General features: G+C 67.9%; 58 protein-coding genes and 4 tRNA genes (1 of these 62 running past the window's edge). 25 read left to right on the forward strand and 37 right to left on the reverse strand.

The window, feature by feature from the left end; translation table 11 throughout:
* Positions 1-263, reverse strand: partial view of an aminotransferase class III-fold pyridoxal phosphate-dependent enzyme gene (locus IEY88_RS34275; protein WP_189159056.1) — the start only. Its footprint begins 712 nt before the window's first position; 263 of the gene's 975 nt are visible here — the first part of the coding sequence; it begins with the start codon at positions 261-263; its stop codon lies off the left edge, out of view.
* Between the two features lie 127 nt (positions 264-390).
* Here IEY88_RS34275 and IEY88_RS34280 point away from each other — a divergent pair, with 127 nt between their 5' ends.
* Both IEY88_RS34280 and IEY88_RS34285 read left to right on the forward strand, forming a co-directional pair.
* A complete protein-coding gene (locus IEY88_RS34280) occupies positions 391-1458 on the forward strand; it encodes an LOG family protein (RefSeq protein WP_189159057.1) in 1068 nt (355 codons plus the stop codon).
* A 98-nt stretch (positions 1459-1556) separates the two neighbouring features.
* Positions 1557-1763, forward strand: a complete 207-nt coding sequence (locus IEY88_RS34285) for a WD40 repeat domain-containing protein (RefSeq protein WP_189159058.1) — start codon at positions 1557-1559, stop codon at positions 1761-1763.
* Here the strand turns inward: IEY88_RS34285 and IEY88_RS34290 are convergent.
* Positions 1752-2300, reverse strand: a complete 549-nt coding sequence (locus IEY88_RS34290; protein ID WP_189159059.1) for a YbaK/EbsC family protein — start codon at positions 2298-2300, stop codon at positions 1752-1754. The two genes, IEY88_RS34285 and IEY88_RS34290, sit on opposite strands and share 12 nt — an antisense overlap.
* Before the next feature lie 204 nt (positions 2301-2504).
* Here IEY88_RS34290 and IEY88_RS34295 point away from each other — a divergent pair, with 204 nt between their 5' ends.
* Positions 2505-3260 (forward strand): MerR family transcriptional regulator, encoded by a 756-nt coding sequence (locus tag IEY88_RS34295; RefSeq protein ID WP_189159060.1) that lies wholly within the window; start codon positions 2505-2507, stop codon positions 3258-3260.
* Between the two features lie 31 nt (positions 3261-3291).
* On the opposite strand, the gene IEY88_RS34300 is transcribed toward IEY88_RS34295, so the two are convergent.
* From IEY88_RS34300 to IEY88_RS34320, 5 genes are all read right to left on the reverse strand, one after another.
* Positions 3292-3840, reverse strand: coding sequence for a type 1 glutamine amidotransferase domain-containing protein (locus tag IEY88_RS34300; protein WP_189159061.1), 549 nt, complete (start codon positions 3838-3840; stop codon positions 3292-3294).
* Between the two features lie 9 nt (positions 3841-3849).
* Entirely contained in the window at positions 3850-4506 is a 657-nt protein-coding gene (locus IEY88_RS34305; RefSeq protein ID WP_189159140.1) for an alpha/beta fold hydrolase, read from the reverse strand.
* Positions 4503-4796: a DUF2516 family protein gene (locus IEY88_RS34310; RefSeq protein ID WP_189159141.1), complete on the reverse strand. Its 294-nt coding sequence runs from the start codon at positions 4794-4796 to the stop codon at positions 4503-4505. Before IEY88_RS34310 ends, IEY88_RS34305 begins: the two co-directional genes overlap by 4 nt.
* 103 nt (positions 4797-4899) lie before the next feature.
* Complete coding sequence (locus tag IEY88_RS34315) at positions 4900-5571, reverse strand: RelA/SpoT AH/RIS domain-containing protein (protein WP_229694037.1); 672 nt, start codon at positions 5569-5571, stop codon at positions 4900-4902.
* A 5-nt stretch (positions 5572-5576) separates the two neighbouring features.
* Positions 5577-5954 (reverse strand): helix-turn-helix domain-containing protein, encoded by a 378-nt coding sequence (locus tag IEY88_RS34320; protein WP_189159062.1) that lies wholly within the window; start codon positions 5952-5954, stop codon positions 5577-5579.
* 117 nt (positions 5955-6071) lie between these two features.
* Between IEY88_RS34320 and IEY88_RS34325 the strand changes: the two genes are divergently transcribed.
* Complete coding sequence (locus tag IEY88_RS34325; RefSeq protein ID WP_189159063.1) at positions 6072-7139, forward strand: methyltransferase domain-containing protein; 1068 nt, start codon at positions 6072-6074, stop codon at positions 7137-7139.
* Positions 7140-7211: 72 nt separating this feature from the next.
* Positions 7212-9230, forward strand: a complete 2019-nt coding sequence (locus IEY88_RS34330) for an NACHT domain-containing protein (RefSeq protein ID WP_229694038.1) — start codon at positions 7212-7214, stop codon at positions 9228-9230.
* Here the strand turns inward: IEY88_RS34330 and IEY88_RS34335 are convergent.
* From IEY88_RS34335 to IEY88_RS34345, 3 genes are read right to left on the reverse strand one after another with little or no spacing between them, the layout of a single operon-like run.
* Complete coding sequence (locus IEY88_RS34335; protein WP_189159065.1) at positions 9166-11400, reverse strand: FtsX-like permease family protein; 2235 nt, start codon at positions 11398-11400, stop codon at positions 9166-9168. The two genes, IEY88_RS34330 and IEY88_RS34335, sit on opposite strands and share 65 nt — an antisense overlap.
* Positions 11397-12071, reverse strand: a complete 675-nt coding sequence (locus IEY88_RS34340; protein ID WP_189159066.1) for an ABC transporter ATP-binding protein — start codon at positions 12069-12071, stop codon at positions 11397-11399. The genes IEY88_RS34335 and IEY88_RS34340 overlap by 4 nt, the downstream gene beginning before the upstream one ends.
* A complete protein-coding gene (locus IEY88_RS34345) occupies positions 12068-12592 on the reverse strand; it encodes a PadR family transcriptional regulator (RefSeq protein ID WP_189159067.1) in 525 nt (174 codons plus the stop codon). Before IEY88_RS34345 ends, IEY88_RS34340 begins: the two co-directional genes overlap by 4 nt.
* An 86-nt stretch (positions 12593-12678) precedes the next feature.
* On the opposite strand from IEY88_RS34345, the gene IEY88_RS34350 reads away from it, so the two are divergent.
* Entirely contained in the window at positions 12679-13164 is a 486-nt protein-coding gene (locus tag IEY88_RS34350; RefSeq protein ID WP_229694039.1) for a CGNR zinc finger domain-containing protein, read from the forward strand.
* On the opposite strand, the gene IEY88_RS34355 is transcribed toward IEY88_RS34350, so the two are convergent.
* Positions 13137-14384: a DUF445 domain-containing protein gene (locus tag IEY88_RS34355; protein ID WP_373294245.1), complete on the reverse strand. Its 1248-nt coding sequence runs from the start codon at positions 14382-14384 to the stop codon at positions 13137-13139. The two genes, IEY88_RS34350 and IEY88_RS34355, sit on opposite strands and share 28 nt — an antisense overlap.
* A gap of 29 nt (positions 14385-14413) precedes the next feature.
* Here IEY88_RS34355 and IEY88_RS34360 point away from each other — a divergent pair, with 29 nt between their 5' ends.
* The 4 genes from IEY88_RS34360 to IEY88_RS34375 all read left to right on the forward strand — a co-directional run bounded on the left by IEY88_RS34360 (position 14414) and on the right by IEY88_RS34375 (position 18548).
* Positions 14414-15577, forward strand: coding sequence for a pyridoxal phosphate-dependent aminotransferase (locus IEY88_RS34360; RefSeq protein ID WP_189159068.1), 1164 nt, complete (start codon positions 14414-14416; stop codon positions 15575-15577).
* A gap of 96 nt (positions 15578-15673) precedes the next feature.
* The gene (locus IEY88_RS34365; RefSeq protein WP_189159069.1) at positions 15674-16204 is read left to right on the forward strand and encodes an RNA polymerase sigma factor; all 531 of its coding nucleotides are present in this window, start codon (positions 15674-15676) and stop codon (positions 16202-16204) included.
* A complete protein-coding gene (locus IEY88_RS34370) occupies positions 16201-16560 on the forward strand; it encodes a hypothetical protein (protein ID WP_189159070.1) in 360 nt (119 codons plus the stop codon). The genes IEY88_RS34365 and IEY88_RS34370 overlap by 4 nt, the downstream gene beginning before the upstream one ends.
* A complete protein-coding gene (locus IEY88_RS34375; RefSeq protein ID WP_189159071.1) occupies positions 16557-18548 on the forward strand; it encodes a CHAT domain-containing protein in 1992 nt (663 codons plus the stop codon). Before IEY88_RS34370 ends, IEY88_RS34375 begins: the two co-directional genes overlap by 4 nt.
* On the opposite strand, the gene IEY88_RS34380 is transcribed toward IEY88_RS34375, so the two are convergent.
* Positions 18518-19204 (reverse strand): S8 family serine peptidase, encoded by a 687-nt coding sequence (locus IEY88_RS34380; RefSeq protein WP_189159072.1) that lies wholly within the window; start codon positions 19202-19204, stop codon positions 18518-18520. The two genes, IEY88_RS34375 and IEY88_RS34380, sit on opposite strands and share 31 nt — an antisense overlap.
* A gap of 406 nt (positions 19205-19610) precedes the next feature.
* On the opposite strand from IEY88_RS34380, the gene IEY88_RS34385 reads away from it, so the two are divergent.
* On the forward strand, positions 19611-20396 hold the full coding sequence (locus tag IEY88_RS34385) for a hypothetical protein (protein WP_189159073.1): 786 nt from the start codon (positions 19611-19613) through the stop codon (positions 20394-20396).
* Positions 20397-20691: 295 nt separating this feature from the next.
* On the opposite strand, the gene yczR is transcribed toward IEY88_RS34385, so the two are convergent.
* On the reverse strand, positions 20692-22107 hold the full coding sequence (yczR, locus tag IEY88_RS34390; RefSeq protein ID WP_229694040.1) for a MocR-like transcription factor YczR: 1416 nt from the start codon (positions 22105-22107) through the stop codon (positions 20692-20694).
* An 82-nt stretch (positions 22108-22189) separates the two neighbouring features.
* Between yczR and yczE the strand changes: the two genes are divergently transcribed.
* Positions 22190-22843, forward strand: a complete 654-nt coding sequence (gene yczE / locus IEY88_RS34395; protein WP_189159075.1) for a membrane protein YczE — start codon at positions 22190-22192, stop codon at positions 22841-22843.
* Here yczE and IEY88_RS34400 read toward each other — a convergent pair.
* Together IEY88_RS34400 and IEY88_RS34405 are read right to left on the reverse strand one after the other, a co-directional pair.
* Entirely contained in the window at positions 22794-23321 is a 528-nt protein-coding gene (locus IEY88_RS34400; protein ID WP_229694041.1) for a Clp protease N-terminal domain-containing protein, read from the reverse strand. The two genes, yczE and IEY88_RS34400, sit on opposite strands and share 50 nt — an antisense overlap.
* Positions 23318-23527 (reverse strand): helix-turn-helix domain-containing protein, encoded by a 210-nt coding sequence (locus tag IEY88_RS34405; RefSeq protein ID WP_030473166.1) that lies wholly within the window; start codon positions 23525-23527, stop codon positions 23318-23320. Before IEY88_RS34405 ends, IEY88_RS34400 begins: the two co-directional genes overlap by 4 nt.
* Before the next feature lie 61 nt (positions 23528-23588).
* On the opposite strand from IEY88_RS34405, the gene IEY88_RS34410 reads away from it, so the two are divergent.
* A complete protein-coding gene (locus IEY88_RS34410; protein WP_189159076.1) occupies positions 23589-24296 on the forward strand; it encodes a hypothetical protein in 708 nt (235 codons plus the stop codon).
* Between the two features lie 47 nt (positions 24297-24343).
* On the opposite strand, the gene IEY88_RS34415 is transcribed toward IEY88_RS34410, so the two are convergent.
* The 5 genes from IEY88_RS34415 to IEY88_RS34435 all read right to left on the reverse strand — a co-directional run bounded on the left by IEY88_RS34415 (position 24344) and on the right by IEY88_RS34435 (position 25894).
* A tRNA-Phe gene (locus tag IEY88_RS34415) sits at positions 24344-24417 on the reverse strand.
* A gap of 31 nt (positions 24418-24448) precedes the next feature.
* Positions 24449-24522: transfer RNA gene (locus IEY88_RS34420), tRNA-Asp, on the reverse strand.
* A 52-nt stretch (positions 24523-24574) separates the two neighbouring features.
* Positions 24575-24647 (reverse strand) — tRNA-Glu (locus IEY88_RS34425).
* A 149-nt stretch (positions 24648-24796) separates the two neighbouring features.
* Entirely contained in the window at positions 24797-25426 is a 630-nt protein-coding gene (locus IEY88_RS34430; protein WP_189159077.1) for a ScbR family autoregulator-binding transcription factor, read from the reverse strand.
* A gap of 222 nt (positions 25427-25648) precedes the next feature.
* Positions 25649-25894: a hypothetical protein gene (locus tag IEY88_RS34435; RefSeq protein WP_189159078.1), complete on the reverse strand. Its 246-nt coding sequence runs from the start codon at positions 25892-25894 to the stop codon at positions 25649-25651.
* Positions 25895-26048: 154 nt separating this feature from the next.
* Here IEY88_RS34435 and IEY88_RS34440 point away from each other — a divergent pair, with 154 nt between their 5' ends.
* The 4 genes from IEY88_RS34440 to IEY88_RS34455 all read left to right on the forward strand — a co-directional run bounded on the left by IEY88_RS34440 (position 26049) and on the right by IEY88_RS34455 (position 29300).
* A complete protein-coding gene (locus tag IEY88_RS34440; RefSeq protein ID WP_189159079.1) occupies positions 26049-26309 on the forward strand; it encodes a hypothetical protein in 261 nt (86 codons plus the stop codon).
* A gap of 55 nt (positions 26310-26364) precedes the next feature.
* Entirely contained in the window at positions 26365-26571 is a 207-nt protein-coding gene (locus tag IEY88_RS34445; RefSeq protein ID WP_030477906.1) for a heavy-metal-associated domain-containing protein, read from the forward strand.
* Positions 26568-28751 (forward strand): heavy metal translocating P-type ATPase, encoded by a 2184-nt coding sequence (locus IEY88_RS34450; protein WP_189159080.1) that lies wholly within the window; start codon positions 26568-26570, stop codon positions 28749-28751. The genes IEY88_RS34445 and IEY88_RS34450 overlap by 4 nt, the downstream gene beginning before the upstream one ends.
* A gap of 243 nt (positions 28752-28994) precedes the next feature.
* A complete protein-coding gene (locus IEY88_RS34455) occupies positions 28995-29300 on the forward strand; it encodes a hypothetical protein (RefSeq protein WP_189159081.1) in 306 nt (101 codons plus the stop codon).
* Between the two features lie 111 nt (positions 29301-29411).
* Here IEY88_RS34455 and IEY88_RS34460 read toward each other — a convergent pair whose 3' ends face one another.
* The gene (locus IEY88_RS34460) at positions 29412-29615 is read right to left on the reverse strand and encodes a cold-shock protein (protein WP_030477903.1); all 204 of its coding nucleotides are present in this window, start codon (positions 29613-29615) and stop codon (positions 29412-29414) included.
* Positions 29616-29973: 358 nt separating this feature from the next.
* On the opposite strand from IEY88_RS34460, the gene IEY88_RS34465 reads away from it, so the two are divergent.
* Positions 29974-31098: a L,D-transpeptidase gene (locus IEY88_RS34465; protein WP_189159082.1), complete on the forward strand. Its 1125-nt coding sequence runs from the start codon at positions 29974-29976 to the stop codon at positions 31096-31098.
* A 157-nt stretch (positions 31099-31255) separates the two neighbouring features.
* Here IEY88_RS34465 and IEY88_RS34470 read toward each other — a convergent pair whose 3' ends face one another.
* The gene (locus IEY88_RS34470) at positions 31256-32071 is read right to left on the reverse strand and encodes a glutamate ABC transporter substrate-binding protein (RefSeq protein WP_189159146.1); all 816 of its coding nucleotides are present in this window, start codon (positions 32069-32071) and stop codon (positions 31256-31258) included.
* A gap of 82 nt (positions 32072-32153) precedes the next feature.
* A complete protein-coding gene (locus IEY88_RS34475) occupies positions 32154-32966 on the reverse strand; it encodes an oxygenase MpaB family protein (protein WP_189159083.1) in 813 nt (270 codons plus the stop codon).
* A gap of 34 nt (positions 32967-33000) precedes the next feature.
* Between IEY88_RS34475 and IEY88_RS34480 the strand changes: the two genes are divergently transcribed.
* Together IEY88_RS34480 and IEY88_RS34485 are read left to right on the forward strand one after the other, a co-directional pair.
* Complete coding sequence (locus IEY88_RS34480; RefSeq protein ID WP_189159084.1) at positions 33001-33411, forward strand: PPOX class F420-dependent oxidoreductase; 411 nt, start codon at positions 33001-33003, stop codon at positions 33409-33411.
* Between the two features lie 80 nt (positions 33412-33491).
* Entirely contained in the window at positions 33492-34001 is a 510-nt protein-coding gene (locus IEY88_RS34485; protein ID WP_189159085.1) for a hypothetical protein, read from the forward strand.
* Here IEY88_RS34485 and IEY88_RS34490 read toward each other — a convergent pair.
* From IEY88_RS34490 to IEY88_RS34500, 3 genes are read right to left on the reverse strand one after another with little or no spacing between them, the layout of a single operon-like run.
* The gene (locus IEY88_RS34490; RefSeq protein WP_189159086.1) at positions 33998-38431 is read right to left on the reverse strand and encodes a DNA repair ATPase; all 4434 of its coding nucleotides are present in this window, start codon (positions 38429-38431) and stop codon (positions 33998-34000) included. The genes IEY88_RS34485 and IEY88_RS34490 overlap by 4 nt on opposite strands.
* Positions 38428-40362, reverse strand: a complete 1935-nt coding sequence (locus IEY88_RS34495) for a flotillin family protein (protein WP_229694042.1) — start codon at positions 40360-40362, stop codon at positions 38428-38430. The genes IEY88_RS34490 and IEY88_RS34495 overlap by 4 nt, the downstream gene beginning before the upstream one ends.
* 2 nt (positions 40363-40364) lie before the next feature.
* Complete coding sequence (locus IEY88_RS34500; protein ID WP_229694043.1) at positions 40365-40895, reverse strand: hypothetical protein; 531 nt, start codon at positions 40893-40895, stop codon at positions 40365-40367.
* 89 nt (positions 40896-40984) lie between these two features.
* On the opposite strand from IEY88_RS34500, the gene IEY88_RS34505 reads away from it, so the two are divergent.
* Together IEY88_RS34505 and IEY88_RS34510 are read left to right on the forward strand one after the other, a co-directional pair.
* A complete protein-coding gene (locus IEY88_RS34505; RefSeq protein WP_189159087.1) occupies positions 40985-41782 on the forward strand; it encodes an LLM class F420-dependent oxidoreductase in 798 nt (265 codons plus the stop codon).
* A gap of 11 nt (positions 41783-41793) precedes the next feature.
* Positions 41794-42702: a CobW family GTP-binding protein gene (locus IEY88_RS34510; RefSeq protein ID WP_189159088.1), complete on the forward strand. Its 909-nt coding sequence runs from the start codon at positions 41794-41796 to the stop codon at positions 42700-42702.
* 5 nt (positions 42703-42707) lie between these two features.
* Here IEY88_RS34510 and IEY88_RS34515 read toward each other — a convergent pair whose 3' ends face one another.
* Both IEY88_RS34515 and IEY88_RS34520 read right to left on the reverse strand, forming a co-directional pair.
* Positions 42708-43730, reverse strand: a complete 1023-nt coding sequence (locus IEY88_RS34515; protein WP_189159089.1) for a serine hydrolase domain-containing protein — start codon at positions 43728-43730, stop codon at positions 42708-42710.
* Positions 43727-44845 carry a serine hydrolase domain-containing protein gene (locus IEY88_RS34520; RefSeq protein ID WP_189159090.1) on the reverse strand — a complete coding sequence of 373 codons (1119 nt, stop codon included), beginning with the start codon at positions 44843-44845 and terminating at the stop codon, positions 43727-43729. Before IEY88_RS34520 ends, IEY88_RS34515 begins: the two co-directional genes overlap by 4 nt.
* Before the next feature lie 212 nt (positions 44846-45057).
* Between IEY88_RS34520 and IEY88_RS34525 the strand changes: the two genes are divergently transcribed.
* A tRNA-Lys gene (locus IEY88_RS34525) sits at positions 45058-45133 on the forward strand.
* 74 nt (positions 45134-45207) lie between these two features.
* Here the strand turns inward: IEY88_RS34525 and IEY88_RS34530 are convergent.
* From IEY88_RS34530 to IEY88_RS34565, 8 genes are all read right to left on the reverse strand, one after another.
* Entirely contained in the window at positions 45208-46374 is a 1167-nt protein-coding gene (locus IEY88_RS34530) for a tyrosine-type recombinase/integrase (protein ID WP_308426035.1), read from the reverse strand.
* Positions 46375-46388: 14 nt separating this feature from the next.
* Positions 46389-46583, reverse strand: a complete 195-nt coding sequence (locus IEY88_RS34535) for a helix-turn-helix domain-containing protein (protein ID WP_189159092.1) — start codon at positions 46581-46583, stop codon at positions 46389-46391.
* 17 nt (positions 46584-46600) lie between these two features.
* Positions 46601-48205 (reverse strand): replication initiator, encoded by a 1605-nt coding sequence (locus IEY88_RS34540; RefSeq protein WP_189159093.1) that lies wholly within the window; start codon positions 48203-48205, stop codon positions 46601-46603.
* Positions 48202-49779, reverse strand: coding sequence for an FtsK/SpoIIIE domain-containing protein (locus tag IEY88_RS34545; RefSeq protein WP_308426036.1), 1578 nt, complete (start codon positions 49777-49779; stop codon positions 48202-48204). The genes IEY88_RS34540 and IEY88_RS34545 overlap by 4 nt, the downstream gene beginning before the upstream one ends.
* 324 nt (positions 49780-50103) lie before the next feature.
* On the reverse strand, positions 50104-50355 hold the full coding sequence (locus IEY88_RS34550; protein ID WP_229694044.1) for an AMED_5909 family protein: 252 nt from the start codon (positions 50353-50355) through the stop codon (positions 50104-50106).
* Positions 50342-50602, reverse strand: coding sequence for a hypothetical protein (locus IEY88_RS34555; RefSeq protein ID WP_189159094.1), 261 nt, complete (start codon positions 50600-50602; stop codon positions 50342-50344). The genes IEY88_RS34550 and IEY88_RS34555 overlap by 14 nt, the downstream gene beginning before the upstream one ends.
* Complete coding sequence (locus IEY88_RS34560) at positions 50602-50790, reverse strand: hypothetical protein (protein WP_229694045.1); 189 nt, start codon at positions 50788-50790, stop codon at positions 50602-50604. Before IEY88_RS34560 ends, IEY88_RS34555 begins: the two co-directional genes overlap by 1 nt.
* A 23-nt stretch (positions 50791-50813) precedes the next feature.
* Positions 50814-51197, reverse strand: a complete 384-nt coding sequence (locus IEY88_RS34565; protein ID WP_373294247.1) for a plasmid replication, integration and excision activator — start codon at positions 51195-51197, stop codon at positions 50814-50816.
* 228 nt (positions 51198-51425) lie between these two features.
* Between IEY88_RS34565 and IEY88_RS34570 the strand changes: the two genes are divergently transcribed.
* On the forward strand, positions 51426-52169 hold the full coding sequence (locus IEY88_RS34570) for a DUF5919 domain-containing protein (RefSeq protein ID WP_189159095.1): 744 nt from the start codon (positions 51426-51428) through the stop codon (positions 52167-52169).
* Positions 52170-52180: 11 nt separating this feature from the next.
* Positions 52181-52654, forward strand: coding sequence for an NUDIX hydrolase (locus tag IEY88_RS34575; RefSeq protein ID WP_189159096.1), 474 nt, complete (start codon positions 52181-52183; stop codon positions 52652-52654).
* 591 nt (positions 52655-53245) lie between these two features.
* On the opposite strand, the gene IEY88_RS34580 is transcribed toward IEY88_RS34575, so the two are convergent.
* Complete coding sequence (locus tag IEY88_RS34580; RefSeq protein WP_189159097.1) at positions 53246-55381, reverse strand: hypothetical protein; 2136 nt, start codon at positions 55379-55381, stop codon at positions 53246-53248.
* Positions 55382-55663 lie beyond the last annotated feature (282 nt).

Genomic DNA, 55663 nt, shown 5'->3' on the forward strand with positions numbered 1-55663 from the left:
AGGGCCACGGCGAACTGGGCGGCCTCGGAGGCCGAGGCGAAGGTGTGGATGTGGTCGAGGCCGTTCGGGGTGACCAGGTCGAGCATCAGGCGGTCCAGCAGCGACGGCCTGCGCACCTGGTCGACGACGGCCTGCACGACGGCCGGGTGGGCGTGGCCGAGCAGGGGGACTCCGTACCCACCGCAGTCCAGGTACTCGACGCGGTGGGGATCTACCACTCGTGCGCCTCTGGCAGCGCATCCGGTCAGCAGTTCGGTGGCCATGGCGGGGAACCTTTCCTGGGCAGCGCGGCCCGAGGCCGCTCGTCGGGAGGGCGAGCGGACCTGTGTTCCCACCAACTCATTCGGATTCCGGGCCCCGTCGGTTCGCCCGAGGCATAGGCTTTTTCCCGTGCGGATCGAAATCACCGACCTCGACCAGCTGCGGGCAGCTCCTGACCTGCGCAAAGCCGTCATCATCGGGCTGGACCTCACTCGCGAGGACGTGCGGGTGCCGCTGGACGGCGCGCTGCTGCTCGGCTGCGCCCTCAGCGAGACCATGCAGCGCCGGGCGGAGGCTGCGGGAGCGTTGATCTTCCCGGTCATCCCGGACCTGCCCTACGACGTCTACCGGTCGGCGCTCTACACACCCGCGGAGCTGTTCGCGGGCTTCGACCCGGACGACCCCAAGTCGTACGCCGACACCCCGGACGCGGAGATCTACCGGCACAGCAGGCAGCAGGGCCACCACCCGGACCCGTTGCACGCGCTGACCGAACGCCTGCACGACCACTCGATCACCGAGGCCCTCGACGACGCGCTGACGGGCTCACCGGTCGCGGTCATGGGCGGCCACGCGCTCGCCCGCGGCTCCGACGGCTACCGCAACGCCGTCGCACTCGGTGCCGCGCTGGGCGGCGCGGGCTTCACCGTGCTGACCGGCGGCGGGCCGGGCGCGATGGAGGCCGTCCCGCTGGGCGTGCGGCTCGGCGAGGTGAACGCCGACGTCCTCGGCACCATCGCGCAGGCCCCGTCCTTCGGCCACGACGACGAGTCGATCGGCCGGTGGCTGGCGGCGTTCCCGGAGCTCCCGAGCTTCGAGACCCCGCGCACGATCGGCATCCCGACCTGGTTCTACGGCCACGAGCCGCCCAACCCGGCCTGCGAGCTGCACGCGAAGTACTTCGCGAACTCGGTGCGCGAGGAGGGCCTGCTGACCGTCGCGACCGGCGGCATCGTCTATACGCCAGGCAAGGCGGGCACGGTCCAGGAGGTCTTCCAGGACTTCACGCAGAACTACTACGGCAGCGTCGGCCCGGCCGCGCCCATGATCTTCCTGGGCAAGGCGTTCTGGACGGACGAGATCCCGGCCGCGCCGCTGGTGATGAAACTCGCGGCGGGCCGGGAGGCCGAGCAGTGGATCCTCGTCACCGACGACGTGGACGAGGCGATCGCACTACTGCAGAAGTACCAGTCCTAGCTCACTGGAACTGCCACTCCGTGGTGTAGAACAAGCGCACGCTCGTCACGGGACGAGGCGCCGTCGGAGCGGTAGCCGCCACCAGGGACGGCACCACCGTGGCGGCGGCCGCGAACGACAGCCTGATCACGTTGTGGCGGGTCACCGACGGCGAACAGGTCGCGACGCTCACCGGGCACACCGGCCCGGTCAAGGCCGTGCTGTTCGACGCGGGCGGCGACCTCACGTCGTCCGGCCCCGACCCGCGGGTGATCAGGTGGGACCTCGACCCGGACCAGGTGATCGCCCGGCTGTCAGCGCGCTAGGTCAGGCAGGACCTCGGCCCCGGTGAGCTTCATCAGCACGTCACCGGGGATGAGGATCTTGCTGCCCCGGATGCCGCTGCCCACGATGAGCTCGGGGGCGGCGGCCACCTCGGGCGACACGAGGATCGGCCAGTCCGCGGGCACACCGACGGGCGTGATCCCGCCGTACTCCATGCCGGTCAACGCCACGGCCTCGTCCATCGGCGCGAACGACGCCTTGCGCGCGTCGAGCCGCTTGCGGATGACACCGTTCACGTCCGCACGCATGGTTGCGAGCACCATGCAGGCTGCATAACGGACGACGTCGCCGCGCTTGCCCGCGACGACCACGCAGTTCGCGGAGGCTTCGAGCGGCGAGCCGTAGTGCGCGCAGAACTCGGCGGTGTCCGCCAACGAAGCGTCAATCGGCGCCACGGCGACGCGGTCCGCTCCGTCCAGGTTCTTCAGCGCGGCCGCAACGGATGGGGGCACGAGGTCGAGGCGGGAAAGCACAGGTACGGGTTCGAGAGACCCGGCGATGGTCCACACGGTGTTCATTGTCGCTGCTCCGCAGACTCCGGCGAATTCGCCTGGCAGCTGGTCATCCGGCCACCGCTTCGCCGCGATTGGGCTCCGCCGAATCACGACGAAGGGGCACCCGGACGACCAGCGCGAATTCGCGGACATCCTGCCAAACCCGCGTTTGACCTTTACGTTGCGTCAACCCCTACCTTCGATTCCAGAGCGCGAGGGGAGAACCGAATGGCCTGGTCGATCGCCCAGGTGGCCCGGATGTCGAAGGTGACGTCCAGGACGCTGCGGCACTACGACTCGATCGGGCTGCTGCCGCCGGCCTGGATCGGCGACAACGGTTACCGCTACTACGAGAAGGAACAGGTGCACCGCCTGCAGCAGATCCTGCTGCTGCGCGACCTGGGGCTGGGCCTCGACGTGGTGGCGGAGATGTTGAACGGGACGGACCAGCTCACGGTCCTGCGCGACCACCACCGGTGGCTGCAGGGCGAGCAGCAACGGCTGGACCGGCTCGCCAACACCGTCGCGCGCACCATCCGAGAACTGGAAGGAGGGGACGAAGTGAAGATGGAAGAGCTGTTCGACGGCTTCGACGCGAAGAAGCAGGAGCGGCACGAGGCCGAGCTCGTCGAGCGCTACGGCGAGGGTGCGCGGGAGCACATCGCCGAGAGCCGCAAGAAGATGAAGGGCTGGACGCGGGCCGACGCGGACCAGTTCATGGCCGAGTGGCGGGAGATCGCCGAGGCACTCGGCGCGCTGTTCACGGCGGGTACGGCGATCGACGCTCCGCAGACGCAGGAGCTGGTCGACCGCCACTACCGCTGGATCTGCCTGAGCTGGACGCCCAACCGGGAGTCCTACAAGGGCCTCGGCGACCTCTACGTCGACTCGGACGAGTTCCGGGGCAACTTCGAGGTCGGCGGCGACAACATGGCCGAGTGGCTGCGTGACGCCATGGCGCACTACGCCGAGACGCGCCTTTAAGACGATCACCGGGAGCTGCAGATCCCGGTAATCAGCCCAGGTCGAAGGCCTTCAGGGCCTCCCGGTTGAACGCCGGCAGGTCGTCGGGGTTGCGGGACGTCACGAGCGTCCACCCGTTCATGTCGCACACCCGGACCTCTTCGTCGGCCCAGTCGCCGCCCGCGTTGCGGATGTCGGTCTGCAGGCTCGGGAACGAGGTCAGCATCTTGCCGCGCACCACGTTCGCCTCGACGAGCAGCCACGGTCCGTGGCAGATCGAGGCGATCGGCTTGCCGGCCGCGACCAGGGCGTGCACGAGTTCGACGGCCTCGTCCTCCATGCGCAGGAAGTCGGCGTTGGCGACACCGCCGGGGATGACCGCACCGGCGTAGTCGTCGGCGTTGGCGTCGGCGAACGTCGTGTCGACCGGGAACGCGTCGGCGGGCGTGAGGTGGTTGAAGCCACGCACCTCACCGAGCTTCGGCGCGAGCAGGCGCGGCACTCCGCCGGCCTTCTCGACGTGCGCCCACGGATCCGTGAGCTCGATCTGCTCGATGCCTTCCGACGCGACGAGGAACGCGATCTTCTTCTGTTCAGCCATGCACTTCGGCTACCCGGCGAAGAAGGAGACCAACCGGTGCCGGATCTCGGTGCGGTGGGTGATCATCGGCGCGGCCGAGTCGATCAGCCACAGCTCCCCCTCGGGGAACGCCGCCGCCGTCGCCTTCGCCACGTCCTCGGGGTGCAGCGGGTCGCCGACAGCCCCGATGACCAGCACCGGAGCAGTGACCGAAGCCAGCGAGGACGCATCCGCGACCGCGACCTGGCCGGGCAACTGCGCGGCGGCGGCCTCGAGCCTGGTCAGCGCGGCGCGACGTTCGGCCACGTAGGCGGGCGGGCCCGTGGTCAGGTCCGCGAGCTGCTGCAACGTGAACGGCTGCCGGGGCTGGTCCAGCACCGCGGGCAACAGCAGGGCCACGCGCGCGAAACGATCGGGTTCGACCGACAACAGCCGCACCAGCGCACCGGCGCCGAGCGACACGCCGATGGCGTGGTCAGCGGGAACGGTGCCCAGGTCGGCCGCGATCCGGCCGTAGTCCCAGTAGCCCTCCGGCGCGTCCGGGGCGTCGCCGTGCGACGGCAACGTCACCACGACGCGGGTGCCGGGCAGCCCGGAGGCGGGGATCCTCGCCTCGCCGGGCGTGGCGCCGAGCCCGTGGGCGACCAGGGTCACCGGCGAGCCGGAGCCGTACGGCTGGGTGATCACCAACGCGGGCCGCGCTGGACCTCGATCAGCTTGGGGCGCACGTCCACCATGTAGACGAGCACCGCGATGAGGCCGGCGAGCCAGAAGATCGACCCGACGCCACCAGGGCTGAACAGCAGCAACGCCGCCGTCCCACCACCGGTGATGCCCAGCCAGGCGGGCTTGGTCATGCGCTCGATGGCGGTGTACGCGTCGACGCGCTGGCTCAGCGCGTGGAAGAACGCGAACAGGCCGAAGACGCTGAACCCCAGGTCGGCGAGGAAGTACACGATGCCGTCGAGGTTCGTGATGCTGAAGTCCGGCACGTAGAACACAGGGCCAGCCTACGTGCCGTTACGTGAAGAGGGGAGCGGCCCCGGTCGGGCCACTCCCCTCTCAAGAGACCTCAGCGACTCACTTGGTGGTGTTCGGCGTGGTCTTCTTCACCGCGGTGGTGGTGGGGGTGGCGGTGGTGCGGGTCGTCGTCGCGGGCTTGCGCGGCGCCGTGCGGGCGGCCGTCTTGCGGGCGGTGCTGCGGACCTCGTGCGCGGCCTCACCACCGACCTCGACGATCTCCTCCGCCAGCTTCTCGGCGGCGTCCTCGACCTCGAGGGCGACCTTCTCGCCGACCGAACGGGTGCGGCGGGTCACCTTGCCGAGGACGTCGTCCGCGAGCACCTTGGCGTCGGCGGCGGCGGACCCGGCGCGCTTCTGCGCGGCCTCGACGGCCTGCTCGACCTGCTCCACGGCCTGCTTGACCTGCGGCTGGGCCTTGATCTGCTCCAGCGTCTGCTCGCCCTGGTCGGCGAGGTAGGTGTACAGGTTCACCGCGGAGGCGGTGTAGGCGTCGACCAGCTTCTTGAGCTCGGCCGGCTGCAGCTTCTCGCGCAGGTCCTTGAGCTCGTTCGGGATGTCGACGGCCTGGGTCCGGGCCTCGTCGGCACGGTCCTTGGCCTTGCCGAGGGCCTCGACCACGGCCTTGGCGGCGAGGTCACCGGCACCGAGCGCGGCGAGCAGCGCCTGGCGTGCGGCGTGGGCGCCCTGCTCGGCGGCCTTGCGAACGTCGTCCTGGGTGAGCTTCGGCATGGAGATCAGTCCTCCTTGTCAGTGGCGGTGTTCTCCCGCCGGAAAGATTCGTAGACGTCGAGCAGCACCTGCTTCTGCCGCTCGGTCAGATCGGTCGCGGCGACGATGGCGTCCGCCAACGCACCGCCTTCGCGCTGCTGGAGGATCCCGGCCTCGACGTAGAGCACCTCGGCCGAGATGCGCAGCCCCTTGGCGATCTGTTGAAGGATCTCCGCGCTGGGCTTGCGCAGTCCTCGCTCGATCTGGCTGAGGTATGGGTTGGAGACACCCGCCTGCTTCGCCAACTCCCGCAAGGAGATCTTGGCGGTGTTGCGCTGCTCGCGGATGTACTCACCGATGTTGCGGCCGAGGTCCGCGACTGCTTTGTCGATGGACTTGTCCACTGTTCCCGCTCCCGTTCCTCGTGCCACCGACCACGTTAGCGACGAGTGCTAGCAGTTGCAAGCACCCTGCTAGCAATCGCTGCGTGGTCTCCGCCACAGGGTTACCGTGGGGGTGACATGGACGACGCCGTGGCCTTGCGCGCCGAGCTGGCGGACCACCTGCTCGGCGCTGGCGTGCTGCGCGATTCCCAGTGGCACAAGGCTTTCAGCACCGTCCCGCGGCACGAGTTCCTGCCGCGCTTCTACCGCCAGCTGCACGACGGCGACTGGGAGCGGATCAATGCGAGCGACCCCGGTTGGCTCGAACTGGTCTACGCCGACCGGGTTTGGGTTACCCAGTTCGACGGCGACGACACGGTGACCGGCGGCACACCGACCTGCTCGTCGAGCATGCCCACGATCATGGCGATCATGCTGGAGGCACTGGACGTCCACAACGGACAGACGGTGCTGGAGGTCGGCACCGGTACGGGCTACAACGCGGCTTTGCTGTGCCACGCCGTGGGTGCGGGCAACGTGACGACGATCGACGTGGACCCGAACCTCTCCGAACGAGCACGCGAACGCCTGCACCGCAACGGTTTCCACCCCACCTGCGTGACGGGTGACGGCGCGCTGGGCCACCGGGAGCGCGCACCGTACGACCGCTTGCTGGCCACCTGCTCCGTCGCGACCGTCCCACCCGCCTGGCTGGAGCAGACGAGGCCCGGCGGTCTGGTGGTCACGACGCTGCACCGTCCTATCGGTGCCGGGCTGGTGCGGATCGTGTCCAACGGCGACGGCACCGGCGAAGGCCGCGTACTTCCCGAGGACGGGCGCTTCATGCCGTTGCGCGCGCACGCCCGTCCAGCGGCGGCGAAGGGGACCGGCGAGTTCGACCGTCGCACCACGACTGTCCCGTTCGCGACGGTGCTCGACCCCGCCAGCCCGTTCGAGTTCTTCGCGGGCATCTCGCTGCCGGGCGTCGTCGCCGGGCCCAACTGGTTGGCCCATTCGGACGGGTCCTGGGTGCACCACCGCGGCACGCACGTCCACCAGGGCGGCCCGCGCCGGCTGTGGGACATCGCGGAGGACGCCCTGGTCGCATGGCACGACCTGGGCAAACCCCGCCGCAACCAGTTCGGCGTCACGATCGGGCCCGACGGCCAGCACCTCACCCTGGGGGAGCTGAGCTGGCATCTGTGATCCGCAAACGAACGTCACGACACGGGTCACTGAATCGACCCCGGGCGGATGCGGTGCGTCATGATGCGACGCATGTCGAGATTCCGTCAGCAGGCGTTGCTGACCGGGTGCGTGCTGACCGCGTTGCTCACCGCGGCCGGGCTGTTCGTGACCGACCACGGCATCAACCCGCGCCTGTGGCTGATCGTGCTCGCGGTGGCGTTCCTGGGCTTCCTCGCGCTGCTGGACCCGTGGGTCAGGCGCAGGCACAACGCCGAGCTGAGCACTGACGAGCACCTCGACGCGGCGTGCCGGGCGCTCGCCGTCGGCCTGCAGGCGCAGTGGAACGAGGAGGTCCGCTCGCGCGGCCTCACCGACCCGGACGTGCTCGACCTGCACTGGATCGCGCCCGAGCTGGACGTGAGCGACGAACCCGCCGCCCCGCCGGGACGCAGCGACGCGGTCGTGGGCGCGTTCGAACGGCAGATCAACCGGCGGATGGTGGTCATCGGCGAGGCCGGCACCGGCAAGTCGACGGTCGCGATGCTGCTGACGTGCGGCCTGCTGGACCGCTACGACGGCGGCATGGTGCCGGTCCTGCTGCCCCTCTCGACGTGGAACCCGGCGGTCGAGGACATCCGCACGTGGCTCACGCGCAGGCTGTACGAGGACCATCCGGCGTTGCGCAACACCGAGCTGTACGGCAGCTACGCCGGTGATCTGCTGATCGAGCAGCACCTGGTGCTGCCCGTGCTCGACGGCCTCGACGACATCCCCGCCCACCAGCGCGCGGACGCCCTCTCGCGGATCGCCAAGGCGTTCCCCTCGAAGCGGCCGATGGTGCTGACGTGCCGCACGGACGAGTTCGCGTCGGCCGTCCGCCTCGCCGGGCCGCTGCCGGGCGCGGACGTCGTCGAACTGGCCCCGCTCGACCTCGACGAGGTCGCGACCTACCTGCGGGCGAGCGCCGACAGCTGGGGTGCGGCGCGCTGGGAGCCGGTGTTCATCCAGCTGCGCGAGGAGCCGGACGGCAGGCTCGCGGACGCGTTGTCGACGCCGCTCACGATGTGGCTCGCCAGCATGGTCTACGCGGACAGCGAGGCCGAACCGACCGAACTGCTCGACCGCGGCCGTTTCCCGGACGCGCGGGCGATCTCCGACCACCTCTGCGACGAATTGGTGTCACGGGCGTTCGGCAACAGGGCGTTCGCGCACCACGCCGGGGCCACGCAGGTCTGGCCCCGTGACCGCGCCCGCAAGTGGCTCGAGTTCCTCGCCCACGAGATGCGGGACCGGGGCATCCGCGAACTGGCCTGGTGGGAGCTGCGCCGGTCGGTCGGCAGCACGTGGCTCGCGGTGCTCGGCGCGCTGGTGCTGGGTGCGATCGGCGGGTTCGGCGTCGGCTGGCTGATGGCGTACTCGATCACGCCGTCGCTCGCTCCCATCACCGGCCTGGTCGCGGGCATCGGCGTCGGCGCGGCGGCACTGACCGCCTCGCACGAGCGCAAAGCCAAGCCACGCCTGGGGATCGCGCGCAGCCTGCTGCTCGTGCCCGGTGTGCTCGGGCTCGCCGCGGGACTCGTCTTCGGTGCCCTGTACGGACTTTCCGCCGGACTCGTGGTCGGCCTCGGCATGGCCGTGGCGATCGCGCTGCGGTTCGCGTTGTCGAGCGCCGCCGAGCTCTCGCAGGCTTCCAGTCCTCTGTGGACGATGGCTCGCGACCGGATCGCGGTGTGGACCGGATCTCTCGTGCTGGCCGTGGTCTTCGGGTCGGCGGCGGCACTGGTGTTCGGCCCCGGCCAGACCGGCATGGTCGGGCTGGGACTCGCGTCCGGGCTGATGCTCGGGTTCGCGCTCGCCGTCCTGCACCTGCGCTGGTGGTGGTTCACCGTCGCGCGGATCTGGCTGGCGCTGCGCGGAAAGCTGCCCTGGGAGCTGATGGTCTTCCTGGAGGACTCGCGCAAGCTCGGCGTGCTCTGCCGGGCGGGAGCCTGCTACCAGTTCCGCCACGGACTGGTGCAGGACCGCCTGGCAGAGCACGAGGTGATCACTCGGTCCGCAGGCCAAGTGCTCCGGTCGCCCTTCTCAGCGAAGGCAACGTCAGAGCAGTGACCGCGAGCACCAGCACCACCGAGGCGCCGGCGAGCGTGGCAGTGCCCTGCCAGTCGTAGGCCACCTCGGCGTTGAACACCCGCGTGACCATCACGCCGAGCAGGACACCGGTGCCCACCGCGATCGCCGTGGACAGCACCAGCGGCACGCCGTTCTGCCACAGCAACGACCGCGCGAGTATGCCGCGCGGCACCCCGCTCGCCGCCATGACGGCGAGCGAACGCCGACGCTCCCGCACCTGCTCCAACGCCATGACCAGCAACGACGCGCCCGCGAGCAGCAGGGTGAGCATCGAACCCGCGATCAGCACCTGCCGGACCGCGCCGAAGACCAGCTCGACCTCGGCCGTGTCGTCCTGGCCGTAGAAGTACGCGTGCACCCGCCAGCTGTACGGGGCGATGGCGTTGCGCATGTGCTCGGCGGCGTCCGGCACCGCGAGGTCCAGCTCGGCCTGGAACTGGGGCATGCCTTCGGAGAGGTCGAGGCCCTCGGCCGCCGCCGGGGTGAGGAAGAGGCCGGGCGAGATGCCGGGCACCTCCTCGAGCCGGGGCACGGTCCACGCGCTCCTGCCGCCGACCATCAGCACCTCGCCGGACTCCGCGCCGGCCGCGCCCCGCGAGAACCGCACCAGGTAGGCCTTGCCGTCCGTGCAGCCTTTGACGTCGGCCTGCGCCTTCAACGCCGAGCACGTGCCGACGGAGACCCTGGTCGTGCTGCCGTCCGGCAGCTTCGCGGAGGTGCGGTCGAGAACGTGCACGGCCCGCACGCCGTTGCCGGCCGCCACCGCGTCCTTCATCGCGGCCATGTCGAACTCGCCCTTGGGCGTCAACGCGACGAAGTTGTGGACCAGGTCCCGCTTCTCCTCGTCGATCACGTCCTTCTCCACGCTCGCGATGAGGACCTGCAACGTCACCGTGCCCGCGAGCACCACGGCCACCCCGCCGACGACCCGCGCCGCCGTGCCCGCGTCGAGCTGCAGCCTGCGCACCGCGAGTTGCAACGCGGGCGTCGCGCCGCGCATCCAGTTCACGACCCACTCCACGAGCCACGGCAGCAGCACCGGAATGCTCAGCATCAGCAGCACCACACCGGCGATCACGTAGAACTGGAACCGCGAGTCCTTCTCGCCGATGGCGCCGGCCTGGCTGACCAGCAGGGCGATTCCGGCGACCGGCGGCACGAGGCGCCACCACAGCCTGCGCCGCACCGGCTTCTGGTGCCGGACCACGCCGAGCGGTTCGATGATCGTGCGGCGCATGGCGAACAGCGACGTGAGGACCGCGAGCGCCGGCACGGCCACCAGCACCAGCGCCGCGAGTTCCGGCGTGGGCAGGAGGTCGGCGGGGTAGATCGCGACCTCGGCGATGGAGATGTCGTCGGCCAGCGGCCGGGCCGCGAAGAAGAACCCGATGCCGAACACGAGCCCGGCGAGCGCGCCGACCAGCGTCTCACCGGACGCGATCAGCCGCACCCGGCTCGCGGCCGCGCCGACCAGCCGCAACGCCGCGAGCCTGCGATCGCGCTGGGCCGCCGCGAGCCGGGTCGCCACGCCGACGAACACCAGCACGGGGAACAGCAGTACGACGATGCCGACGAGGCTGAGCATCCACAGCACCGGGTCGAGGCCACGACGTTCGTAGGTCTGCCCGAACGCGTAGACCCGGTTGCCCTCCCGCTCGGCGATCGTGGTGTCACCCGCGTAGAACAGGAGGTCGCGCGGCCCGACCAGGCCCGCCTGGCTGATCGTGCCGATCACCCTCTGCGGGAACCGCGGCCCGAGCAGTCCGGCGTCCGGCGAGGCGAGCAACTCCGCGAGAGCCGGCGACACGACGATCTCGCCGTCCCCCGGCAACCGCTCGAGGCCCGGCGGCACCGGCGCGTTCTCCGCGCGCACGTTGACGTAGTTGCCGGGGATGTCCAGCGAACGGAAGTGAACGTACATCTCCTCCATCAGCAACGGCGCCGGTCCAGTGCCCTCGGCCACCTCGTTGAGGGAGTCCGTCCGGTCGTCGCGCACCTTCAGCGCGTTCGGGATCGCGGCGGCGAGCAGCAGCACAGCCACGCACAGCCCGATGCCGACGCCCTGCAGCACGAGCCTGCCCCACGACTTCCGGCTGCCCCCGACAGCCAGCCGGACGCCGAGGAGCAGATCGCTGATCACCTGTGTCATCGAACGAACTCCACGTCCCTGGCCTTGCCGTCGCGCACCACGACCTCGCGGTCGGAGTAGGCGGCGACGCGGGCCTCGTGCGTGACCAGCACGACGGCGGCACCGGTCTCCCGTGCGGCCGACGTGAGCAGGTGCATCACCCTCTCGCCGTTGAGCGAGTCGAGCGCGCCCGTCGGTTCGTCAGCGAAGACCACCTTCGGTTCGGTGACCAGCGCACGGGCGATCGCCACGCGTTGCCCCTGGCCGCCGGACGTCTCGCCGGGCCGCTGGTCCGCGACGCCGTCGACCTCCAGCTTGGCCATCCAGTCCCTCGCGGCGCGTTCGGCCGCCCTGCGCTTCATGCCACTGAGCCGCAACGGCAGCGCCACGTTCTCCAGACAGGTCAGTTCCGGCACGAGCTGGCCGAACTGGAAGACGAACCCGAAGTCGGTGCGCCGCAGCTCACTGCGCTCGCGGTCGGACATCGAGGTGAGCTCGCGGTCGCCGTAGCGGACGACGCCGGAGTCCGGCGGCAGGATGCCCGCGATGCAGTGCAGCAGCGTGGACTTGCCGGAACCGGAGGGACCCATCACCGCGACGATCTCGCCGGCGCGGATGGTCAGACCGGCTCCTTCGAGCGCGTGCGTCTTCCCGAACGACTTGTGCAGGTCCTGCGCGACCAACAGGCTCATTTCCCGACCTCCGCGGCCAGCTTGTCGAGGCGGGCCGCGGTCAGTTCGAGCCACCGCAGGTCGGCTTCGAGGTGGAACAGGGCGAAGTCGCAGATCAGCTGGTCGGCGAGGTCACCGTCCGCCTTGCGCCTGGTGAGCTCGCGCATGGTCCCCAGGTGTGCCGAGCGCTGGACGTCGAGCACGTCGGTCGCGCTGCGGCCGGACAGCAGGGCCAGCACGACCTTCGAGTAGAGGGTGTTCTGCAGGTACGGCTCCGGCTTCTCCGGCGTGCCGAGCCAGCGCTCCACGTCGGTGACCCCGGCGTCCGTGATCGCGTACCGCCTGCGCTCCGGGCCGTCACCCGCCTCGACGCCCGCCTCGGCCACGAGGCCGTTCTTCAGCAGTCTCGACAGGGTCGAGTACACCTGGCCGTACGCCAGCGGCCGGTGCTGGCCGAAACGCTCGTCGTAGGCGCGCTTCAGGTCGTAACCGTGCCTTGGACCGCCTTCCAGCAGGCCCAGCAGTGCGTGTCCGATCGCCATGCGGAGCACTATACACACCGTGTATACACCCGATGTAGTCAGCGGATGCCCTGACGAGCGACCGCCGTGGCGCCTACAGTGGTGGGGTGACTGGTCTGACTGTCGGCTGGGATCACGACGTCGAGCTGCTGCTCGACTTCCTGAACACTCGACACGTACTGGACAGTGAAGCCTCCTGGCGCGCATGGGTGACCGAGCGCGGCCTCGGGCGGAGCAGCGAAATCGCGCAGGCGCGCGCCGCACGGGCGGCGCTGCGGTCGTCCATCGAGGGGTCCTCAGGGCCTCAGACGGCAGCGGGCGTCGTCCACATCGAGCTCACCGACGGCGTCCCGGTGCTGTCGAGCTCGGACGCGCTCGGCGCGGTGCTCGCCGCCTCCGCCCGCCTCGCGGTGCTCGGCTCGTGGGAACGCTTCAAGATCTGTCCGGCCGAAGATTGCCAACGCGCGTTCTTCGACCGTTCCCGCAACCGCTCGCGCACCTGGTGCTCGATGCGGGTCTGCGGGAACCGCGAGAAGGCCCGCACCTTCCGAAAACGAACCAGAGCTCAGAACAGCACGTTGGCCGCGGTGTAGATCACCAGGCCGGCGAGCGCGCCGACCACGGTGCCGTTGATCCGGATGAACTGCAGGTCCCTGCCGACCTGCAGTTCGATCTTGCGCGAGGTCTCCTCGGCGTCCCAGCGCTCGACCGTGTCCGTGATCAGCGTGGTGATCTCCGCGCGGTAGTTGCCGACCACGTACCCGGCGGCCTGCTCCAGCCAGCCGTCGACCTTGGCCCGCAGCTCGGGATCGTCGGTGAGGTTGGTGCCGAGCGTGATCAACCCCTGCGTGACGCGCCTGCGGAGCTCGCTGGACGGGTCCTCGGCGGCGTCGAGCAACATCTTCTTCGCCGTGCCCCAGGCGGAGCTGATCACCTTCTGCACGTCGGGGTGGTTGATCACCTGCTGCTTGACCTGCTCGGCCTTCTGCATCGTGACCGGATCGCTCTGCATGTCGGTGGCGAACTCGATCATGAACTGGTCGACGGCGAGCCGCATCGGATGGTTGACGTCGGTCTTGACGGCCCACGCGAAGTTGACGAGCTCGGTGTACACCTTGTCGCCGAGCAGCGCGTCGACGAACTTCGGCGACCACGTCGGCGCACGGTCCGTGACGATCAGGCTGACGTTGTCGGAGTTGTCGCGCACCCACTCGTAGGCGCGGTCGCACATGAGGTCGACGAGCTTGTGGTGCGCGCCGTCCGTCAGGACCTGCCCGAGCAGCTTGCCGAGCGGCGGCCCCCACGGCTTCGCGGTGACCCGCTTGACGATCGCCTGCTCGACGACGGCCTGGACCTCCTCGTCCTTGAGGACCGTGATCGCACCCTTGAGGACGTTCGAGAGCTCGTTGGTGATCCGTTCGGCGTTGTCGGGCTGCTTGATCCAGGCCCCGGCCCGTTCCGCGATGCCCGCCCGGCGCAGCTTGTCCTGCACGATCTCGGGACTGAGGAAGTTGACGCCCACGAAGTCACCGAGCGTCTGGCCGAACATGTTCTTGCGCTCGGGGATGATCGCGGTGTGCGGAATCGGCAGGCCCAAGGGCCGCCGGAACAGCGCGGTGACGGCGAACCAGTCGGCGAGCGCGCCGACCATGCCGGCCTCCGCGGCGGCCCGCACGTAGCCGACCCAGGCCCCTTCGAAGGCGTGCGTGGCGAAGAAGATGATCGTCGCGCCTATCAGGAAGCTCGTCGCGACGAGTTTCATCTTGCGCAGGTCGGTGCGCTTCTGCTGGTCAGCGGCGGTCAGTTGCTCCACAACCACATTGTCCGTGAAGATCCTGCGTTGTGCGGGTACCAGCGCTAGTTCCTCGGTTGCAGCCGTTCACGTCGACCATCTTCGCGGAGATGACGGCGCTGGCCGTGCGGCACGACGCCGTCAACCTCGGTCAGGGCTTCCCCGACACCGACGGTCCGTCGTCGATGCTCGCGGCGGCGCAGTCGGCGATCGCGTCGGGGGTGAACCAGTACCCGCCGGGTCCCGGGATGCCGGTGCTGCGCCGCGCCGTCGCCGCCCACCGCTCGCGGTACGGGCTCTCCTACGACCCCGACACCGAGGTCCTGGTGACGGTCGGTGCCACCGAGGCGATCGCGGCCTCGTTGCTCGCGTTGGTCGAGGCCGGTGACGAGGTGATCCTGATCGAGCCGTACTACGACTCGTACGCCGCCTCCGTCGCCATGGCGGGTGCGACGCGGGTGACCGTCGGCCTGCGTGAGGACGCGTCCGGCCGCCTGGCGCTGGACGTGGACGCCCTGCGCGCCGCCGTCACGCCGCGGACGCGGGCCGTCCTGGTCAACTCGCCGCACAACCCGACCGGCACGGTTTTCCGCTTGGAGGAGCTCCAAGCGATTGCGGCGCTGTGCGTCGAGCATGACCTGCTGGCCATCACCGACGAGGTCTACGAGCACCTGGTGTTCGACGGGCTCGTGCACATCCCGCTGGCCTCGCTGCCCGGCATGGCGTCGCGCACGTTGTCGATCTCCGGTGCGGGCAAGACGTTCAACTGCACCGGCTGGAAGATCGGCTGGGTCTGCGGGCCCTCCGAGCTCGTCGGCGCGGTCCGCGCGGCCAAGCAGTTCATGACCTTCGTCGGTGGCGCGCCGTTCCAGCCCGCCGTCGCGCACGCCCTGACCGCGGAACTGGACTGGGTCACGTCGCTGCGCGACTCGCTGGCGTCGAAGCGCGCTCGTCTGGCCGAGGGCCTGCGAGAAGCCGGTTTCGAGGTGCGCTCGTCCGAGGGCACGTACTTCATCTGTGCCGATGTCAGGCCTCTGGGTTACGAGGACGGCTGGGCCCTGTGCCGCGACCTGCCGGCCCGGATCGGCGTCGCGGCCGTGCCCGTCCAGGTGTTCACCGACCGACCGGACCAGTGGAAGCACCTGATCCGCTTCGCGTTCTGCAAGCAGGACGCCGTGATCGACGAAGCCGTGGAGCGCCTCCACAAGCTGTAGTTGTCCACAGGCGTGGATGAGTTTCTCCACAGCTGTGGACAACCCACTTTCGGGTGAGGTGTGGAGCCTCGGCGCCGGAGTTCGACTCCAAATGTCATGGACTCGAACACAGAGCTTCTCGTGGCGTGGCGTTCCGGCCTCTCCGGCTGGGACGCCCTCGTCGACCGCTACTCACGCCTGGTCTGGTCGGTGCCCAGATCGTTCCGCCTGAGCCAGACCGATGCCGCCGACGTCTACCAGTGCACCTGGCTCTGCCTGGCAGAACACCTGACGCGCCTGCGAGAACCGGAACGTCTCGGCGTGTGGCTGGTCCGTACCGCCACCCGCCAGTCGCTGACGGTCCTGCGCACCCGCGGCCGTGAGGTCTCGTACGACCTGTGGGAGCCGGCCTCCCCCCTCCCGGCCCCGGACGAGGTGGCCGTCACCAACGACCGGCAGCGCCGCCTGTGGTCCGCGCTGATGACCTTGAGCGAACGTTGCCAACAGCTGCTGCGGATCGCTGCCCACAGCCCCGAACTGAGTTATGCACAGGTTGCCGACGCCCTGGGGATGAAGCTGGGGAGCGTTGGCTCCACCCGCACCCGTTGCCTCGCTGACCTGCGACGGAAGGTGGAGGGCCTGCGATGAGGGACTCGCTGCTCGACGAGATCGCCGACCTGTTCCGCTCGGACACCCCACCGCTGGCCCTCGCGCCCCGCCCGACTGGCCTCGAACCCATGGAGGCCGTCCAAGAACCGGTTCGCGGCTCCTCCCACCAGCTCGTGTTCCACCTCGGCACCGGCCGCCTGCACCTGCGGGTCGACTCGGGCCGGCTGACCGGCGTGCTGGACGACAGCGGCCTCACCGTCGAGGTCCACGAGCCGGCCGGCGTCCAGGCGCTGCGGCCGGACGCCGAGGGCTGGTTCCGCACGACCGTCAGGCCGGGCCCGGTGTGCGTGGCGGTGCCCGCGCTCGGCATGACGACGGGCTGGTTCGTCGCATGAGCGCCAGCGCCGACCCCCGGGCCACCATCGCCACGACCGAGATCCGCGGCACGAAGGTCCAGCGCGCCGACGCCCTGCACGACCTGAGCGTGGCCCACGTCGAACTCGGCCACCTCGACGTCGCCGCGAAGTTCGCGCGGCGCGGGCTGCGGCTCACCGGCGCGGCCCGGTTCCACCTCACACTCGCGTGGATCGAGCTGGATCGCGGGCGCCGCAGGCAGAGCCTCCACCACCTCGACCTGGCCACACCCCACCTGCGCGGCGGGGAACTGGCGCGGGCGCGGTGCCTGCGCGGCCTGCACCTCTGCTCGGCGGAGCCTCGGCTGGCCATCGCCGAACTCACCGCGGTCGTCAAGGAGCTGCGCCGGTACGGCGACGAGCGGTGGCTGGCCAACGCGCTCGTCGGACGTGGGATCGCGCGGTGCTCCGCGTTGAAGCTCGTCCAGGCGGAGGCCGACTTCACCGCGGCCGAGACGCTGCTGCGGTCGTCGGGTGAGGCAGGACGAGCGGCGATGTGCCTGCACAACAAGGGGTTCGTGGCGATGCTCGCGGGCAACCTGCCGCTCGCCCTGCGCAGGTACGAGGAGGCCGCGAAGACCGGTCTGGACTCGGCGAGCCGGCCGGAGGCGCTCGTCGACCGGGCCGAGGCGTTGCTCGCGGCCGGGCTCACCGCGGAGGCGCGCCGGGTGCTGGCGCCCGCGGTGGAGCTGCTGCGTCGCTGCGCCAGGCACGTGCCGGAACTGGCTGTGCTGAGTGCGCGGTGCGCGTTGCGGGACGGGGATCCCGAGCCCGCGCGGAGGCTGGGCGGTGCGGACGTCGAGTTCATGCTCGCCGCCGGGAAGCTCGACGCCGTCGCGGCGCACAGGTTTCGCGGGCCGGTGCAGACTCGGGCGCTCGGGTGGCTCGCACAGGCACGGCGGTCGGACCGCAGAGGTGCGCTGGCCGCGTGCCGGGCCGGGCTCAGGCTGCTGGACGAACACCACGGCGACTGGCCCCGGCGTGAGCTGACCGGGCACGCGCTCGGGCTCGCCAGGACCGCTCGCGAGGTGCTGCACTGGTCCGAGCACCACCGGGCGTCGGTTCCGTTGCCTCCGAACGAACCCGGCCTCGCCCGAGCCCTGGGCGAGCTGCGGCGGGCGAAGGCGTTCGGGCTGCCGCTGGAGGCCAGGGAGCGGGACGTCCGGAGGCTGACCCTGGCGGCCGCCACTCGCACGAAGCCAGGCGCGACGACACCAGACCTGCCGCTGGTCAGCTTCATCGTCCACGAAGGACGGACGAAGGCGGTCACGGTGATCAACGGCCGCGCCCGCCTGCGCGTGGTGCCCGACCCCGCCGAACTCGTCCGCACCGCCAAGCTCGCCCTGCAGGCCGGCCGTCCCGTCACCTCCGACCTGCTGCCGGACGCGGAGGAGGTCGTCGTCATCCCGGACGGCGTGCTCGACGACATGCCGTGGGCCGCGCTTGGCCGCCGGGTCCACGTCATCCCGTCGCTACGGCATTGGAGGTCCTCCAACCACCACGGCCGCCGAGTCTGGGTCACCGGCCCCGGACTGCCCACCGACGAAGTACCCGCACTCCAACGAGAACACGGCGGCATGATCGTCAGGTCCACTGTGGAGTCGACGCTCAGGGCGCTGGAAGGTGCCGGGGTCGTGCACATCGCGGCGCACGGGCACGTCAACCCGGACAACCCGCTGTTCTCCCACCTCGAACTGGAGGACGGCCCGCTCTACGGCTACGACATCGCCAGGATCGAGAGCCCACCGGACGTCGTCGTCCTGTCGGCCTGCGAGTCAGGCCTCGCCCGCGCGTTCCTCGACGCCGGCACCAGAGCGGTCGTCGCCACCACCCTCCGCGTGCCGGACGCGCTGGTCAGCGAGGCCATGACCGAGGTGCACCGCAGGATCGGCCACCCGGTGGAGGCGGCCAGAGCCGTCGCCCACCTCGGCTTCAGCTGCTACGGCACCGGCACGAGAGTCGCGGCGTGAAGAGCTGCGGCGAAGGACGTGCCGGTGCACAGCTGCTGCGAAGTCCCCACCGTGGAGGGCACGTCGACGCCGGGTGCGACCACGTCGACCCACGGCCCGTGCCCCGAGAACGGTGCCGACGTGCCCACCGCCGTCACCGAGGGCAGCGCGGCGGGCCACCACGGGCGTGCGGAACCGCCGTTGCCCGCCGCGGCCACCACGTTGCGGCCGTACGAGGCCAGTACCGGCGGGCACCGGTCGTCGAACGAGTAGGTGCCGGACGCCACCAGCACCACCGGCAGGTCGCAGGTGGCGCGCAGAGCGGCGGCCAGGCTCAGGTCGTCGCCGAAACCCGAAGCGCCCAGGACGGGGAACGGGCGGACCGAGGCGCCGTGGTGGCGGAGGACACCGGCGACCAACATGCCGTGCGGGGCGTCGAGCGGGGTGTCGAGCAACGCGACCGTGCCCTCGCCCAGCAACTCCGGGATGCGTTCGCCGATCACGGGCCGGGAGGTGCCGATCATGATCGGGCAGGCGAAGTGGACGTGGTTCGGCGTCGCCCCCACGTCCACGGCGATGTCGGCGACGCGCGCTCGTTCGGACGCCTTCAGGTGCATGCGGATGGCACCTGAAACGATCTCCTCGTGCGAGTAGATGCCTCGCAAACGCTTGCGCACAGTGGGTGCGTCCGCCGGCAGGACCACCAGTTCCCCCGAACGGAGCAAGCTCTCGTTTGGTCCCGCGCGATCATGCACAATCACCGGGCCGAGTTCACGGGAGACGTGATCGACCAGCTCAGAGAGGTTGTTGACCTGCTTCGGCGCGTCCACATCAGACACCATCCCCCGCCGCGACACGGTCCACAGGGGACTGAGGCGCAAAGTCACTCGATCCGATGACGACACTGACGGTGTTCATGCCTGATCAGGGCGACACGGACAGCCGCACGAGACCGCCCTTCCGGGTGTTTCGCGCCGAGTTCGTTCGCAAAGCCACTCACCGGTGCTAGACATAGCTCTACGTCGACCTCCGACGGCGCTGTGCGTTGAGGGTGACCCGAAACGGTGGACGGGTGGTGATCCTGTGGCAGGTGGTGGAGTCGCACTGCTGCTGCGGACCGCTGCGCTCGGCGGCCTGACCGCCGCCGCCTGGCTGCTGAGCGGCACGACCGCTTCCGCCAGCCCCGAGGAACCGCCGGCCGTCGAGATCACCACCGAGGCCGCGGTCGAGACCCCGCAGCTGCTCGAGGACCCCGCCGGGTGGGCCGAGGCCCTCACGGCGTCGATCGTCGAGAAGCGCCAGCCGGTCGAGCTCGTCCCACCGCCGGTCGTCACGAAGCCGGAAGAAGACACCGAGGAGCCCGACGAGGGCCCGGTCCTCGACTTCACCGGCGGCTCGAACAGCAACACGCGCTCCGGCACGGTCCGCAACGAGGCGCCGCCCGAGGTCGTCCAGGCCAAGGCCAGGGTGCGCGCCGCCAAGATCGCGGCGAAGATCGCCGCCGAGCTCCCACCGCCGCCTCCTCCTCCGCCACCCGCACCCGTGCTGGTGGCCAAGAAGGCCGTGCCGCTCCTGCCCGACCTTCCGGTGCCCGCTCCCGTGAAGACCGAACCCGCGCCGGTGAGCGACTACAACTGGTCCACCCCCGGCCCGGACGCGCCGCTGCCCGTACCGCAGCAGGCCCCCGTGGTCGCGACGGCCTCCGCGTCGTCCGGCCACACCGACAACTCCGGCGGCACGCGCGGCGTGCTCGCTGTTCTGACGTCGCACAACTCGCTCTTCCCGCCCACCACGTGGTCGGTCGAGGAGCGTCGCGACGGCACTGCGCCCGGCAGCATTCCGGGCCTGCCCGCCACGTCACCCGACTGAGTCCGACAGGACCAGTCTGCCCTCTGCGCGATTTGTGACCGTCCAGTTCCGTCGCGCCAGTAACTCCTCCTCTTATTTCCCGTTGTACGCAAGGAACCCAGTCTTCCTGACCTGCCAACCGCGCCCTGGCAGGTCGGGTCTGGTCCGAGTGCCGCGCTGCCCCCGCAGGCTCGGACCACACGGGAAACCTGCGGACGGGGGACGCCAATCCCTGGGTCGTCCCCCGCCGCAGGCCTCTCGTTGGCAAGTTCGTCGGCCCGGTCTCCACCGCTGCGGGAGACCGGGCCGACGTGTTTCACGCGACCGGCACGGACAGGTCGGCGTCCGCCGCAAATCCTGTTCCTGCAACAGATGCAGCCACCACACCCAAACGGGCTATCGCCTCGCGCAGCACTTCGGGCGACTGCGTGTACGGCACTCGGAGCATCTGCTCGCACCCTCCGTGCACCGCGAAGCGAGGGCCGGGGACGAGCCGCAGGCCGTAGTTCTGCGCCACCACCGCGATGCGCGTGCTCACCGGCCCGTCGAGCGAGCACCACACCCCGAGCCCGCCGGCCGGCACGTCGAAACTCCACTGTGGACAATGTTCCCGCAACGCCGCGACTGCCACGTCCCGTTGCGTCAGGGCCTCCTCGCGCCGTTGCCGCAGAACGCTTTCCGGCGACTCCAGCAACGCTGCCAGCACGAGCTGCTCGAACACCGGGGTGCCCAGGTCGATCGCCGCCCGCGTCGACAGCAGCCGGTGCACGACGTCCGCGGACGCCCTGATCCACCCGATCCGCAGTCCGCCCCAGTGCGACTTGCTCGCGGATCCCAGCGTCACCACCGAATCCCCGCCGAACGCGGCCATCGGCAGCGGTTCCGGCGAGCCGTCGAGCGCGAGCTCCACCAATGTCTCGTCGACGACCCACGGCGTACGCGCTTTCCTCAGCACGGCGGACAGCGACTCCCGCGACTCGGACGACATCCGCAGTCCGGTCGGGTTCTGGAAGTCCGGGATCAGGTAGGCCAGCCGGGGACCCGCCTGGCGCAGCGCGGCCTCGAAGCCGTCGAGGTCCCAGCCGTCCGCGAGCATCGGCACGGGCACCGGGATGCCGAACGACGCCCGCACCGCCTCCAGCGCGTTGGGGTAGCTCGGCTGCTCCACCAGCACCCGGTCGCCGGGCCCGGCGAAGAGCCGCAGCACCAGCGCCCACGCGTGCTGCGCCCCGGACGTCACCACGATCTGGTCGGGCGAGGTCGGCAGTCCCCGAGCCGTGTACCGGTCGGCGATCCGCTGCCGCAGCACCGGGAGGCCCCGCTCGTCGTACCCGTGCGACGCGAGGTGCTCCGGCATCTGGCCCATCGCCACCTCCATGGCGAGCCGCACGGACGGCAGCGCGCGCGGCGCGGCACGGGACAGGTCGATCAACGTGTCGTCGCCCCCGGTGATCCCGCCCCCGCCACCGACTGGCCCGTTGATCCACGACCCGGCCCCGCGCCGCGACTCCACGACCCCCTCGGCCCGCAGCTGGTCGAGTGCCGCGGTGATGGTGGTGCGGCTCACGGGGAGCGCCTCGGTGAGCTCCCGTTCCGACGGCAGCCGAGTCCCGACGGGCAGCCGTCCGTCCGCGACCAGCAGTTTCATGGCCGAGACGAGATCGACAACGCACTGCCGGGGCCCGCCACGACGCCACTCGCCGAGCAGCTTCGCGAGCCGGACTCCGGACATACGTCCACCTGGTGGGAGCATGAGGCCAATTATGCCAAATTGGCTATGGATTACCAGGCCAATCAGGGCGCAACATGGCCACATGGCCTCCATGACCGCACTCCACCAGGTCTCCGTCCGGATCTCACCCGCCCGTCGCCTCCCGCAGCTCGCCGCAGGGCTGTGGCTCTACGGCGCGAGCATGGCGATGCAGATCCGCGCGACTCTCGGCCTGAACCCGTGGGACGTGCTGCACCAGGGCCTCACGAAAATCACCGGCCTGAGCTTCGGGCTGATCACCGCCATCACCGGCGTGCTGGTTCTCCTGCTGTGGATCCCCCTCAGGCAGAAACCCGGCATCGGCACGATCGCGAACGTCGTGGTCATCGCCGTCAGCGTCGACGTGACGCTCTCGCTCCTGCCCGCGCCGGAGGGACTGCTGCCCAGGATTGTGTTCCTGACGCTGGGCATCGTGCTCAACGCGGTGGCGTTCGCCGCGTACGTCGGCTCCCGCCTCGGACCGGGCCCGCGCGACGGCCTGGTCACCGGGTTCTGCCGCCGCACGGGGATCTCCCTGCGGCTCACGCGGACCGTGCTCGAACTGCTCGTGCTCGGCACCGGCTGGCTGCTCGGCGGCACGGTCGGCATCGGCACGGTCCTCTACGCGCTCGGCATCGGGCCGCTCGCGCAGCTGTTCCTGCCCGCGCTCACCTGGCGCGAGCGCTCGCGGCCCGCTTGCGGATCTCCGCGTACGTGACCTCCCGCTCCGTCAGCACCTCGGCCACGATTCCCTTGCCCTGCAACAGAGCCAGCAGGATGTGCTCCACACCCAGGTAGTTGTGGCCGAGGTCGCGCGACTCGCGCAGCGAGTTCTCCAGCGCCTTCTTGAAGTCCTGCTCCAGCGGCATCCCGAACCACCGCCGGCGCGGCCCCGGTCGCAGCACCCCGGTGCCGAGGGACTGCTCAGCCGACTCGATCACGGCGTCGACGTCGATCCCCAAGCCCCGCAACGCTTCCGCGTCGGCCTTGGTCAGCCCGCCCTTGCGCCGGTAGTCCCGGAACGCCGTCTCCAGCTCGTCGCGCGGCAGGTCGAACCCGGCCAGCACCGGCGCGCCGAGCACGGCCAGCAGCAGGTGCTCCACGCCGACCTCGGCGGCGTGGCCCTGCTCCGCCTCCCGCACCGCGGCCTTGACCGCCTCACGGGCTTCCTTCGTGAACCGTTCCGCGATCATCATCGCCCCCCGTGCTTCTTGTGGACCGCCTGGCGGGATACCCCGAGCTCCGCCGCGATGTCCTGCCACGACCAGCCCTGCGCCCGCGCACTGCGGACCTGGGCGGCCTCCAGATGTTCGAGCAGTCGCCGCAACGCGCTGACGGCCCGCAACCCGACCTTCGGGTCACGATCCCCAGCCGCTGTGGCGAGATCCGTCGCTTCCGTCATGATGTCAACGTACGTTGACAACCCGCATCCGTCAACCAATGTTGACACGTACGGTGGCAGCGTGAAGATCGAGACCGCTGAGCAGGGGGCTCCGGGCCGGGTCACCGAGGACCGGATCAGGGTCCTGCCGAACGCCGTCGTGGTGCTCGACGGCGTGACATCGCGAACCAGGCCTCCGGACCGCAACGGTGGTTGGTACGCCTCGAAACTCGCCGACGAGCTAGCCGAGCTGATCACCGACACCGACCCGTTGGCGGACGTCCTCACCCGAGCCATCACGAACCTCGTCGAGGAACACGACCTCGTCCCCGGCGACTCGCCGGCCGCGACCGCGTCGATCGTGCGCTGGACCGAAGAGACCGTCGACGCGCTCGTCCTGTGCGACACCCCGATCGTCGCGTTCGGACAGTCCACTCGGGTCCTCGAGGACACCCGGCTCGAAGACCTCCGGCCCGACCCGGACATCCTCAGGTGGAAGAACAAACCCGGCGGCTACTGGGTCGCGGAGGCCGATCCCGCCGCCGGAAATCAAGCCCTGACGACCTGGCGCCGCGACGAGACCAAGAGTGTGATCGCTCTCACAGACGGCGTCTCCTGCGGGGTGTCCGAGTACGAACTCTTCACATGGGAAGACCTGAATCAATTGCCTCTGGGCGAAGTGCTCGACCGAATCCGGGAAGCGGAGTGCGGTGATTCGGAACACCGGCGGTGGCCTCGCTACAAAACGCACGACGATCAGGCGATCGCCCGAATCACCTTCAGCGCATAACGAAAGAAGCCCCGCAGAACTCTGCGGGGCTTCTTTCGAAGGAGGTATGGCCAGGGGCGGGGTCGAACCGCCGACCTACCGCTTTTCAGGCGGTCGCTCGTACCAACTGAGCTACCTGGCCATGAACTGTGATATCTCAACCACAGGAAAAGCGACCCAGACGGGACTCGAACCCGCGACCTTCGCCGTGACAGGGCGACGCGCTAACCAACTGCGCCACTGGGCCTTGCTCTTGCTTGTCGTACTGTACTGCATGCAAGGTACTGCATGTTACTGCGTGCCCCCAACGGGATTCGAACCCGCGCGACCGCCTTGAAAGGGCGGGATCCTAGGCCGCTAGATGATGGGGACTAGCTGGTCTCTGGAAGCATCGTAAGCATATGCCATGGGTCCACGCACCTCCAAAACGGGGGTCCCACTTGTGTGCTGACCTGCCCAAACCCCCTCCAAGCGCGGATCGGCCAGATCAACAAACGCCTGTTCAGGGCTGTTCGGGCCGTTCACGCGGGTTCGGACGCACTTTGTGATCCAGACAACTCCCACGCGGGAGCCGTGATGCAGGGCAGCACGTGGCCCAGGACCTCGCGGATCCGCGAGGGGAAGTCCGCGCACTCCGTCGTCGCGGAGGAGATCAACCGCGAACCGAGAGCCGCGCTGCACAACGTCCGCGCGACGGCCTCCGGGTCGACGCCGGGACGCAGGTCTCCGCGTTCGGCCGCCTCGATCACGTACGTGGCGACGAGCTTCTCCCACATGAGGTGCGTGCTCGGGACGCCCGGATAGCCGACCTCGCGATCGGCGTTGAGCCGCACGCCGGCGCGCAGCACCACGTCGGCGGCCATCCGGTCGGCCGACTCGGCGAACATGCCGTGCAGGGCGCTGAGCGGGTCGACGCCGCGCAACCGCCACGACTCCCTCACCTGCGCCCACAGCTCGGTCTGCCGCTCGACCAGGGCGTCCGCGACCGCTTCCTTGGAGGGGAAGTGGAAGTAGAACGCGCCCTTGGTCAGTCCGGCGCGCGCGAGCACGGCGGTCAGCGACGTGCGCTCGTAGCCGAGCCGGTCGAACTCCTGCGCCGCGGCGTGGAGTATCGCCTCGCGTGTCGCGTGCGCCCGGTCCTGCTGGGTCATGGGTAGAGGTTAGGCCCTGTCCTGTGAGTCTCGTCGGGCGACAGCGGCGGTCGAGGGCCCCGGAGGCGCCCGCGTCTGTCACCTGACGAACTCGCAGGACAGCGCCTAGCCGTTGCCGCTAAAGAGACCCGTGGGTATGTTTCGAGGTGCGGCCCTGTTCTGCAGACGCGCTCCGGGGGGTGCGCGCCTGGAGTCAGGGCCGCTTTCGCGTACGCACGACCTTCACCGTTGCGCCGGTGGCAGCCCGCCGTCCTCGCCCGGTGACAGGCCGAGCATGTCCAGGAGCATCCGGCAGTCCTCCGCGCCCAGCGCGCTCCGCGCGACCGCGAGCCTGGCCCGGTGGACCTGGTCGTCGGAGATCCGTGATGGCTCTCCGCTGCGTTGGGCCGGCACGCTCGGCCCGCCCTGCCGCGACATGCTGTCGTCCTGTGTGAACAGGAACTTCCGCACTTCCAGTGACCCGCTCATGAGCACCCTCCCCGACTTGAGGTTGGCGCGAGGCTAAGCGACCTGGGACAACGGCCGCAGCCCCCCGCAGAGTGATTCCATCGACACCCAGCGTTACTTTCCGTACAGGTGCCGGGTGTGTCCGGTGGAGAACTGGCCAGTGGATGATGGACAGATGACCGACCCCACGCCGGAGCCTTCCCCCGAAGCAGAGGGCCAAAACGCGTCCCAGATACCGGGTTCCGCCGAGCAGCAGGCCATCTTCCAGGCGCTCAGCGGCATCAACCTGAACACGATCGACGCCGACATCGAGTCGGCGTTCGGCTCACGGATGGCCGAGCTCGACAAGATGCTCGAGGGCCTCGACGAGCTGGTCAACAAGATCGAGGGCGACCTCCAGAACCTGGACCAGCCCAAACCCGAGAGTCCTCAGTAGATCGGTTACCCCAGGGGGGTATACACTCGGAGCTCCGAAGAGAGAAAGGGCTCCGATGTCCGTCAGCGCCACCTACACCGTCACCGGCATGACCTGCGGCCACTGCGTCAGCTCCGTCACCGAGGAGCTGACCGAGGTCTCCGGCGTCACGGGTGTCGACGTCGTCCTGGAGACCGGTGCCGTCACCGTCACGAGCGACCGCGAACTCGACCGCGCCGAGGTCGTCGCCGCCGTGACCGAGGCCGGGTACCAGGTCGCATGACCACCACCGAGCCTCGTCACGTCGAGCTCAGCATCAGCGGCATGACGTGCGCTTCCTGTGCGAACCGCATCGAACGCAAGCTGAACAAGCTCGACGGCGTCTCCGCCACCGTGAACTACGCGACCGAGAAGGCCAGCGTTCAGTTCCCGGGCAACCTGCACGTGGACGACCTGGTGTCGACCGTGCGCGCGGCGGGGTACGACGCCGAGGAGCCCCAGCTCGAAGCTCCCGAGCAGGACGAGGCCGGTGAGCTGCGGCTGAGGGTCACCCTCGCCGCGGTGCTGGGCGTGCCGGTGATCGCGTTCTCGATGGTCCCGGCGTGGCAGTTCCCGACCTGGCAGTGGGTCTCGCTCGCGCTGGCGAGCGTGGTCGTGTGGGTGTGCGGCTGGCCGTTCCACCGTGCCGCCCTCGTCAACGCACGGCACGGCGCCAGCACGATGGACACCCTCGTGTCGATGGGCGTCACGGTCTCGTACCTCTGGTCGCTCTACGCGCTGGTGTTCGGTGAGGCCGGCATGATCGGCATGCGGCACGAGTTCAGCCTGCTGCCGCGCCCCACCACCTCCGGTGACATCTACCTGGAGGTCGCGGTCGGCGTGACCGTGTTCCTGCTGCTCGGACGCTGGCTGGAGGCCCGTTCGAAGCGCAGCGCGGGGGCGGCCCTGCGGTCGCTGCTCGCACTCGGCGCCAAGGACGTGGCGGTGCTGCGCGACGGCGTGGAGACCCGAGTCCCGATCGGTCAGCTCCGGGTCGGCGAACGGTTCGTGGTCCGTCCGGGTGAGCGCATCGCCACTGATGGCGTAGTGACCGACGGCAGTTCGGCTGTGGACCGCTCGATGGTGACCGGGGAATCGGTGCCGGTCGAGGTCGGCGAGGGCGACGCGGTCGTCGGCGGCACCGTCAACGCGGGCGGCCGGCTGGTCGTCCAGGCCTCGTCCGTCGGCGCCGACACCCAGCTCGCGCGGATGGCGCGGCTGGTCGAGCAGGCCCAGGCCGGCAAGGCCGAGGTGCAGCGGCTGGCGGACCGGGTGTCCTCGGTGTTCGTCCCGATCGTCGTGCTGATCGCGCTGGCGTCGTTCGGCACGTGGCTGCTGGCCGGACGGCCGCTGGAGTTCGCCGTGACGACCGCGGTGGCGGTGCTCGTGATCGCGTGCCCGTGCGCGCTGGGCCTCGCGACACCGACGGCGTTGCTCGTGGGCACCGGCCGCGGCGCCCAGCTCGGCATCCTGGTGAAGGGTCCCGAGGTCCTCGAGTCGACCCGCCGGGTCGACACCGTCGTCCTGGACAAGACCGGCACCGTGACGACCGGACAGCTCACGCTGGTCGACGTGATCCCCGCCGAGGGCGAGTCACGGGCTGAGGTGCTGCGGCTCGCCGCGGCCGTGGAGAACGCGTCCGAACATCCGATCGGCGCCGCGATCGTCCCCTCCGCCGGCGACGTGCCGGCCGTGTCGGACTTCGTTTCCACGGACGGCGTGGGCGTCAGCGGAACGGTCGAAGGCCGCCGCGTCGTCGTCGGCCGGGTGCGCAACGTGGTGCTCCCCACCGAGTTGACCGAGGCCGCAGTTGCCCACACAACCAGGACAGTCGTCGCGGTTTCCTTTGATGACAAGGTTGTCGGGCTCGTCGTCGTGTCGGACGTCGTGAAACCCACGTCCGCACAAGCGATTCGGGAACTGAAGCAGCTCGGATTGCGGCCGGTGCTGCTGACCGGCGACAACGCCTCCGTGGCCGCCGAGGTCGCGGCCGAGGTGGGCATCGACGAGGTTATCGCCGACGTCATGCCGTCCGGCAAAGTCGAAGCCGTCCGGAATCTCCAGGCACAGGGCCGAGTCGTGGCCATGGTCGGCGACGGCGTGAACGACGCGCCGGCCCTCGCGGCCGCGGATCTGGGGCTGGCCATGGGAACCGGCACCGACGTCGCGATCGAGGCGAGCGACCTCACACTGGTGCGCGGCGACCTGCGCGTCGCAGCGGACGCGATTCGGTTGTCCCGCAAGACTTTGAGCACCATCAAGGGGAACCTGTTCTGGGCGTTCGCCTACAACGTCGCTGGACTCCCGCTCGCGGCGCTCGGCCTGCTGAACCCGATGATCGCGGGGGCCGCGATGGCCTTCAGCAGCGTGTTCGTTGTTACCAACAGCTTGCGACTACGGGGTTTCCGCGCGTCGGCTGCTTAGAAATCCCGCGCGGAACACTCCCCAACCAGCGCGTGCGCATGCAACAATCCAAAAGCTGACACACCCCCGGTCAGCGCCTGTGGAGATCCCCTCCGGCCCCCGCGTTCCTCCCCCTGGCGCGGGGGCCTCTCCATGTCCCGAGGCACCCGCCGGAGATCCACTCTGAGTAGAGCCCATGTACACCTTGGGGTGACCCGGCTCACAGGGGTTTGGGTTCCGTGACCGAGCCGTTATCGTGTCCCGGTGCCTATCGGATCCCTCGGACGCTCCAAGTCCGGCCGTCACCGTCCCGCGGACGAACCGCAGGAGCCGGGGACGTCGCCCGACGAGGAGCTGACCTCTTACCTGGCTGCCCTGGCCCCGGACGCGGACAACGAGACCACCGCGTCGGGCTTCGGCAACGCGCAGGTGTACCAGCTGCGGCTGCAGCTGATGGCCAACGAGCAGCTCAAGGAACTCGCTGCCGAGCGCCAGACCTCCCCGCAGGCTCTCGCCACGGAGTGGGTCATGCAGCGCCTGGAGTGGGAAGCGCGCCAGCGCGGCCACTAGCGGTACGACCGGCCGTCCCACCGAAACCCAGAGCGAACGAAGAAGGACCCTCGACCGAGCCCGGTCGAGGGTCCTTCTCACGTACGGCTCCATTGCGGCGTATTACAAACCTCAGACCGCGCGGACGTTCTGAGCCTGCGGGCCCTTGGTGCCCTGGCCGACCTCGAACTCCACTCGCTGGTTCTCCTCCAGGGTGCGGAAACCCTGACCCTGGATCTCCGAGTAGTGGACGAAGACGTCAGCGCCGCCGTTGTCCTGGGCGATGAAACCAAAGCCCTTTTCGGAGTTGAACCACTTGACAGTGCCCTGTGCCATGTACCTGCCTCCATCGCAGGAAAGCTTGGGGCTGCACCGTGCAACCCCGGCCGTCCCGGGGGCGATAGGCAAACTCGCTGAGAGCGCACCGCACGCCCGCGTGTCGTTCCGCGAGCGTGTGAAGCACGAACACAGAAACCACGGCCTGCGCGGGTCAGCCTAACGTGTGATTGGTCATAGCACTACGGTCATTACTGGCCGGTTGGGTGCCTCAATAGGAGGAAAGCCGCTGGTCCGGGTGGGTGATCGCAAACTCGTGTGCAACGTGCAGCGACCCTTGTGCGTCTTCCTCTGCGTTGGACGAGGGGATCTTGGGGGAAGCGTGTTCCGGCCACTGTTTTTGTTTGCACTACTGGGATTGACCGCCTGCAGCGCCGCGCCCGAGGGCGGCCCGGCACCTGTTGCGCCGGTCGTGGCCGAGAAGGCGAAGGCCGTGCTGTCGGTGAGCCCGTCGTCGGGCGAGGGGATCAGCCCGGCCGGACCATTCCAGGTCGGAATGACCGGTGGTTCGCTCACCGCCGTCGCACTGACCGGCGCCGACGGGCAGGTGGTGAAGGGGGAGCTCACCGCCGGCAAGTGGGTCGCCACCGAGGATCTGGGCTACAACAAGGTGTACACCTGGTCCGGCACGGGCAAGGGGGAGGACGGCACCGAGGTCCCGGTCACCGGGTCGTTCCGCACCGTCAAGCCGCAGCGGGTCGTCAACGCGTCGCTGAACGTCGGCGACCACGAGACCTACGGCATCGCGATGCCGATCAGGGTGAAGTTCGCCGCGCCCGTGCAGGACAAGGCTTCCGCGCAGAAGGCCATGACCGTCACGACCTCCGTGCCGACCGAGGGCGCGTGGGCGTGGCTGTCCGACACCGAGGCGCACTGGCGCCCGCGCGAGTACTGGAAGCCCGGCACCGACGTCACCGTCGACGCCGACGTGTTCGGCGTGCCGCTGGGCGGCGGTGCGTTCGGTGCCAACGACGTGCACGTGCAGTTCAAGATCGCCGACCGGGCGTTGGTGGCCAAGGCGAACACCCAGACCAAGCGGTTCGAGATCTACCGCGACGGCAAGCTGCTGCACGACCTCCCGGCGTCGTACGGCAAGGAGAGCGACCCGGGCAGGGTGACCAGGTCCGGCATCCACGTCGTGCAGCAAAAGGAAGCCGCGCGGCGGATGAAGAGCACCACGTACAACTACGACGTCCCGGTCACCTGGGCGGTGCTGATCTCGCAGAACGGCGAGTTCGTGCACGAGAACGACAAGACGATCCCCCAGCAGGGCAACGAGAACGTGTCGCACGGCTGCGCGAACCTGTCCGGTCCCAACGCCAAGATCTTCTTCGACCTGACGATGGTCGGCGACCCGGTCGAGGTCGTGGGTTCCTCGGTGCAGCTCGGGCTTGCCGACCCGAACGGGCCGGCGCACGGCGACTACTGGCAGTGGACGCTCGACTGGGCGGCCTGGACCGCCAAGTCCGCCGCTACTTCCTAGTGGTGTGGCTCAGAACGTTGCCGGTGTATTCGTGGTCAGACGGGTGCATCGTGGTGCCGCCTCCACGTCCTCGTACTGGTTGTACGGGGGCGTGGGGGCGGTGCCGCGAGGCGCCCTGCTGAGCGCGGATACGCCGCCAGCGTTCTGGGTCACGTCACTAGCTCTTCTCGGTGATGGCGGGTGGCTGCGGGATCTCGTAACCGGACGGGCCGACGTTGCGTTCGAGAGCCCGCTTCCACTCGCCGCTCGAGATCATCTTCTCGATGGCCTCGTTCACGGCGTCGCGCGACTCGGCGTCACCCTTCGGCACGCCGATTCCGTAGCGCTCCTTGGAGAACGTCTTGCCGACGAGCTTGAGCAGCTCGGGGTTCTCGGCGGCGAACCCGGCGAGGATGACCTCGTCGGTCGAGACGGCGTCGACGTTGCCCGCCATGAGAGCGATCACGCAGTCGGAGTACTGGCCGTACTCGACGAGCTGCACCTGCTGCGAGAAGTCCGTCTTCACCTTCTGCGCGGAGGTCGATCCCTTGACCGAGCACAGCTTGCGGCTGTTCAGCGTCTCCGGGCCCTGGATGGAGTTCTCGGTGTAGCGCACCAGCATGCCCTGGCCCGTCTCGAAGTACGGGCCGGCGAAGGCGACCTTCTCCTTGCGGGCGTCGGTGATCGAGTACGAGGCGATGATCAGGTCGGCCTCGCCGTTCTCGAGCATCGACTCGCGGGCGGCACCGCGGGCCTCCTTGAAGGTGATGCCGCCTTCCTTCACCCCGAGCTCGTTCGCCACGTACTTGGCGACGTCCACGTCGAAGCCGACGTACCGGCCGTCGAGGCGTCGTTCGCTCAGGCCCGGTTGGTCGTAGCGGATGCCGATGGTCAGCTTCCCGGAGTCAGCACGTCCGATGACTGTGCTGGTGTCACCGCTCCCACAGGCGGTGGCGAACACCGCAACGGCAGTCAGGAGCGCGGCACGACGGATCACGACAGGCCTTCCGGGGGTGGTGTGGATTCGTGCGCAATGCTACGGACCTGCGGCGGTGATCGACTGTGATGTATGACAACTACGGAAGCCTCGCCTTGCTGGGCGTCACATGCTTGCCGTGACGCTCGATCGCACGCTTCAGGTGGCCGGGCGGAGCCAGTCTCCTGATCTTGCCGGGCACCAAAAGCGCAGCTCCACGCATCAGTCGCAGCCATTGGTCAGCGTGTTTGTACGGCTCACGGCCGTGTAGTTCGAGCGCCCAGTCGGGTAGCACCGAATACGCCAGGTGGCCTACGAGAACCCGGTACACGGGCAGCCCGTGGCGGACCCACCCCTGCACTGGCGGTCCGTGCAAGAAGTCGTAGATCACATCGGAGTCGGGCGTTCGGCGCAGAACGGGACGCATCCGGTCGAAGTACTCGGCCATTTCACGCCTGGATCCCGGTACCTCATCCGGGTGCAATCCGACCAAAGCAGCGGCAGATCGCTGTTCTGCGTAGTAGAGGTCCTTCTGTCGCCCGGACAGTCCGTACCCCGCGCGGTCGAGCACCGTTTCGAAACTGGAAACCTCCGAGCAATGCACCCAGAGCAGCAGTTCGGGTTCATCGACGCGGAACGTCCGGCCGTCCACGACGCCGCGCAGGTTCCGGTGCGTGGCCCGCACCCGTGCCGCGGCGGTGCTGATCTCCTCGTCGGTGCCGTAGACGCCGAGGCCGACGAAGTCCGCCGTGCGCTTGAGCCTGCCGAGCGGGTCGGCCTGGAAGTTCGAGTTCTGGACGACACCCGCGACCGCTCGGGGGTGCAGGGCCTGCAGGTAGAGGCTCGCGATCCCGGCGATCCACATCGTCGGGTCGGCGTGCATCTGCCAGCTCACGGAGTTCGGGTCGGGCATGCGGACATCGTCCCGCCTCGCCAGGATGAAGACCATGGACCTGGACCAGGCACGGGAAGTGCTCCGCAGCCAGCACCGCGCGGTGTTCTGCGCACTGAAGTCCGACGGCACGCCGGCCATGTCGCCGGTGCTCGTCGCACTCGACGACAACGGCGACGTGCTCGTCTCCACACGAGCCACCGCGTACAAGACGAAGCAGGTCGAGCGCGACCCGCACGTCTCGCTGTGCGTGCTGCCGGACAGCTTCTTCGGCCGCTGGATCCAGCTCAACGGAACCGCGACGGTCATCGGGTTGCCCGAGGCCATGGACCTGCTGGTCCAGTACTACCGGACGATCTCCGGCGAGCACGCCGACTGGAACGACTACCGGGCGGCGATGCAGCGCGAGCAGCGGGTGGTCCTGCGGATCTCGCTCACCTCCGCCGGACCGGACAGGACGGGCTGAGCCTGTAACACCGTTAGCGGGCGCAACGATTCCACGGGGACGGCGGCTACCGGGCAGGCGGAACCTGGGGAGCGGAAGCGATGACTGGTGTCAGACGCCGCGGCTACTTCGCAGCCGCGGTGGCGGTGATGGGCGCGGCCCTGATCGCGGCTTTGTTCTCGGCACCCCCGGACAAGCCCGTCGACATCCGCCTGGTCGCGCCGCCGCCCCTGCCGCCCGAGGTCGTCACCGCGACCGCCACGACCACCGTCTCCGCCGTCGGGGTCCAGCGGCCGCCGCCACCACCGCCTCCCCCGCCGCCGCCTCCGCCCGCACGAGGGGATGCCGACCGGCCGCCACCGCCGCCTCCTCCCGGGCACAGACCGCCGCCACCGCCGGGAAAGCCCAGACCGAACCTGTACGACCTGCTGCGGTGTGACTCGAAGCTCCTCGGCGAAGACTTCGAGCACTGCCTGCGGTGGCCGCTCGACGCCGAGGAGTTCTGCGAGTTCCTGGAGGAACACCAGCTCGAACCGACCGACGTGCGTGGTCCCGGCAAGGGCCGGTCCGACCGCTTCGACCGGTTCGAGCTGAGCTGCGACGAGAGCTAACCCTTGAGCTGTCGCAGCTTCACGAGGTTCGCTTCCGCCAGCGCGCCGAGCAGCTGCGCCTCACCGAGGTAGTGGTCGTCGATCAACGCCTCGACCTCGTCGTCGTTCATCGCCGGCACGATCCGCGCGGCCATCCTGTTCATGTTGCGATAGCTGCCCTGCAACAGGAACGGCTGCCCGGACGGGTCCGCCGCGGACGCGATGTACGCCTGGTTGACCTCGAGGACGACCTGCTGGATCCGTTGCAGCTTCCGGACGACCGAGAGCATGCGTTCGAGTTCGACGGTCTCGTACTCGTGCCGGACGCTCTCGCCGTTCGCCAAGCGCACCAGCGGTTCCACGTCGACACCGCCCAGGGTCGGGTTCGAGCCGGACGCGTTCTCCAGGTAGCTCAACGCGAACAGCGCGTCGCGACCGGACAGCACGTCGCCGAGGTTCCACACGTCCGCGCGGTTCGCGAGCATGTCGGGCACGCGGAACGCACGACCCGTCTCGGTGTACGGGTTGCCGGCCATCGACACGGCGAAGCGCTTGCCCCGCAGGTCGAACGTGCGCGGTTCGCCGTCCCAGACGCCTTCGACCCGGCGCTGGGCGTCGCACAGCGAGATGAACTTCTGCAACAGCTCCGGTGAGGTGTGCTGGATGTCGTCCAGGTGCAGCAGGACGTTGCTGCCCAGCGCGAACGCGAAGTTGATCCGCTCGACCTCCTGGCGCGCGGTGGCGTTGGGTGCCTCCGCCGGGTCGAGCGAGGTGACGCCGGTGCCGAGCGCCGGGCCGTTGACCTTGACGAACACCATGCCCAGGCGGTTCGCGACGTACTCCATGAGCGTCGTCTTGCCGTAGCCGGGCGGGGAGATCAGCATCAGCAGGCCGGTGCCGTCGTTGAGCTGCTTGCTGAGGTTGTCGCCGATCAACGGCAGGTAGACCTCGTTGAGCAACCTGTTGCGCACGAACGTGTTCAGCACCGCCGGCTTGTAGTCGTCGAGGCGGAGCCTGCGGCGTTCCTCAGCCAGCAGTTCGTCCCGCTTGCGCTGGTAGGCGCGGAAGGCGGGGACCTGTTCGGAGCTGAAGGTCCTGAGCCTGGTGAGGGTTTCGTCCAGACGCAGGTCCATCGACTGGTTGTGCACGCGCGGGTGCGTGCCGAGCAGGCCCGTGACGGTCTCGGTCAGCGACGCGCTCGAGTCGTAGCGCGGCAGGTCGGTGAGCAGAACCGCGACAACCTCGGGGAACTCCGGGCAGTCCTCGTCCTTGAGAAACGCGTGCAGCCAGGCCTCGATCAGGTCGCGGTCGTGGAGTTCCTCGGTGACCACCGCGCGGAACCTGTCGATCACCGCGCGGGCGGCCTTGCTGGTGACGAAGCCCTGGGGCTCGCAGGCGAGTTCCTCGAACAGGTACTCGGCGGTGAGCTCCTCGAGTCCGAACTGCTGGCACAGCTCGGGAATCCCGTGCGTGCCACCGAAGATCGTGCGGGCCCTGGCCAGTGACTCGGCCTTGCGCGCCCACACCGCGCGTTGCTCGGCCGGCTGTTCCGACCAGAAGACCTGCGCCTCGGCACGTGCTCGCGGCGGGTACCTGAGCAGTCCGGCGCCGGCGTGAAGGCGTTGCAGGACAGCGAGGATCTTCTCGGCGTCGTGGTCGTGGACGCCCTTCTCGTAGCCCTCGTCGTAGCGTTCCGCGGCGGCGTTCGTGACGTCCGTGCGGCCTTCGGCGAGCAGGCAGCCGGCGAGGTGCTCGGACCGGTAGACGTCCTGGGTCTCGCTCACCAGCAGCTGGTCCCAGAAACCTTTGGTACGAGCGAACTCGCCGTCGGTGACCTCGCTGCGGTAGTCGGTGCCGGTGACGGCGTAGAAGAGCTTGCCGTCGCGGGGCACGAGGGTGAGGTTCATCGGCTCGGTCGTCACCGGGAACCGATGGCGGCCGAGCACGATCGACGCGCCGTCGTACAGGTCGGCCCGGTCGCGCAGTGCCCGGCCTCCCGCCTGCCGGGCGTCGCGCAGACTCGTGTCGAGCTCGTCGGCCCGGACGTCGCCGAGTTCCCTGAGCTGGTCGGCGACCGTGCGGACCTTGGCGACCATCGGGTCGCCCGCGAAGTACGTGTTGATCTCGTCCGTCGAGGTCAGCTTCCCGACGCGACGGCGGATCGTGCCGAGCACCCGTTCCGCGGACTGCACGAGCCGGTCGGCCTTGCGCGCCCGTTCGTCGAGCAGCGTCTGCTTGCGGGCGGAGAAGGCCTCGTAGACGTCAGTGCGCTTGGCACCGACCTGGGCGAGGAAGTCGTCGAACTCGCCGAACCGCGACTCGAGGTTCTCCAGTTGCAGCAGGAGCCGGCCGAGCTGGTCGTCGCAGCGTTGCGGGGTGTCCGCGACCGACAGCGCACCCGTGATGGACTGGCCGAGCAGCGCGAACTCCGCGGCGAACTCGGCGCGGCCCTCGGCGTTCGCGAGCTGGGACCGCCGACCGTCCACAGTGGCGCGTGCCCGGTTGACCGCGGCCAGCACCTCGCCGATGCTCGCCAGGATCCGCGTGCGGGTCGTGGTGTCGGCGGCGTCGAGCGTGCTGACGACCTCGGTCAGCACCTCCAGGCCGGTCTGCTGCTGCGCGAGCCGTTCGCGCAACGGCTTCGCCTCGGCTGCGGTCCTGAGCTCCGCGGCCGCGATCTGCTCGATCTCCTCGTGGTACTGGGAGAACGCGCTCTCACCGCTGAGGAACGCGACGGCTCTGCGCGCGGACGCACCGAGTTCCTCGACCAGTTCGGCTTCTCGCCTGTCGATCTCCTCGAGGTCGACGTACTTGAGGTCCTTGAGGGTGATCAGGCGCCCCTGGGCGGACCTGAGGTCGGCCAGCAGCCGCACCCACTCGTCGGCACTCCTCGGAGCGGCCGACCGGGCGAGCCTGACCAGGCTGGCCAGCTTCTCCCCGGCCTCGTGGAGCTGCTGGGCCGCGTGCTCGGTGAGCGTGCGGACGGCCTCGAACTCGTCCAGCACCTGCTCGGCGGTCGCCCGGATGGCCTGGACGTCCTGCTTGAGGCCCAGCTCGTCGAGCCAGAACACGCCGTCGACCACCCTGGTGCACAGGGCGATCAGGCCCTCGAACACCGGCGCGCTCGGGGTCATCTCGGCGCTCATCCTGGTGATGGACAGGCAGTCCGAGATGCCGCGGACGAGTTCGGCGTTGCCGATGCGGGCGAGCGGGCCCGCCTGGTCGGGCAGCACCTCGTCGGCCATGAACGGCGTGCGCCAGACCTGCATCGGGTGCACGCGCACCGGTTCGGAACCGGTCTCGCGGAAGACCACCAGCGTGCCGTCGGCGAAGAGCGAGTAGCCGTGGCAGGTGATGGGGGTCGCGACTTCCTTGCGGATCACGTTGTAGGGCAACAGGAGGCTGCGGCCGTCGCGGCGGGCGTGGTAGACGAACAGCACGTCCTCGCCGTTCGCCGACCGGACGACCCGTTCGAACTCCAGCTCGTCGGTGTCGACGTCGAACGTCTTGTCCGCGCCCGTGACCAGGTAGTACCCGCCGGGGAAGATGATGCCCTGGTCCTCGGGAAGGCGCTGACAGGCCTGGCCGATGCCGTCGAGCCTGGTGACCTCCTTGGTGCGGGTGTTGAACACCAGGTGCCGAGGCGTGGTCTCCTTGTACGGCAGGATCTTGAGGAGGATCAGCGGGCCGACGCGGGCGTAGTGGACCACGGCGTCCGCGAGGCTCTGCAACGGCTCGTCGACGGGCTCGGAGTAGACGCCCTCGCCCGACTCGGTGTTGTTCTCGATCTTGACGGTCAGCGTGCCGCCGACCGTCTCGACGAACACCTCGTTGTCGATGGCGATGTGCGGGTGCCGGCCGAGCACGTGCTGCTCGCGGGTCGTCTCGACCCACGTGAAGTCGTGCGCGGGCGGGAAAACGTGGTCGCGGTCGCCCAGGTCGTCGACGTAGGTGACCGAGCCGTCGACCTTGACGTCCCAGCGCAGGACCTTGATGTCCTCGATCCGTGTGCCGGTCTGGAACACCGCGAGCAGCCGTGACTCGACGATGCGCAGCTGCAGCAGCCGCGTCTCGCGGTAGTAGCGGTACAGCTCGGCGAAGTCGTTGCGGAACCTCGGGTCCTGGAGGAAGTCGGCCTCGACCGTGCCGAAGTCCCTGCCGTGCACCGCGAAAACGTCGTCGACCGCGGTCTCGGGCTTGAGGCCCATGAAGACGTTGTAGCCGAACAGCATCACGTCGCCAAGCGCGACCATGTCACGCGGCACGCAGTTGTTATCGGTGCGGATGCGCTCTGTGGAGACGAGTTCGAGGGCCGTGCTGCCGAACGTCTCGACGCGCTGGGCGTTCAGCGCCTCGGTGCTGCGGGCGAGCTCGGCGGCCTGTTCGGCCAGCCTCGCCCGCAGCACCTCGTAAGTGCCCGCGTCAAGCCGAAAATTGGACACAGTCGTCATGCGTTCGTGGTGTTCTGGCCGTTGTTCTTGGCCATCTGGGTCAGCGCGATCGCCGCGGCGATGTTCTGCGCGTCACCCGTGGTGAACGAGCTGAGGATCTTGGTCAGGTCCTCCGGGAAGTTCGACGTCCCGTCCATCCACCTGGAACCCAGCGCCTGCACGACGTCGGAGTTGCCGACGAAGCTGTCGACCTGCTTGCCCGCGGTGATCGAGCTGGCGATCCTGTCGAAGAACATCGTGTCGCCACCGACGATGTCGATGTCGGCCTTCTCCAGGCCGGCCGCGAGCACCATGGCCTGGGCCTCGGCGATCTCGCGCTGCACGTCGATGCCCCTGAGCCGGATCTCCTTCTCCGCTTCGAGGCGCAGGCGGTACTCCTCGTGCTCGCGGGTCGCGGTGTCGAGCGCGGCCATCGCCTCCGCCTTGTGCGACAGGCCTTCCGCTTCGCCCTTGAGGCGTTCCTTGATGCCCTCGGCGTCGGCCAGTGCCTTCTCGCGGTCGACGACGGCCTCGGCGCGGCCGAACGCCTCGGAGGCGGCGGCGTCGCGTTCCTTGACCAGGGCGTCCGCCAGACCCTTCGCGGCGGCCTCGGCCTGCGCGCCCTCCGCGAGACGGATCTTGGAGCGGGTGTCCAGCTCGGCTGCCTTGTTGCGCGCCTCGGCGAGCACGACCTCCTCGCGGGCCTTGTGCTGCGCCGACGCCTCCGCGGCCTCGGCGGCCTTGATGTCCTTTACCAGCGACTCCTGCGCTTCGGCCTCGGCCCTGATGATGATCTGCTGGCGGTCGCGTTCGGCCTCCTCGACCGCGCGCAGGCGCTTGATGTTCTCCTCCTGCTCGGCCACCGTCTTCTCGACGGCGACGCGCTCGCGCACCAGGTCGGCGATCGCGCGGCGCTCGTGCTCGAGCTCCTTGTCCTTCTCGATCATGCGCAGCGAGGTCTCGCGTTCGCGGGCGATGACCTCCAGCATGCGGTCCTTCTCGATGCGCTCGGTCTCGACGGCGATCACGCGCTCGCGGTTCTTCTCGGCGACGGCGATCTCGCGGGCCTTGTTCTCGGTCTGGATGCCGAGCTGTTCCTCGGTGCGGATGAACGCGGTGTTGGCCTTGAGCCGTTCCTCGGCCTGCACCTTCTGCGTCTCCGCCTCCTGCTGCGCGCGGGCCGTCTCGATCGCGCGCTTCTGGTTGATCTCCGCGTCGGCCTGACGCCGTTCCAGCTCGAGGATCGCCTCACGCGCGTTGACGTTCTGGCGCGTGATCTCCTTCTCCTCGTTGCGGGTGAACTCGTTGGTCTTGACGTGCTCGATCGCGGTCAGCTCGGTGATCTTGCGAATGCCTTGCGCGTCCAGGATGTTCGCCGGGTCGAGCTGCTTGAGCGGCGTCTGCTCCAGGTAGTCGATGGCCGCGTCCTCGAGGCTGTAGCCGTTGAGGTCGGTGCCGATGACCTGGACGATCCGGTCGCGGAACTCGTCGCGGTGGGTGTAGAGGTCGACGAAGTCGAGCTGCTTGCCGACGGTCTTGAGCGCCTCGGAGAACTTGGCGTTGAACAGCTCCTGCAGCGTCTGCTCGTGGCTCGCGCGCTCGGTGCCGATCGCCTGCGCGACCTTGATGACGTCCTCGACGGTCTTGTTGACCCGCACGAAGAACGTGATGCGGATGTCCGCGCGGATGTTGTCCTTGCAGATCAGGCCCTCGTTGCCGGCCCTGCGGATCTCGATGGTCTTCACCGAGATGTCCATCGTCTCGCACCGGTGCAGCACCGGGAGCACGACGGTGCCCGTGAAGGTCACGTCGACCTTGCGCATCTTCGAGACGATCAGCGCCTTGCCCTGCTCGCACTTCTTGAAAAGTCTGCTCAGCGTGATCAACGCCAAGATCAGCACGAACGCGCTCACGGCGATCAGAACGATCAGCCCCGTGGAGATCGCACCCATGTTCAGCCCCCTGTGGTGATGTCCACGACCCAGAAGAACTCGCCCTCTGCGTCGTAGTCGAAGATCAGCGCGGTCTGTCCCGCCTCGAGTTCGGTGCTCTGCGCCGCCCGCACCTGAACGACCGCCGTACCGCCGTCGTCGGCGGTCACCTCGGCCTGCCCGTACTGCTCGGTGACCCTGGAGGTCCTGACGACCGCGGTGCGGCCGACGAAGTCGTTGCGGGACGCCGGTTTCTCCGGTTTCGTCCAGTTCCTGACCGGGATGAGAAGGATCTTCGTGACGAGCGCGCCGACGAGCAGCGAGCCCGCGAGGACCGCGTACCGGAGCTTGCCCTCGGGCGTGAGCACGGTGCCGACGAGCGCCGCGAACCACGTGATCACGACGAACATCGAGATGGAGACCGGCATGACGGGGGCGTCGAAGTCCAGGCCCACCAACGCCACCGTGAGCCAGTAGGCGAGCACTATGAGCAACAGCAGGCTGAACAGCACCGTCGGAAACGCCAGCGCGGCAGCCAGGAACTCGGTCATCATCGCCCCCCTTCTCGACATTCTGATGCGCCGAAGGGCTGTTCCGTTGCACTTTCGGGAATGATCGATGGAAATCGATGGTTGCCCCGGCCATGGACATCGGGGTGCAGGGACTGAACATCGGTGACACGGCGGGACCCGACGAGACGAGGAGGCTCGCCCAGCTGGCCGAGTCGCTCGGCTACCGGTCGTGGTGGGCGTCCGACCACGTGGTGCTGCCGTCACCGCGCGTCGACCCGTCACCGTCCGAACCGGACACCGTGATCGTGGATCCGCTGGCCCACCTGAGTTATGTGGCCGCAGTCACTTCTTCTTTGGAGCTCGCGACCGGGATCGTGATCCTGCCCCAGCGCAACCCGCTCGTGCTCGCGAAGCAGGTGGCGTCGCTGGACCTGCTCAGCGGCGGCCGGTTCACGCTCGGCGTCGGCGCGGGCTACCTCGAACCGGAGATGACCGCGGTCGGGGCGACCTTCGCCGATCGGGGCGCGCGGACCGACGAGTACCTCGACGCGATGGACCAGCTCTGGCACGCGGAGGAGCCGTCGTTCGCCGGGAAGTTCGTGTCGTTCTCCGGCATCGACGCCCATCCCCGTCCGTCGAACGTGCGCGTGGTCGTCGGCGGGCACAGCCCGTCCGCGTTCCGGCGGGCCGTGACGCGCGGGCAGGGCTGGTTCGGCATCGGCACGCCCGAGGACGTCCGCGGCCACCTGGCCCGGTTCCCGCAGCGCCCTTCCGGCTTCCGGATCAGCGTGTCCGCGCAGGTCCCGCTCACCGCCGCGGTCGTGCGCGAGTACGAGGACCTGGGCGTGGACGAGCTGGTGATCTACCCGCCGATGTTCGACGGCACCGTGGACGAGGTGCTGCGGCGCAACGCGGAGTTCACCGGCTAGCCTCGGACGTCGTGATCCCCGTCGTCGTGCTCGCCGGCTTCCTCGGTTCCGGCAAGACCACCCTGCTCAACCACCTGCTGCGCACGTCCGGCGGCACGCGGATCGGCGTCGTGGTGAACGACTTCGGGCGGATCAACATCGACGCGTTCGCCGTCTCGGCCCAGGTCGACTCGATGGTGTCGCTGTCGAACGGCTGCCTGTGCTGCGCCGTCGACGGCACCGAGCTGGACGGGATGCTGTCCCGGCTGGCCTCGGCGGACCTGGACGTCATCGTGATCGAGGCGTCCGGTCTGGCCGAGCCGGCGGCCATGGTGCGGATGGTGTTGCAGGCGCCGGGGGTGTCGTACGGCGGGCTGATCTACGTGGCCGACGCGGTGGAGTTGGACGCGGTGCCGCACCTGGAACGCGATCTCGCGCTGGCCGACCTGGTGGTGCTGAACAAGGTCGACCGCGTCGCCTCGCTGCCGACGCTGCCGTGTTCGGCTCCCGTGCTGCCGGTGTCCTTCGGGCAGATCGACCCGGCGTTGCTGTTCGAGGTGCGGCCACCGGACCTGGGGCCGCGGCAGCTGTCGTTCGACGACCTGGACGACCACTCAACGCACGCGCACGCCTCGTACGACAGCGTGTCGTTCGAATGCGCGGAACCGTTGCACCCCAAGCTTTTCATGGACTTTCTTTCAGCGCGTCCCGAAGGACTGTTCCGCGCCAAGGGTTTCGTGCGGTTCCCCCTCGGCACGTTCATGCTGCACACCGTCGGCGCGTACGTCTCGTTCACCGCGGTCGACGACGCCCCGACGCAGCTGGTGCTGATCGGGGCGGGCATCGATCCGGAAGCGCTGACCGACTGGCTGCTGGCGTGCGCCGCGGACGGACCGGTCACCGAGCAGGACATGCTCTGGGTGCTCCGGTACGCCCGCTGACGTCACTACTTCTTGCAGAACGCGGTGTCCATCACGTCGAACACCTGCTGGAACTTCTTCGCGGGGTCGTCCCCGAACGTGCCGGGCAACGCGGTGAGCGTGATCGCCGCGTTCTTGCCGCCGTCGGTCGCACCGCCGAGCGACGCCCACCCGTGGATCGACCCGCCGTGCCCCCACCAGACCCCGCCGCAGCTGAGTTTGGTGGCCTCGATGCCGAGCCCGTAGGCGCTCCTGTCGTCGACGGTGACGGTCTTGCGCATCTCGTCGAGCTGCGGCTTGTCCAGGACCTTGCCCTGGAGCAGGGAGTTGTAGAACTTGGCGACGTCCCGGGGCGTGGAGACCATCGCACCGGAAGCCCACGCGGCGGACGTCTCGATCTCCGTCGCGTTGACCACCTTCGACTTCGGGTCGAGCAGGTCGCTCAGCGCGTAGGCCTGGGCGTGGCGGCCGCGGATGCGTTGCTCACCCTGGGCGGGCCAGTACGTGTCCTTCAGCCCGGCCCTGGCGATCACCTTGTCGATCGCCTCGCCGACCGGTCGTCCGCTGGCCTTCTGGATCAGCAGCCCGGCGACGACGTAGTTCGTGTTGCTGTACTCGTACTTCTCGCCCGGCTCGAACCTCTTCGGCTGCGCCAGGGCCGCGTCCAGGAGGTCGTGCGGCGCGAAGTACCTGTCCCGGATGTCGGCGATCTTCGGCACCCCGACCTGGATCACGTAGTCCGGCAACCCGCTGGTGTGCTGCAGGACCTGGCGCACCGTGATGCGGCTGTCCTTGACGTGCGGCACGTACTGGTTGACCGGCTTGTCGAGCTCGACCTTCTTCTCCGCGACCAGCTGCAACGTAGCCACCGCGACGAACGACTTGGTGATGCTGCCGATCCGCACCCGCCCGTTGACCGGCGCGTTTCCCCTGGCGTGGTCGCTGCCCCGCAGGTGCGCCTCGACACCGGGCGTGCCGTCCTTGACGATCTGGTCGAGCTGCTGGGGGACAAGGAGAGTGAGCGCCGTGAGCGCTGCGACGGCAATCACTTGGCACCACACAGAGCAGCGTCCACAGTGGCCAGCATCGCGTCGTGAGCCTTGCCGGCCTCTTCCGGCGTGTCCTGGAAAGTACCCGGCAACGCCGTCACAGCAACGGAGAACGCCCGGCCCGTGTCGGTGACCCCGCCCCTCGTCTCGTAACCGTGGATGTCGCCACCGTGACCCCACGACCTACCGCCACAGGACAAGGGCGCACTGGCGATTCCAAGCCCGTACTCAACGCCCGGCCACATCTCGCCCGCCGTGTCGACGGTCTTCTTCATCTCGTCCAGCTGAGCCCTTTTGAGAAGGTCGCCCTTCAGCAGGCCGCGATAGAAGGTGTTCAGGTCCTTGGTGGTGGAAATGATCTGGCCTGCCGCCCAGCCCCACGACGGGTCCAGCTCGGTGACGTCCTCGATGCCGTTGCCGGTCTTGGCGTACCCGTGCGCGTGCTTGCCGCGGATCCCCTGCTCGCCGACGCCAGGCCAGTAGGTGTCGTTCAAACTCAGCTTCCGAATGATGCGCTGGTCGACGTTCTCAGCGACCGGACGGCCGGTGACCTTCTGGATCAACAGGCCGAGCAGCACGTAGTTCGTGTTGCTGTACTTGAACTTCTCACCCGGCTGGTTGGTGACGGGGTGCGCGTTGCCGATGTCGAGCAGCTCGCGCGGCTCGAAGTAACGGTGCCGCTGCTCCTCGAACTTGTCGAGTCCCATGTAGTTCGTGTAGTTCGCGAGCCCACTGGTGTGGTTGAGCAGCTGCCGGACCGTGATCCGGTCGTCCTTGATCGCGCCGGGCAGGTAGTGGTTGATCGGCTTGTCGAGCTCGACCTTGCCTTCCCCCACGAGCTGCATGACCACCGTGGCCACGAACGCCTTGGTGTTGGAGCCGGCCCGCACCCGCCCGTTCTTCGGCACCGGCACCCGCTTCCCCAGCTCGGACGTGCCCGACGTGTAGGCCGTGGTCCTGCCGTCAGCGTCAGTCGTGGCCCCGAGCGCCGCAGGGAACTCGTGCTGCTTCGTCAGCCCGTCGAGCTGCTTCTGAACATCGCTCGGCGGCGCGGCCATCGCCGTTCCCGTGAACAACATGGCCGTTGCCAGCACGCCTACCAGCGTCTTCTTCATCCGTGCCTCCCCTTGCCGTGGTGAGGACAGACTTCCAATCGCTGAGGGGTTGCCGCAGTCACGCACACTTCCGTTCTCGGGGTGGAGCAGGCTCTACCTCAATACCGAACACCTCGTTGAGCCTGGTGGTCTGTTCTTCCGCGAGGACCACCTCGTCGAGGTGGGAACCCGGAGGACATGCGGAGGTGGAGATCGGTAGGCTGTGCCGACGAGGGCTGCTAGCTCAATTGGCAGAGCAGGAGACTTTTAATCTTCGGGTTCAGGGTTCGAGTCCCTGGCGGCCCACCAAACCCCCAGGTCACAGGCCTGGGGGTTTCGCATCGGTGGACCCTCCCCACACTTAACCCATACAAAACTGCTGGTCACTCAACTTCGTCGTCTTCCGCCTGATCTTCTTTGGGCTCTCCGAGCGCCCCTTCCAGAGCGTCAGCAGCCCGCCGGTCGACCGTCTTGCGGCCCATGTAGGTGTCCTGCGTCATCGACGGCCGAGCGTGGCCGAGCTGGTCAGCGACCTGCCTCGCAGAGAGTCCCGAGTCATCGAGGATGGTCGCCGCCGTCTTCCGGAAGACGTGCGAGGTCACCCACGCGAACTCGTCCCCGCCCCTCGCCTTCCGGAGGTCCTTCCGGGTGTTGGACGGGTCACGGAGCCCACCGAGGGCATCCGGGAAGACCGGCCCGTTGGGGAAGCTGGTGGCCTTGTGTCTCCGCCGCAGCATGTCGAGCGCCCACTGAGGAAGCAGGAGGGTGCGCTCACCAGCCTCCGTCTTGGTCGACTTCCGGATCAGTCCGACGCCCTTGACCCGGATGACCGTGTAGTTCACGGCGACCGTGCCGGCTTCGAAGTCGACGTCTTCCCAGTAGACGGCCAGCGCCTCACCGATGCGAACGCCCGTGGCCATCATGAAGCGCGAGAGGTCAGGCAGATCCCGTTTCACGGCCTTCGGATCAGACTCCAGCATCTCCAGCCAGAGAATTCGCTCTTCCAGCGTGAGCGCCCGCGGACTCTTCTTGCGGCCGGCCTCCAGCGGCTCCACCTCCCTGACCGGGTTCGTGTCGAGCGCCTTGTCCCGGACAGCGATCCGCAGAGCCCCCGAAATCACCGAGCGAGCCGTCTTCGCCGTGTCCACGCTGACCGACCGCCACAACGCGCTCAGGAAGGCGTCGATCCGCGCCACCGACATCTCATGAATCCGCAGTTCACCAAGGCCGGGCAGCACGTGCCGATCCATGATGCTTCGGTACGTGTCGACGCTGCTCGGAGACCGTTTCCCAGCGTCAGCAAGCGCCTGGAACTTCGTGAACCACTGGTCCAAGGCCTGCTTGAACCGACTCTCACGCGTCAGCGAACTGCCGGACGGTCCCTTCCTCTCGGCGAGTGCCTTCTTGAGGCTCCGCTCTGCAGCGCTCTTGGTCTTCCCCCACCGCTCGACCGGCCGCGTCTTGCCGTCGTAGTCGCGATACTTCGTGGTCGCACGCCAGCCTGAATCCGTTTCATAGCAACGAATCGCGCCGTACGTGCCGATGTCCAAAGGCGGACGTCCCATCAGGCCGCCTCCTCAAGCAGGTGCTCGAACCAGCTCCGCACCTCGGACGGCAGGTACCGCAGGTGCTTGCCAATGCGCCGAGCAGGCGGGCCGTAGTTCTTCGTTCGCCAGCCGTAGAGCGTGTGGACCGGGACGTTCAAGAAGAGTGCGACGTCGCCGACTGTCCACAGTGGCTCAAACTGTTGTGCGTCCATGATGTTCTCCCCCTAGATCAAGCAGCTTGTGGAGTTGCCGAACTCCCCGGAGGTCCGGCAGATGCCAGCAGCGCAGCTGTGTATTCGGCCTTCCACCTGCGGCGCTCTGCGACGGCGCTCAACAGCAGGTGCGCCCGTGGCGGCACGTTCGGGTCACCGGGCTGGACGTTGTTCCAGACGAGGCGTTGTGGCTGGTCATCGGGCTTGATCCCGACATCGGCCAGCAGTTGCCGAACGAACGCCTTGCGGTCGTGCTTGTGGTCAGCGAGCGACTTCCCGGACCACTTCCGCGACACCAGCACCCGCCGCCCAGCAACGCCGAGCGTGGTCCGCTTGTGCGCCTTCTCCTTGCACTTGCCCGGCACCGTCGACAGCCGAGCCCCACGAGGCTGGACGCCGTACAGCAGCCACAGCCCGCATTGCGGCGAGCAAGGCGTGACCGCGAGCTCAGCGCAGAGGCGTTCAGCGTGGTCTTCCTGCCGGGCCGTCTGCGCCTCAAAGCACTCATTGATGCTCTTGGTCAGATACTTCGTCAGGTAGCCGATATGGCGGCCGGCCTCTTCGGTTCCGCCGAGGATGCCCTTGGAGTGCACCTGCACCCCGAACCGCGCCACGTGTGCTGGTCGCTCGACCTCATCGAGGGCTTCTTCCCAGGTAGGCAAGGCCCTTCGGGTCTGCGGGTCCACGAAGCCCTTGGCCCGGACGTCCCACACCGGCAGGTTGTCGCCGCTGTACTTGATCTCATCGTGCACTGGCCACCAGACCTGGTGATAGGTGGCCTCAGCGACCGCCCGCAGCTCTGCACGGGAGATGCTTCCTCGGACCGCCGCGTGCCAGTGCGGAGCGAGCCGCCGCTGTGGTTCGACGGCAGAGAAGTACTGGACCTCCCAGCCGACGCAGCGCCGAAGGTTCTCCACGAACCGGTCCAGCAGCGCCGCGAAGTGCACAGCGTCCCGCGCAGCACGGCGGTAGTCGTACTGCGAGGGATCAACAGGCGTGCCGTCGCTACGCACCTTGCCGTAGCTGTCGAGCGTCAGCGTGAGGAACGTCGAGGGCTGGTACTTGCCGCCGAAGACCTTGCCAACGGTGCGCTTGCTGACCGGCCGGCGAGGCAGGTTCGGAGCGTCCTGACGCCGCCTGGTCGACCGCTTCCGCATAGCCTTGAGCGGGACTTCCAGAGAGGGGAGTGAGCCGCGGACTCCGAGTTGCCGAAGTTCTTCGTCGACCTCCGCGACCTCTTCCCTTACCTCCTCCGCGCCGACCTCATCTCCCTCATCGAGGGCCAGGCGGAAGGCCTTGACCAGGTCAGCCCGGTACTCAGTCAGTTCCCTCTCTTCGTTGCTCGGGGCGTTCGGCGTGAAGTCCGGTTCGCTGGTCAGGTGCCATCCCTCGCGGCACTGCGCCATCCGCAGACGCCGGTTCTTCTCAGCGCATGTCGGGCACACACTCGCGACCGTCGACCCACACGGCACGGGCACGATGTCCACGCGTCCGGTGTCGAGGTCGATCCGTTCCTTGGCCAGCGGCCGAACACACACGCCGTGTTCCTCTGCGACAGCACGAGCGATATCGAGCGCGGCCGGCTGCTTCATCCGCTCCGAGCGGTTCAGGTACTCGGTCATGCGGCAGCCCTCCCGTCAGTCAGCTCGGGGAACTCGTGGACGGTGGCCGGAGCGAGGTAGACCCCCAGTTCGACCAGGTCCGCGTCCGTGACGTGGAAGGCCCGCGCGCGTTCGGGTTCGCGCTGCCCGTCCTCCTTGAGCCAGGCGACACCAGGCGTGTTCTCGCTGATCTCATGAGCCGCCGCACCGCGTTGCCGAACACCGTCCCCAAGCACCATGTCGACCTGGACCGGCTCATCGAGCCGCAGCGCAACGCGAGTGGTGAACAGGTGCCGGAAGGAGACCACCTCCTTGCGCGGGTCCTGGACCAAGCCGACAACGGCGTAGCCGGGAGCACGTCCCTGCGAGGTGATGGTCTGAACGGCCCGCGTCGCACGTTCGCGGAGGGTCCGGTCCGGCTGGTACGCGATCAGGTCCGCCAGCTCGTCCACAATCAGGACCGTGAACGGCTCACCCGTGCTGCGCGCCCAAAGCCGTCGAATCCCCCGGTAGCGGGTGGCGCGCTCCTTGACCTCAGCGGCGATTTCTTCAAGCAGGACAACAGCTTCAGGCCCGTTGTCGTAAACGACCTTCTCGAAAGCGTCCGGGCACTGCCCAAGCTCCATGCCGCCCTTGGGGTCGATCCCAACGAGCCGGACCATGCCCGCCTTGATAGCCGGGGCGAGCTGCCACACGATCGACCAGAGCACCGAGCCCTTACCTGCGCCAGGTACGCCGACCACGAGCACCTGCGACCCAAGCAGCTTCAACCGCCAGGGCTTCCCGGTCTCGGTACGGCCGACGACCACACGCCTGAGGTCGACCTCACCAGCGTTGGCGAGCTGCGGCACGACCACGGGACGCGACAGCGGGTCAGCGTGGATGAAGTCGAGCTCAAGCACGCGCGGCTTGAGCACCCTCACCCGGCAAGACCGGGCGTTGAACGAGTGCGCCAGGTTGTCCCGACGCGCTTCCCACTGCTCCGGAGACTGCGCGGGGATCATCCGCACCCGGACCTTGTCCCGCCACCCATCGGACCGGACTCGGCGCAGCTTCGGGAGGTACTCCTTCCCGCGGACTTCCTTCGCTAGCTCGGCGAGCCGCATCACGGTGCGCCATTGCGGCACGTAGACCGTGAGCCGCCGCCATTCGGTCAGCAGCCGATACCAGCCGTGCCGCAGGAACGACGCCCGATCAAGGCCATACCAGACGGTCAGGGCGCACACGAGCGACAGCAGAGCCAAGACCAGCGGAGACAGTCCGAACTGCCGATAGGCGACGTAGCCCCCGAGGCCAACCGTCGCCACAACCGGATAGTGGATGGCCAGCGCGGTGAGCTTTACGGCCAGACGGACCGTCAGCCACACCAGTGCGACCGGCGCGAGTACGAGCTTGACCCAACCGGGAAGCCATACCCACCAAGGAACCTGCGGACGAGCGCCCTCGAACGGTGCGGGATCGATCCAACGGTTGCCCTTCATCGCGCACCAACCGAGCACGCGACGCACTGAAAGACGCTGCCAACGCTCGGGATGCGCCCAACAGGCTGGAACGCTCCCGCACCGGCGGTGTGCTGCGCCTTGCAGGTCAAACACTCGAAGCCTTCAGCCTGTGCGGCCGTGAGTTCCATCGTCTCCAACGAGCCGCCGTCGAGCATGACGACGTAGCTGGAAACGGTCTGCTTGCTGGCGATCATTCGATCCCACAGCAGTTGCTTTGTGGCCCCGTCTAGCGCACGAATGCGCTCAGGCTCTACGCTCATCGTTGTTCACTCCTGAGTTGGGTGGACAACGCAGGAGCGGCGAGGTTGGTAGCCGGGTTCCGCTCCTGCGTCTCACGTTCTCTTTGCGCCGCAACAAGACGTGCGGCATCGCCACGTGACCCAGCAGAGTCACGCAATCTGTCCAAACAGGACTTACTCAGCTCTTGCGGAGCTGAATCGCCTCGCCCTTCTCACGCTCACGAGTCGCCCAGTACATAGCCTCGTGGTGATGACTCCGGTCGGTCTCCGCGACGCGCGCGTAGATAGCGGCCGAGCGCAGGTAGTAGTCCTTCAGCACGTCGGGCTTGGACTTCGGGTCGGGGAGCAGCTTGCTCAACACGTCGTGTGCTTCGCTCAGCGTCCTGACCTGCTCAGCCAGGCCCCAATGCATGGCCTTAACCGCGGACATCAGGGTCTCCCTCCGCAAGGGCGTGACGTCCCTCCAGACTGCCGAGGTGATCCGCCAGCTTGGACGCCTCACGCGACAGCTCCCGACAGAACCGCATCAGTACGTCCGACCCGCCAGGGAACGGCGGGAGCTGGATCGCGATGTTGACCGGGTCCAGGTAGATGACCAGCGCCGGAACCTGCGGCGTCACGCGAACCATCGCCGCAGCGGCGTCACGCCCAGGCGTGCAGGTGGCGTTGAAGCCCATCACTGCCCACCTTCCTGCCGAGCAGCCGACGCCTGAAGCGCCTTCCACCCCTCGTCCAGGACCTCCCGCAGCCGGGGCACCGCGTCGCGGTCGACCACGAGCACCACGGGGAACGCCTTGCCGAACCGCAGCTCGACCCGGTCGGCGAACGGCATCGCGAGGGGACGCATCGGGAGATCGGCGGTCACGTGGACCCGCACCATGTCCGGCATTACGCGGCCTTGGCGGCAGGCTTGCTGACAGCCGGCTTCATGCCGGAGGCCCGCAAGCTGTAGCCCAACTTCGCCCGGCACCGGTGACGCTCACCGGCGTGCGTGGCACGGCAGCCCTTGTCATCGATCCACGGCGTGACCGTCAGCCCTTCGAAGACCACCGGCCGCACGTCAGTACCGGGGATCGCCTCCGGCGGCACCGGCTGATGAGGCGCGGAGATCTTCACCGTGACCACCGCGTCCGTCTTGCGCTCCGCCGCCTGATCGATCACCAGAACCGACCAAACCAGGAGGCCGGTCTCCTTGTCCTTCTCTTGCTCCACCGGCAGGCCCTTAGCCCGCTCATCGGCGGACTGGAACTTCAGCACCGGTTCCACGCCCATGACGAGCGCGCCCCTCGGGAACACGAAGTCATGACCCGCCGGGAGCCTGCTCCCACCTGTGATCGCCATCGTCTTGCTCCTGTCGTCTGTGCCGCCTGACCTGCTGTCAGCCGTTCTCGACACCTACGACTTTCGGCGAAACACGAGGACGCAAGCACCGCACAGCGGGATTTCTGAGGACGTCTCTGTTACGTTGAAGTCGTCCCTAGTCATCCCTCGGGAGGGCAGATGGCCAACGACCGCCTACGCGAAGCGTTGCTACGCAACGGCTTGAGCCTCGACCACGTGGCGCGCGCGACCGGCGTCGACCCGAAGACCGTCGAACGCTGGATCACCAGGGGACGCATCCCGTACCCGCGCCACCGCAACGCCATCGCCTCAATGGTCCGCGAGACCGAGCACTACCTCTGGCCCGACGCGGTAGCCGCAGACCGCAAGGCCGAGATCGCCGAGTCCGAGGTCGTGAAGGTCTACCCGCACCGCAATAACATCCCCGCGGACTTGTGGGACCGGCTGCTCAGCGACGCCACCGAGCACATCGAGGTGCTGTCACTCGCAGCGCTGTTCCTCGTCGAGCGGCCGATGTTCGCGAAGGAGCTACGCGCGAAGGCCGAGAACGGGGCGAAGGTCCGGCTTCTGTTCGGCGATCCGGCCGGCCGCGAGGCGTCCAGGCGGTCCGAGGAGGAGCAGCTCGGCAAGGGCACCGTGGCCGCACGTATCCGCAACGCGCTGGCCTTCATCCGGCCGCTGGTTGATGTACCCAACATCGAGATCCGGCTGCACAAGACCACGCTCTACAACTCGGTCTTCCGCTTCGACGACGAGATGATCGTCAATACCCACGTCTACGGGTTCCCCGGTGCGCATGCGCCCGCGCTGCATCTGCGGCGACTGTCAGCCGGAGACCTGTTCGAGACCTACTCCGAGAGCCTGGAGACCGTCTGGGCTTCCGCCAAGCGCGCAACGTTCTGAGGAGCCGCACTGTGCCCCGCACCGACCATTACCACGACCCGCACGCCCCGAAGGCGACCAACATCGTCGTGGCTGTGAGCGCATTCGTGCAGGACGAGCACGGCCGGTTGCTGATGATCCGGCGCACTGACAACGACCTCTACGCCATCCCCGGCGGAGCACAGGACGTCGGGGAGACCATCGGCCAGGCAGTCATCCGCGAAGTCAAGGAAGAGACCGGGATCGACGTCCAGCCGACCGACATCATCGGCGTCTACTCCGACCCCAAGCACGTCATCGCCTACACGGACGGCGAGGTACGACAGCAGTTTTCTATCTGCTTCCGCGCGCGATTGATCGGCGGAGAGCTGCGGACGAGCAATGAGTCGAGCGAGGTGCACTGGGTCAGCAGTGGAGACCTCGACGCGCTCAACATCCACCCGTCGATCCGACTCCGAATCGAGCACGGATTCGAGGAGCGATCAGTGCCCTACTTCGCGGTGTAGTCGACTCCCGCCAAACGAAGCCGCTCCTCCGTACGCTCGACTGCAGCAACCAACTCGGGCCTGGCCTGCAGGGCAAAGAACGTCACTAGGTCCTCTGACCCGTACCGCTTCTGAATCTCGTCAATCCTATCGTGCACGTTTGTCGTAGTACCATCCGGCGCTGTGGTCATGTCTGCCCACCACAGTATGTCTCGAACAATTCCGCCTTCGTCTGGCCAGGCCGCCAAATTCGCCGACATCCCCCGCAGCTCTGCTTCTAGATAGGCACACGAGTGATGCGCTACCAGCGCGCATAGCCTAGACGGTGCCCCAATACCACTCAGGTAGACCGCCCCATCTAGCGCGTGAAAACCAGTCCTGTTAACACCTGGCGCGTAACCGAGATCATGAGCAAATGCCGCCGCTTCCACGAGGTCGAATTCTTCGGCCGTGATAATCGACTGCGCAGCCCAAGTCCGCTTGGCCACCCCCTGCACATGCGCCCACCTTCTCGGCAACGCGCCAGGCAACAGATTCAACCCAAGCTCATGCATCCAGCGACTTAGCATGCACCCAGGCTATACACATTCATGACGTCACGCTACAGGATCGTCAATGTGCGTCTTCACCCAAGAGAAGGCCGATAAACTTCATCACGTTCACTGTAGGTTCGCCCTGGACAATATCAGAGAAACCGACACCATACTTCGAGAGCACATCAGTGTCCAGGTAGTAATATGCACCACTCTTGCCGACAATCTTCAGCTCCTGCAGCTTTCCAAGGAACGCGATCCTGTCAGGATTGTTCTTAACGATTCCCTGATCAAGCTTCTCAGCGAAAACACTGGGGGCGTGCCCCAAACCCTGCTGAAAAACTCGAAGAATCGCACGCAGATCGACATATCGACCTTGCTCAATAAAGTACATTCCCTTGACGGGCTCTTTAAGGTACTTACGAAGGGTCGGCCACGAGTGATCACCAACGACCTCAAAAGATCCCGGACGAGGGGCCTCGATACTCATTTTGCCATTAGGCACCGTTATTTTCGAGGCTCTAATTCGCGACGGCGGCTGCTTTTCACCCCTACTGGTGGGATCCACAGAAATGATGTCCGCCACAACTTCAAGTTCATTACAAACCAGCATTACTTCAGGGCCGAGCATGAAGCTTTCACCAGTCGCACCCATGACTATTCCGCCGTCGGTAATGACGATACCCCTCGACACGCGGTCAATCAATGGAAGTACTCCAGTGAGACCCACGACATCGAACGTAATCATACTTCTTCGCACCGAGTTGTGCCCTGCCAACATCAGCGCCGCATCTTCTCCAGATTGGAAGTAGGCGAACGAGTTTGGCGACATTCCGGCCATCGATTTTGCATGTGAACTCAGGATCAGAGGGACGAGGCTCTCTTCAAGAGCGACTGGATCGCTGTCATCTTCACCGCGCGTAAACTCGTAGACGAACTGGTAGAAGAACGGACCCACAGTCTTGACGCTCTCACGAGAGTTTGGCTTCAGCGAAGTCATACATCCGATGTCGACAGCAGCCTTGGCTTTGATATAATCGTCGAATACGACATTCACCGCACCCTTTCCAGCAATGAAGGGATGATCGGCAATAAACTGCACCGCATCCTTCTCATATGGCTCGCGGATCGACGGAGGCAAGGATGCCGGCAGACTGATGGCCAGGGCTAGACCCAGCCTGCGAGAAACCAGTCGAATGCTTTGCTCACTCGGGTTGTACGCGCTTTCAGAGTCTCGCCACTCTTCGTGCGGGGAAACCATGGAAAGCAGCTTCTTGTTGACCTGAACTTGAAACTTTCCGTGCTCACGTTCCAAGAGGTTCGAAACAATCTTCAGCAGAACATTACGAGCCGTGAGCTTACTGCCGATTGACACACTTTGCTCCGCCTTTGGATTGCGTACCGCGATATATTCGCCCAGGACCGACAAGACCGGCGCATAGCCGAGAAAAGACTGGACCTCCAGCCAACGCTCCTTCAAATCATCCACCTCTGCCGTCAGCAGAGCTGAAGCAATCTCCTTCATTCTGAGATCGCGAAGGTCGTTAAGCGCTTCCATATTCCTGAGGGCGTGCCCATAATCTCGATCCGGAAAGAGTCGATCCTGATTTGCAATATAGGAGATGACAAAGCCGCACGCCTGCGAATGATCAAAGAACGCAATGGCTACAGATGAAAGCGGTGCTCCGCTTTCAGCAAAGAAGGTCCGCACGAGCTCAGCAGTATCAGGCCTGGAGAAAAGTATCACGTTGGGCGATGGAGATTCCGCAGCGCCGTCGGCAAGGCGTCGCACGTTCTCCAAGAACGCATAGAAGTTGGTCGTACCGGCCTTCAGATGCGCCTCGTCTAGCGCATCGACAATCACGCCAGCTCTACCAATGGCCACCTCGCTGAGGAAGTTTGACTCGAACCCCAGCGCATCGTGAATAAGCCCAGAGAGTGAGTAAGAACCGACCTGAGCCTTGGCCGCATCAACCAGAGGCCAATTGAGCGCACTTGCCAAAGCCGTTGCTGCCGCTGTCTTTCCTACGGCTCCTGCGGCCTCGATCAGTACGACGCGCGCTCTATCTGCGGTATTTACATCTCTAAGTCCAGGCCAAACGTAGCCTTCAGGCTCCGAGGGAGAGACGTTTAGCGCTGTCACAGTTGGATCAGTCTTCTCGACCGGCTTCTCAATTCTTACAAGTTTCTCCATCAAATCGCTCAGACTCTTCACTGCACTCCCTCATTCGCTTGGACGGCCCAACGACTGACGGAACGATCACCACGTCGAGGCTAAGCAGTTGACAGCTCCGCAGTCATGCCCGCTCATTCGTAAGCAGACCGAGCTTCATTACTGACGTAGCCGAACCGTTGCCGAAATTCGCTCTACAGGATCAAGGCGCCGCCGCTGGCGGCGCGTGCGGTCTGGCGCTGCACCAGCATCCATCCCGGCACTCCCGGCATCCGCTTCGCTGCGCCGGTCGGCCGGGCGGCGCTGCGCGCCGGACATCAGGCG

This window comes from Lentzea pudingi (genome assembly GCF_014646255.1).
Taxonomy (GTDB): domain Bacteria; phylum Actinomycetota; class Actinomycetes; order Mycobacteriales; family Pseudonocardiaceae; genus Lentzea; species Lentzea pudingi.

Excerpts from the sequence above, each read along its gene's own strand:
- IEY88_RS34290 (WP_189159059.1), bottom strand. The coding sequence starts at position 2,300 with ATGAACACCGTGTGGACCATCGCCGGGTCTCTCGAACCCGTACCTGTG.
- IEY88_RS34295 (WP_189159060.1), top strand. The coding sequence starts at position 2,505 with ATGGCCTGGTCGATCGCCCAGGTGGCCCGGATGTCGAAGGTGACGTCC.
- IEY88_RS34300 (WP_189159061.1), bottom strand. The coding sequence starts at position 3,840 with ATGGCTGAACAGAAGAAGATCGCGTTCCTCGTCGCGTCGGAAGGCATC.
- IEY88_RS34315 (WP_229694037.1), bottom strand. The coding sequence starts at position 5,571 with ATGCCGAAGCTCACCCAGGACGACGTTCGCAAGGCCGCCGAGCAGGGC.
- IEY88_RS34325 (WP_189159063.1), top strand. The coding sequence starts at position 6,072 with ATGGACGACGCCGTGGCCTTGCGCGCCGAGCTGGCGGACCACCTGCTC.
- IEY88_RS34330 (WP_229694038.1), top strand. The coding sequence starts at position 7,212 with ATGTCGAGATTCCGTCAGCAGGCGTTGCTGACCGGGTGCGTGCTGACC.
- IEY88_RS34335 (WP_189159065.1), bottom strand. The coding sequence starts at position 11,400 with ATGACACAGGTGATCAGCGATCTGCTCCTCGGCGTCCGGCTGGCTGTC.
- IEY88_RS34340 (WP_189159066.1), bottom strand. The coding sequence starts at position 12,071 with ATGAGCCTGTTGGTCGCGCAGGACCTGCACAAGTCGTTCGGGAAGACG.
- IEY88_RS34345 (WP_189159067.1), bottom strand. The coding sequence starts at position 12,592 with ATGGCGATCGGACACGCACTGCTGGGCCTGCTGGAAGGCGGTCCAAGG.
- IEY88_RS34365 (WP_189159069.1), top strand. The coding sequence starts at position 15,674 with ATGGACTCGAACACAGAGCTTCTCGTGGCGTGGCGTTCCGGCCTCTCC.
- IEY88_RS34370 (WP_189159070.1), top strand. The coding sequence starts at position 16,201 with ATGAGGGACTCGCTGCTCGACGAGATCGCCGACCTGTTCCGCTCGGAC.
- IEY88_RS34375 (WP_189159071.1), top strand. The coding sequence starts at position 16,557 with ATGAGCGCCAGCGCCGACCCCCGGGCCACCATCGCCACGACCGAGATC.
- yczR (WP_229694040.1), bottom strand. The coding sequence starts at position 22,107 with ATGTCCGGAGTCCGGCTCGCGAAGCTGCTCGGCGAGTGGCGTCGTGGC.
- yczE (WP_189159075.1), top strand. The coding sequence starts at position 22,190 with ATGGCCTCCATGACCGCACTCCACCAGGTCTCCGTCCGGATCTCACCC.
- IEY88_RS34400 (WP_229694041.1), bottom strand. The coding sequence starts at position 23,321 with ATGATGATCGCGGAACGGTTCACGAAGGAAGCCCGTGAGGCGGTCAAG.
- IEY88_RS34405 (WP_030473166.1), bottom strand. The coding sequence starts at position 23,527 with ATGACGGAAGCGACGGATCTCGCCACAGCGGCTGGGGATCGTGACCCG.
- IEY88_RS34430 (WP_189159077.1), bottom strand. The coding sequence starts at position 25,426 with ATGACCCAGCAGGACCGGGCGCACGCGACACGCGAGGCGATACTCCAC.
- IEY88_RS34435 (WP_189159078.1), bottom strand. The coding sequence starts at position 25,894 with ATGAGCGGGTCACTGGAAGTGCGGAAGTTCCTGTTCACACAGGACGAC.
- IEY88_RS34440 (WP_189159079.1), top strand. The coding sequence starts at position 26,049 with ATGACCGACCCCACGCCGGAGCCTTCCCCCGAAGCAGAGGGCCAAAAC.
- IEY88_RS34445 (WP_030477906.1), top strand. The coding sequence starts at position 26,365 with ATGTCCGTCAGCGCCACCTACACCGTCACCGGCATGACCTGCGGCCAC.
- IEY88_RS34450 (WP_189159080.1), top strand. The coding sequence starts at position 26,568 with ATGACCACCACCGAGCCTCGTCACGTCGAGCTCAGCATCAGCGGCATG.
- IEY88_RS34460 (WP_030477903.1), bottom strand. The coding sequence starts at position 29,615 with ATGGCACAGGGCACTGTCAAGTGGTTCAACTCCGAAAAGGGCTTTGGT.
- IEY88_RS34475 (WP_189159083.1), bottom strand. The coding sequence starts at position 32,966 with ATGCCCGACCCGAACTCCGTGAGCTGGCAGATGCACGCCGACCCGACG.
- IEY88_RS34480 (WP_189159084.1), top strand. The coding sequence starts at position 33,001 with ATGGACCTGGACCAGGCACGGGAAGTGCTCCGCAGCCAGCACCGCGCG.
- IEY88_RS34485 (WP_189159085.1), top strand. The coding sequence starts at position 33,492 with ATGACTGGTGTCAGACGCCGCGGCTACTTCGCAGCCGCGGTGGCGGTG.
- IEY88_RS34490 (WP_189159086.1), bottom strand. The coding sequence starts at position 38,431 with ATGACGACTGTGTCCAATTTTCGGCTTGACGCGGGCACTTACGAGGTG.
- IEY88_RS34495 (WP_229694042.1), bottom strand. The coding sequence starts at position 40,362 with ATGGGTGCGATCTCCACGGGGCTGATCGTTCTGATCGCCGTGAGCGCG.
- IEY88_RS34500 (WP_229694043.1), bottom strand. The coding sequence starts at position 40,895 with ATGATGACCGAGTTCCTGGCTGCCGCGCTGGCGTTTCCGACGGTGCTG.
- IEY88_RS34505 (WP_189159087.1), top strand. The coding sequence starts at position 40,985 with ATGGACATCGGGGTGCAGGGACTGAACATCGGTGACACGGCGGGACCC.
- IEY88_RS34520 (WP_189159090.1), bottom strand. The coding sequence starts at position 44,845 with ATGAAGAAGACGCTGGTAGGCGTGCTGGCAACGGCCATGTTGTTCACG.
- IEY88_RS34535 (WP_189159092.1), bottom strand. The coding sequence starts at position 46,583 with ATGGACGCACAACAGTTTGAGCCACTGTGGACAGTCGGCGACGTCGCA.
- IEY88_RS34540 (WP_189159093.1), bottom strand. The coding sequence starts at position 48,205 with ATGACCGAGTACCTGAACCGCTCGGAGCGGATGAAGCAGCCGGCCGCG.
- IEY88_RS34550 (WP_229694044.1), bottom strand. The coding sequence starts at position 50,355 with ATGTCCGCGGTTAAGGCCATGCATTGGGGCCTGGCTGAGCAGGTCAGG.
- IEY88_RS34555 (WP_189159094.1), bottom strand. The coding sequence starts at position 50,602 with ATGGGCTTCAACGCCACCTGCACGCCTGGGCGTGACGCCGCTGCGGCG.
- IEY88_RS34565 (WP_373294247.1), bottom strand. The coding sequence starts at position 51,197 with ATGGGCGTGGAACCGGTGCTGAAGTTCCAGTCCGCCGATGAGCGGGCT.
- IEY88_RS34570 (WP_189159095.1), top strand. The coding sequence starts at position 51,426 with ATGGCCAACGACCGCCTACGCGAAGCGTTGCTACGCAACGGCTTGAGC.